This window comes from Alteromonas sp. 4NH20-0104, from assembly GCF_057547795.1.
In genome coordinates, this window is sequence record NZ_BAAJLP010000003.1 from 115,343 (window position 1) to 173,013 (window position 57,671).

General features: G+C 49.4%; 54 protein-coding genes (2 of these 54 running past the window's edge). 32 read left to right on the forward strand and 22 right to left on the reverse strand.

All coding sequences use genetic code 11. From position 1 onward, the window contains the following. The 15 genes from accC to cutA all read right to left on the reverse strand — a co-directional run. Nucleotides 1–20, reverse strand: partial view of an acetyl-CoA carboxylase biotin carboxylase subunit gene (gene accC / locus AC27IB_RS03235; protein WP_296053498.1) — the start only. 1,321 nt of this gene lie to the left of the window's left edge; the window shows 20 of its 1,341 coding nt (coding positions 1–20); the start codon lies at nt 18–20; its stop codon lies off the left edge, out of view. An 11-nt stretch (nt 21–31) separates the two neighbouring features. Further along, nucleotides 32–484 (reverse strand): acetyl-CoA carboxylase biotin carboxyl carrier protein, encoded by a 453-nt coding sequence (gene accB, locus AC27IB_RS03240; protein ID WP_487118875.1) that lies wholly within the window; start codon nt 482–484, stop codon nt 32–34. 25 nt (nt 485–509) lie between these two features. Continuing rightward, nucleotides 510–944 carry a type II 3-dehydroquinate dehydratase gene (gene aroQ / locus AC27IB_RS03245; RefSeq protein WP_487118877.1) on the reverse strand — a complete coding sequence of 145 codons (435 nt, stop codon included), beginning with the start codon at nt 942–944 and terminating at the stop codon, nt 510–512. 237 nt (nt 945–1,181) lie between these two features. Beyond that, on the reverse strand, nt 1,182–2,228 hold the full coding sequence (locus AC27IB_RS03250; protein WP_296045974.1) for a protein-glutamate methylesterase/protein-glutamine glutaminase: 1,047 nt from the start codon (nt 2,226–2,228) through the stop codon (nt 1,182–1,184). Nucleotides 2,229–2,237: 9 nt separating this feature from the next. Continuing rightward, complete coding sequence (gene cheD / locus AC27IB_RS03255) at nt 2,238–2,846, reverse strand: chemoreceptor glutamine deamidase CheD (RefSeq protein ID WP_487118879.1); 609 nt, start codon at nt 2,844–2,846, stop codon at nt 2,238–2,240. Further along, on the reverse strand, nt 2,843–3,658 hold the full coding sequence (locus AC27IB_RS03260) for a CheR family methyltransferase (RefSeq protein WP_296045981.1): 816 nt from the start codon (nt 3,656–3,658) through the stop codon (nt 2,843–2,845). Before AC27IB_RS03260 ends, cheD begins: the two co-directional genes overlap by 4 nt. A gap of 13 nt (nt 3,659–3,671) precedes the next feature. Further along, on the reverse strand, nt 3,672–5,840 hold the full coding sequence (locus tag AC27IB_RS03265; protein WP_487118881.1) for a methyl-accepting chemotaxis protein: 2,169 nt from the start codon (nt 5,838–5,840) through the stop codon (nt 3,672–3,674). After that, entirely contained in the window at nt 5,837–6,355 is a 519-nt protein-coding gene (locus AC27IB_RS03270; protein ID WP_105933103.1) for a chemotaxis protein CheW, read from the reverse strand. The genes AC27IB_RS03265 and AC27IB_RS03270 overlap by 4 nt, the downstream gene beginning before the upstream one ends. Then, nucleotides 6,355–8,361, reverse strand: a complete 2,007-nt coding sequence (locus AC27IB_RS03275; protein WP_487118883.1) for a chemotaxis protein CheA — start codon at nt 8,359–8,361, stop codon at nt 6,355–6,357. The genes AC27IB_RS03270 and AC27IB_RS03275 overlap by 1 nt, the downstream gene beginning before the upstream one ends. Nucleotides 8,362–8,367: 6 nt before the next feature. Then, nucleotides 8,368–8,733, reverse strand: a complete 366-nt coding sequence (locus AC27IB_RS03280) for a response regulator (protein WP_105933105.1) — start codon at nt 8,731–8,733, stop codon at nt 8,368–8,370. Between the two features lie 7 nt (nt 8,734–8,740). Further along, complete coding sequence (locus tag AC27IB_RS03285) at nt 8,741–10,420, reverse strand: ATP-binding SpoIIE family protein phosphatase (RefSeq protein WP_487118885.1); 1,680 nt, start codon at nt 10,418–10,420, stop codon at nt 8,741–8,743. A gap of 14 nt (nt 10,421–10,434) precedes the next feature. Continuing rightward, nucleotides 10,435–10,713: an STAS domain-containing protein gene (locus tag AC27IB_RS03290; protein WP_296045995.1), complete on the reverse strand. Its 279-nt coding sequence runs from the start codon at nt 10,711–10,713 to the stop codon at nt 10,435–10,437. 10 nt (nt 10,714–10,723) lie between these two features. Continuing rightward, nucleotides 10,724–11,881, reverse strand: coding sequence for a methyl-accepting chemotaxis protein (locus AC27IB_RS03295; RefSeq protein ID WP_487118888.1), 1,158 nt, complete (start codon nt 11,879–11,881; stop codon nt 10,724–10,726). Between the two features lie 193 nt (nt 11,882–12,074). Then, nucleotides 12,075–13,922, reverse strand: coding sequence for a protein-disulfide reductase DsbD (locus tag AC27IB_RS03300; RefSeq protein WP_487118890.1), 1,848 nt, complete (start codon nt 13,920–13,922; stop codon nt 12,075–12,077). 4 nt (nt 13,923–13,926) lie between these two features. After that, nucleotides 13,927–14,259, reverse strand: a complete 333-nt coding sequence (gene cutA / locus AC27IB_RS03305; protein ID WP_487118892.1) for a divalent-cation tolerance protein CutA — start codon at nt 14,257–14,259, stop codon at nt 13,927–13,929. Nucleotides 14,260–14,454: 195 nt separating this feature from the next. Between cutA and AC27IB_RS03310 the strand changes: the two genes are divergently transcribed. Next, nucleotides 14,455–14,937, forward strand: coding sequence for an FxsA family protein (locus AC27IB_RS03310; RefSeq protein ID WP_487118894.1), 483 nt, complete (start codon nt 14,455–14,457; stop codon nt 14,935–14,937). A 23-nt stretch (nt 14,938–14,960) separates the two neighbouring features. Here the strand turns inward: AC27IB_RS03310 and AC27IB_RS03315 are convergent, their stop codons facing one another. Then, nucleotides 14,961–15,953: a DUF4861 family protein gene (locus AC27IB_RS03315; RefSeq protein WP_487118896.1), complete on the reverse strand. Its 993-nt coding sequence runs from the start codon at nt 15,951–15,953 to the stop codon at nt 14,961–14,963. A 169-nt stretch (nt 15,954–16,122) separates the two neighbouring features. On the opposite strand from AC27IB_RS03315, the gene kduD reads away from it, so the two are divergent. The 16 genes from kduD to AC27IB_RS03395 all read left to right on the forward strand — a co-directional run bounded on the left by kduD (nt 16,123) and on the right by AC27IB_RS03395 (nt 32,353). Next, complete coding sequence (gene kduD, locus AC27IB_RS03320) at nt 16,123–16,884, forward strand: 2-dehydro-3-deoxy-D-gluconate 5-dehydrogenase KduD (RefSeq protein ID WP_487118898.1); 762 nt, start codon at nt 16,123–16,125, stop codon at nt 16,882–16,884. 18 nt (nt 16,885–16,902) lie between these two features. Next, nucleotides 16,903–17,745: a 5-dehydro-4-deoxy-D-glucuronate isomerase gene (gene kduI / locus AC27IB_RS03325; protein ID WP_487118900.1), complete on the forward strand. Its 843-nt coding sequence runs from the start codon at nt 16,903–16,905 to the stop codon at nt 17,743–17,745. Between the two features lie 10 nt (nt 17,746–17,755). Continuing rightward, on the forward strand, nt 17,756–18,739 hold the full coding sequence (locus AC27IB_RS03330; RefSeq protein WP_296046014.1) for a TRAP transporter substrate-binding protein: 984 nt from the start codon (nt 17,756–17,758) through the stop codon (nt 18,737–18,739). Nucleotides 18,740–18,758: 19 nt separating this feature from the next. Next, the gene (locus AC27IB_RS03335; protein WP_487118902.1) at nt 18,759–19,229 is read left to right on the forward strand and encodes a TRAP transporter small permease; all 471 of its coding nucleotides are present in this window, start codon (nt 18,759–18,761) and stop codon (nt 19,227–19,229) included. Beyond that, nucleotides 19,229–20,524, forward strand: coding sequence for a TRAP transporter large permease (locus AC27IB_RS03340; RefSeq protein ID WP_487118904.1), 1,296 nt, complete (start codon nt 19,229–19,231; stop codon nt 20,522–20,524). The genes AC27IB_RS03335 and AC27IB_RS03340 overlap by 1 nt, the downstream gene beginning before the upstream one ends. Nucleotides 20,525–20,643: 119 nt before the next feature. Then, nucleotides 20,644–21,669 carry a LacI family DNA-binding transcriptional regulator gene (locus tag AC27IB_RS03345; protein ID WP_487118906.1) on the forward strand — a complete coding sequence of 342 codons (1,026 nt, stop codon included), beginning with the start codon at nt 20,644–20,646 and terminating at the stop codon, nt 21,667–21,669. Nucleotides 21,670–21,777: 108 nt separating this feature from the next. Continuing rightward, nucleotides 21,778–23,265 (forward strand): UxaA family hydrolase, encoded by a 1,488-nt coding sequence (locus AC27IB_RS03350; protein ID WP_487118908.1) that lies wholly within the window; start codon nt 21,778–21,780, stop codon nt 23,263–23,265. A 13-nt stretch (nt 23,266–23,278) separates the two neighbouring features. Then, nucleotides 23,279–24,700, forward strand: coding sequence for a glucuronate isomerase (gene uxaC, locus AC27IB_RS03355; RefSeq protein ID WP_296046029.1), 1,422 nt, complete (start codon nt 23,279–23,281; stop codon nt 24,698–24,700). A 2-nt stretch (nt 24,701–24,702) separates the two neighbouring features. Then, nucleotides 24,703–26,166, forward strand: a complete 1,464-nt coding sequence (locus AC27IB_RS03360) for a mannitol dehydrogenase family protein (RefSeq protein ID WP_487118910.1) — start codon at nt 24,703–24,705, stop codon at nt 26,164–26,166. After that, a complete protein-coding gene (eda, locus tag AC27IB_RS03365; protein WP_487118912.1) occupies nt 26,166–26,804 on the forward strand; it encodes a bifunctional 4-hydroxy-2-oxoglutarate aldolase/2-dehydro-3-deoxy-phosphogluconate aldolase in 639 nt (212 codons plus the stop codon). Before AC27IB_RS03360 ends, eda begins: the two co-directional genes overlap by 1 nt. Beyond that, nucleotides 26,801–27,715 (forward strand): sugar kinase, encoded by a 915-nt coding sequence (locus AC27IB_RS03370; protein WP_487118914.1) that lies wholly within the window; start codon nt 26,801–26,803, stop codon nt 27,713–27,715. Before eda ends, AC27IB_RS03370 begins: the two co-directional genes overlap by 4 nt. Before the next feature lie 424 nt (nt 27,716–28,139). Then, a complete protein-coding gene (locus AC27IB_RS03375) occupies nt 28,140–29,507 on the forward strand; it encodes an alpha/beta hydrolase family protein (protein WP_487118916.1) in 1,368 nt (455 codons plus the stop codon). 1 nt (nt 29,508) lies between these two features. Beyond that, nucleotides 29,509–30,540 (forward strand): sensor histidine kinase, encoded by a 1,032-nt coding sequence (locus AC27IB_RS03380; protein WP_487118918.1) that lies wholly within the window; start codon nt 29,509–29,511, stop codon nt 30,538–30,540. Next, the gene (locus AC27IB_RS03385) at nt 30,531–31,247 is read left to right on the forward strand and encodes a LytR/AlgR family response regulator transcription factor (protein WP_296046046.1); all 717 of its coding nucleotides are present in this window, start codon (nt 30,531–30,533) and stop codon (nt 31,245–31,247) included. Before AC27IB_RS03380 ends, AC27IB_RS03385 begins: the two co-directional genes overlap by 10 nt. Nucleotides 31,248–31,301: 54 nt before the next feature. Beyond that, a complete protein-coding gene (locus AC27IB_RS03390) occupies nt 31,302–31,751 on the forward strand; it encodes an FAD synthase family protein (RefSeq protein WP_296046049.1) in 450 nt (149 codons plus the stop codon). Continuing rightward, nucleotides 31,748–32,353 (forward strand): SDR family oxidoreductase, encoded by a 606-nt coding sequence (locus AC27IB_RS03395; RefSeq protein ID WP_487118921.1) that lies wholly within the window; start codon nt 31,748–31,750, stop codon nt 32,351–32,353. The genes AC27IB_RS03390 and AC27IB_RS03395 overlap by 4 nt, the downstream gene beginning before the upstream one ends. Nucleotides 32,354–32,438: 85 nt before the next feature. Here the strand turns inward: AC27IB_RS03395 and AC27IB_RS03400 are convergent, their stop codons facing one another. Beyond that, complete coding sequence (locus tag AC27IB_RS03400) at nt 32,439–33,194, reverse strand: rhamnogalacturonan acetylesterase (RefSeq protein ID WP_487118923.1); 756 nt, start codon at nt 33,192–33,194, stop codon at nt 32,439–32,441. Nucleotides 33,195–33,342: 148 nt separating this feature from the next. Beyond that, entirely contained in the window at nt 33,343–36,039 is a 2,697-nt protein-coding gene (locus tag AC27IB_RS03405; protein WP_487118925.1) for a TonB-dependent receptor, read from the reverse strand. A gap of 450 nt (nt 36,040–36,489) precedes the next feature. On the opposite strand from AC27IB_RS03405, the gene AC27IB_RS03410 reads away from it, so the two are divergent. The 7 genes from AC27IB_RS03410 to groL all read left to right on the forward strand — a co-directional run bounded on the left by AC27IB_RS03410 (nt 36,490) and on the right by groL (nt 45,082). After that, nucleotides 36,490–37,656: a glycoside hydrolase family 88/105 protein gene (locus AC27IB_RS03410; protein ID WP_487118927.1), complete on the forward strand. Its 1,167-nt coding sequence runs from the start codon at nt 36,490–36,492 to the stop codon at nt 37,654–37,656. Between the two features lie 3 nt (nt 37,657–37,659). After that, a complete protein-coding gene (locus AC27IB_RS03415; RefSeq protein ID WP_487118929.1) occupies nt 37,660–39,315 on the forward strand; it encodes a glycoside hydrolase family 43 protein in 1,656 nt (551 codons plus the stop codon). Further along, nucleotides 39,315–40,289, forward strand: a complete 975-nt coding sequence (locus AC27IB_RS03420) for an alpha/beta fold hydrolase (RefSeq protein WP_487118931.1) — start codon at nt 39,315–39,317, stop codon at nt 40,287–40,289. Before AC27IB_RS03415 ends, AC27IB_RS03420 begins: the two co-directional genes overlap by 1 nt. Nucleotides 40,290–40,351: 62 nt before the next feature. Next, the gene (locus AC27IB_RS03425; protein ID WP_487119007.1) at nt 40,352–41,716 is read left to right on the forward strand and encodes a glycoside hydrolase family 28 protein; all 1,365 of its coding nucleotides are present in this window, start codon (nt 40,352–40,354) and stop codon (nt 41,714–41,716) included. Continuing rightward, complete coding sequence (locus AC27IB_RS03430; RefSeq protein WP_487118933.1) at nt 41,706–42,884, forward strand: pectinesterase family protein; 1,179 nt, start codon at nt 41,706–41,708, stop codon at nt 42,882–42,884. Before AC27IB_RS03425 ends, AC27IB_RS03430 begins: the two co-directional genes overlap by 11 nt. 227 nt (nt 42,885–43,111) lie before the next feature. Next, nucleotides 43,112–43,402, forward strand: a complete 291-nt coding sequence (locus AC27IB_RS03435; RefSeq protein WP_070175315.1) for a co-chaperone GroES — start codon at nt 43,112–43,114, stop codon at nt 43,400–43,402. Nucleotides 43,403–43,435: 33 nt separating this feature from the next. Beyond that, nucleotides 43,436–45,082, forward strand: a complete 1,647-nt coding sequence (gene groL, locus AC27IB_RS03440; protein ID WP_487118935.1) for a chaperonin GroEL — start codon at nt 43,436–43,438, stop codon at nt 45,080–45,082. 84 nt (nt 45,083–45,166) lie between these two features. Here groL and AC27IB_RS03445 read toward each other — a convergent pair whose 3' ends face one another. Further along, nucleotides 45,167–45,544 carry a DUF3224 domain-containing protein gene (locus AC27IB_RS03445; protein ID WP_487118937.1) on the reverse strand — a complete coding sequence of 126 codons (378 nt, stop codon included), beginning with the start codon at nt 45,542–45,544 and terminating at the stop codon, nt 45,167–45,169. 90 nt (nt 45,545–45,634) lie between these two features. On the opposite strand from AC27IB_RS03445, the gene AC27IB_RS03450 reads away from it, so the two are divergent. Both AC27IB_RS03450 and AC27IB_RS03455 read left to right on the forward strand, forming a co-directional pair. Further along, nucleotides 45,635–46,477 carry a helix-turn-helix domain-containing protein gene (locus AC27IB_RS03450; RefSeq protein WP_487118939.1) on the forward strand — a complete coding sequence of 281 codons (843 nt, stop codon included), beginning with the start codon at nt 45,635–45,637 and terminating at the stop codon, nt 46,475–46,477. Between the two features lie 557 nt (nt 46,478–47,034). Next, nucleotides 47,035–47,265: a cupin domain-containing protein gene (locus tag AC27IB_RS03455; protein WP_487119009.1), complete on the forward strand. Its 231-nt coding sequence runs from the start codon at nt 47,035–47,037 to the stop codon at nt 47,263–47,265. 216 nt (nt 47,266–47,481) lie between these two features. Here AC27IB_RS03455 and AC27IB_RS03460 read toward each other — a convergent pair whose 3' ends face one another. After that, complete coding sequence (locus AC27IB_RS03460) at nt 47,482–48,009, reverse strand: NADPH-dependent FMN reductase (RefSeq protein ID WP_487118941.1); 528 nt, start codon at nt 48,007–48,009, stop codon at nt 47,482–47,484. A gap of 224 nt (nt 48,010–48,233) precedes the next feature. On the opposite strand from AC27IB_RS03460, the gene AC27IB_RS03465 reads away from it, so the two are divergent. The 6 genes from AC27IB_RS03465 to AC27IB_RS03490 all read left to right on the forward strand — a co-directional run bounded on the left by AC27IB_RS03465 (nt 48,234) and on the right by AC27IB_RS03490 (nt 56,480). After that, nucleotides 48,234–50,573: a glycosyltransferase 61 family protein gene (locus tag AC27IB_RS03465; protein ID WP_487118943.1), complete on the forward strand. Its 2,340-nt coding sequence runs from the start codon at nt 48,234–48,236 to the stop codon at nt 50,571–50,573. Between the two features lie 512 nt (nt 50,574–51,085). Beyond that, nucleotides 51,086–52,243 carry an NAD(P) transhydrogenase subunit alpha gene (locus AC27IB_RS03470; RefSeq protein ID WP_487118945.1) on the forward strand — a complete coding sequence of 386 codons (1,158 nt, stop codon included), beginning with the start codon at nt 51,086–51,088 and terminating at the stop codon, nt 52,241–52,243. Between the two features lie 3 nt (nt 52,244–52,246). After that, the gene (locus tag AC27IB_RS03475) at nt 52,247–52,531 is read left to right on the forward strand and encodes an NAD(P) transhydrogenase subunit alpha part 2 (protein WP_105933132.1); all 285 of its coding nucleotides are present in this window, start codon (nt 52,247–52,249) and stop codon (nt 52,529–52,531) included. Between the two features lie 12 nt (nt 52,532–52,543). After that, nucleotides 52,544–53,932 carry an NAD(P)(+) transhydrogenase (Re/Si-specific) subunit beta gene (locus AC27IB_RS03480; RefSeq protein ID WP_487118947.1) on the forward strand — a complete coding sequence of 463 codons (1,389 nt, stop codon included), beginning with the start codon at nt 52,544–52,546 and terminating at the stop codon, nt 53,930–53,932. Between the two features lie 114 nt (nt 53,933–54,046). Continuing rightward, on the forward strand, nt 54,047–54,535 hold the full coding sequence (locus AC27IB_RS03485) for a helix-turn-helix transcriptional regulator (protein ID WP_241155634.1): 489 nt from the start codon (nt 54,047–54,049) through the stop codon (nt 54,533–54,535). 136 nt (nt 54,536–54,671) lie between these two features. Next, entirely contained in the window at nt 54,672–56,480 is a 1,809-nt protein-coding gene (locus AC27IB_RS03490; RefSeq protein WP_105933135.1) for a DUF5666 domain-containing protein, read from the forward strand. Between the two features lie 71 nt (nt 56,481–56,551). Here AC27IB_RS03490 and AC27IB_RS03495 read toward each other — a convergent pair whose 3' ends face one another. After that, the gene (locus AC27IB_RS03495; RefSeq protein WP_476726840.1) at nt 56,552–57,280 is read right to left on the reverse strand and encodes a fumarate reductase iron-sulfur subunit; all 729 of its coding nucleotides are present in this window, start codon (nt 57,278–57,280) and stop codon (nt 56,552–56,554) included. A 32-nt stretch (nt 57,281–57,312) separates the two neighbouring features. Next, nucleotides 57,313–57,671: the end of a fumarate reductase flavoprotein subunit gene (locus tag AC27IB_RS03500; RefSeq protein WP_487118950.1), read on the reverse strand. The gene runs 1,615 nt beyond the window's last position; the window shows 359 of its 1,974 coding nt (coding positions 1,616–1,974); its start codon lies beyond the right edge, outside the window; it ends in the stop codon at nt 57,313–57,315.

Sequence of the window (57,671 nt, forward strand, 5' to 3'; positions counted from 1 at the left end):
GCTATGAGTACTTTATCCATGAGATTCCCGTTTATTCGATGATGAACAAGGGCTGATCGAATTCTACAGCTTCTTTATCGTCTACCAGAATCGCTTTAACAACACCGGCCTTATCAGACTCGATTTGGTTCATCATCTTCATGGCTTCCACAATGCACAGGGTATCGCCAACATTGACGCTTTGACCCACTTCAACGAACGCTTTGGCCGTTGGTGAAGAGGCGCGGTAGAAGGTCCCTACCATTGGTGATTTAACGGTGTGACCTGCCGGGGCTTCCGGTTCAGCTGGCGCGGCTGGTGCAGCAACTGGAGCGGGGGCAGCCGGCGCAGCAACAGGTGCTGGCGCAGCATAATGAACAGGTGCGGCAGCTTGTGAGCTACCACGGTGAATACGTACAGATTCTTCACCTTCGGTGATTTCTAACTCGGCAATGCCTGATTCTTCGACCAGCTCAATCAGTTTTTTTATCTTTCTAATATCCATAATCTGTCTCTGTTTGTCTTTTCAATTAGTGGGTAAAAATATCGACTGCTGCGTCCAGGGCGAGAGAGTAGCCTTTAGCGCCAAAGCCTACGATCACGCCAGCAGCGATATCGGAAAAATAGGAATGATGTCGAAATGCCTCACGGGCATGCACATTCGACAAATGCACCTCGATGAACGGGATTGAGACGCTTAACAACGCGTCACGCAGGGCGACGCTGGTATGCGTAAATGCAGCGGGATTAATAATAATGCCGTCGACATTCCCCATGGCCTCATGGATACGGTCGATCAGCGCTGCCTCAGAATTAGACTGCAAGTGTTCCAGTGCTATTTGCATGGACTCGGCCTGTTTTGTCAGACCACTTACAATATCATCCAATGTTGCGTGGCCATATTTATCTGGCTCACGTTTACCTAACATATTCAGGTTAGGGCCGTTCAGTAGAAGTATTTTCATTAATCTTGTAGCTATCTTGCGGCTAAGTTCGGCATAAACACCAGTTATACAGAATGTGATGATTATTTAACACAAAAACCGCGTTGAATTAGTACTAAAATAAGCTTAATCAACGATTATAGTTAATAATTAAGATATCGCAGCAAAATACTGGTCTTATCAGGGGATTTAGCCGCAACTTCTCGATATTGAGATAGGCTGAAATAAATAGTGCAGCAGCATCAAGCGGGCTCTGTGCTACAGACGGTTGCCCTTGGCTTTCCTACGAATGGCCTCGGTGAGATGCTTGGCAATCTCCGGAATTGGCAGTGATTTGTCTACCCCGCCATGTCTTACCGCTTCCTTTGGCATGCCGTAAACCACGCAGGTAGCTTCATCCTGAGCAAACGTCACTGCGCCTTTGTCATGCATGGCGCGCATCCCGCTGGCACCGTCCCGGCCCATGCCGGTAAGAATGACCCCGAAAGCATTGTGTCCAACCTGCTCCGCCAGACTGTTAAATAAGACATCCACAGACGGTTTATGACCACTTACCCGGCCATGATCACTGAGTTGAGTACGGTAATCTGCGCCGTATTTAATAACGCTTAAATGTTGCTCGCCGGGGGCCAGATACACATGACCGGGTAATAAGCGTTCATTGTGCCCGGCCTCTTTAACGTTAAGCGCACACAAGCCGTTGAGACGTTTGGCGAATGAGGTAGTAAATCCCGGAGGCATATGCTGGGTCATGACGACGGCAGGGAATGACGCAGGCAGCCTTACCAGCAGGTCCTTAATGGCTTCGGTACCACCGGTACTGGCACCAATGCCGACAATCAATTCGGTACCGGAATACGATAGCTGGGTTTTGGTGACGGTTTCATTGGCAACCCGCTTTTTAACCCGGGCCCCGGCGGCCGCAATGATCTTGTCAGTAACCAATTGTTGAAAAGCCAGAAATTTGGCCTGAACATCGATTTTTGGTTTCGGAATAAAATCGACTGCGCCCAACTCCAGTGCCAGCATAGTGGCATCTGCGCCTTTTTCGGTAAGGGTGGAAATCATCACTACCGGGGTCGGTTTAGCTTTCATCAGACGATCTAAAAACGTCAGGCCGTCGACCTTGGGCATTTCGATATCCAGGGTAATAACATCAGGGCTGAACCGTTTCACCATGTCTTTGGCAACGTAGGCATCCGGTGCCGTGCCCACCAGATTGAGGTCGGGATGATTGGCAATAATTTGTGTCATCAATGAGCGGATCAAAGCCGAATCATCAACAACCAATACAGAAATGGACATTAAAAAACTCTAATCAAATAAATCGATATCACCAGATGCGGGTGCTTCTTTAATCCGCATGCGGTACTCGCTTTCGCGATCAAGGATAGTGGTATTATGCATGGTTTTAATCTTGCGTACTTTTACTTCACCACTTTCGACAAAGAAGTAAACCTTGCGAGGGTAAGGGCCAAGTAAATCCCGAGCGAGCACCGGGATACGTTCAAGTTGAAGATAATCCAGCACAAACTCCGAGTTTCGTTCACCGACATTATGTACTGTGAGGCCTTGCAGAACATTGCCGCCGCCAAACACTTTGGCTTCCAGTCGGTTTCTGGCGGCGCCCATTTTTAATAGCTCATTTATGAGGAGCTCCATAGCGTAAGTGCCGTAACGTGCTGAGCTGTTCATTTCTCCGGACGTAATAAATTCATCATTGGGGAGTAAGAAGTGGTTCATGCCACCGATTTTCGTTATCGGATCACGCAGACAAACCGACACACAGGAGCCTAATACGGTCACGATCATCGTATTATCGCGGGTTGCGTAGTACTCACCGGGTAAAATTTTAACCGCATCGCGATCAAAATGGCGGTCAAAATACCGATTGGGTGCACTGTTGTCTAATACGGCAGTCATATCTGATTTCCGTTTACCTGGTAGATGGTTTTGCCCCGGGCCCGCATAATGGCAGTTAAGTGATTAAAGTTTTCAGAATGCCCGGCGATATACCAGCCGTTTGGCTTCATGAGTTTAATGATTCGCTTAACGATGATTTCCTGAGTGGGTTTATCAAAATAAATCATTACATTACGACAGAAAACAATATCCAGGCCAGGGTCTATGGCAAACTCCGTTGCCAACAGGTTTTGCTGAAAAAAGTGAATTGAATTACGTAGCTCAGCCACCACTCTGGCTTTACCCGCATTACTGCCTTTGCCTCGGTGGAAAAAGCGTTTGCGCCTGGCCAGACTGAGTTTTTCAACCTGATCAATTGGATAAATACCCGCCCTGGCACGCTCCAGCATTCGACTATCGATATCGGAAGCGTAGATCTTAACGTTAGTGGAAAGTGACCCTCTGGCCTCAGCGCAAGTCATTGCTATGGAATAGGGTTCCTCGCCGCTGCTACTTGCTGTACACCATATTCGCAACGGACCCGTATGTTGGTGTAAATATTCGCTAAGTTGTTCAAAATGGTGTGCTTCGCGAAAAAACGACGTCAAATTGGTGGTAAGCGAATTAATAAAGTGTTCAGTTTCATCTTGATGAGTATCCAGATAATCCAGGTAAGCCTGAAAAGTAGTCAAATTTAACGCTCTCAGCCGCCTGGAAAGGCGGCTGTAAACCATGTTGTCCTTACTGTCCGCCAGGTTTATACCGGTAAGCGAACGAATTTTCTGACGAACTGCATTAAACTCTTTGGTGGTAAAAGCGAATGGCTTTTCCATTCATTTCGCCTTACTAAAAGCTTTCCCATTCATCATCATCATCTGGCTTTGCGGCACTGAGTTGCTGAGAACGGGCTGCCATGGCTTTCGCCGAGACTTTGGGTTTGCTCTGAGTCGGTGGCGCAGAACGGATGACCGGCGCACTTTCGATACTGGCTTCCTGGCCTAGCTCGAAGAAGTTCACTCGTGAAATCAGCTGGGATGCCTGCGAGCTCATACTTTCGGCAGCAGCGGCAGCTTCCTCTACCAGCGCGGCATTCTGCTGGGTCATCTCGTCCATCTGAACCACGGCTTTATTGATTTCATCAATACCGCTGGCTTGCTCGGCTGAGGCTGATGCGATTTCTGACATGATGTCATTAACACGCTGAATCGCCGTAACAATTTCACGCATAGTATCGCCAGACTGATTCACCAGGCTATTACCGCTTTCCACTTTAGCAACGGAATCTGAAATCAGGCCTTTAATATCTTTAGCGGCATTGGCTGAGCGCTGGGCGAGGGTGCGTACCTCTGAAGCGACCACAGCAAAACCGCGCCCCTGTTCACCGGCACGAGCCGCTTCTACCGCGGCGTTGAGGGCCAGAATGTTGGTTTGGAAAGCAATCCCATCAATAACGCCAATAATGTCTTCAATTTTCTTGGCTGACTGATTGATATCGGCCATGGTACCAACGACTTGTTCTATCAGCTTGCCACCATCGATGGCTACGCGGGATGCCTCAGAAGCAAGCCCGTTAGCCTGCTTAGCGTTGTCGGCATTGAGCTGCACCGTACTGGTGATCTCTTCCATACTGGAAGCTGTCTCTTCCAGGCTGGATGCCTGTTGTTCAGTCCGGGAAGACAAATCGGCATTACCTTTGGCGATTTCTGCCGACGAGTTGTTAATAGTCTCTGAACCGGAACGGATCTCGTGCACTATGCTCGCCAGATTAGTGACGAAATCATTAACAGAATCTGCCAGCGTTTTGAATTCGCCTTCATACTCACGTTCCAGCTTACTGGTCAGGCTGCCTTTAGACAGTGCCAGCATGACTTCACAGATATCATTGACCGCCATCTTGCGATTGGTGATATCGCTGGCGTATTTAACTATTCTGAATACTCGCCCTGATTGATCCGTGATGGGACTGTAAGTGGCCTGAATCCAAACTTCCTTGCCGCCATTACCAATGCGGTGAAATTCTCCGGAATGGAACTGACCATCACTGAGCTGGTCCCAGAACAACCGGTATTCACTGCTGCTGCGATAATTGGCATCCACAAACATACTGTGGTGTTTGCCCTTTACATCACCAAGGGTATAGCCCATCGCATTGAGAAAGTTATCGTTAGCGTCGAGGATTTTACCTGTGGGATCAAATTCAATGACCGCCTGAGAGGTTTTAATAGCGTTAATCTGACCTTCATAATAGGCATTTTTGAGCTTATCAGCGGTAATATCCGTGGCATATTTTACCACCCGGGTGACCTTGCCGTCACTGGTGGTTACCGGGTTATAAGAGGCCTGAATCCAGACTTCTTCGCCGCGGCTGTTATACCGTAAGAACTCGCCAGCGGCGAGCTCTCCGCGGCTGAGCTGGGCCCAAAAGTCTTTGTATTCCACTGAGTGCGCGTAATCACTTGCCACAAACATACGGTGGTGTTTACCGAGGATTTCTGACTCTTCATAGCCCATCAGGTTTAAAAAGTTTTCATTGGCACGCAGAATTTCGCCATTGGGTCTGAACTCAATAATGCCCTGGCTCCGGTCGAGCGCAGACAGCATATTGGCAGATAAGTTGTAAGCGGTTTTATCGACCCATTCCACCATGGCGCCATCGGGTTTGCCCATAGCGTCGAGCAGTGGTGTGACTTTTAAATCAAAATTGACATCACCCACCACAATAGACGATGAGATTGGCCGGGTTAACTCCGCCAGCATGCGCGCCTGATGGGCAGGATTTTTATGAAATTGATCGATATTCTGGCCAACGAGGTGTTCCGCCGAGAAGTGGGGTAATACAGTACGAATCTCATCTTCATAGCTTTTTAGCAGGTTATACACCGCATCATTGGCATAAATGATGTTTCGGTTTTTATCGGCCACCATGACGCCAGTGGATATGGCGTTTAATGCAATTTCATAATATGCCGGCTGCTGTTTTTCTGGCTGGCCCCCAAAAAGGTTACGCAAGTTCATACTGAGCCCTCGTTCTGCTGATTCATGCTGTCAAAAATACCGATTTCCCTGCTGGTAATCAGGCGTTCTATATTGACCAGAATGACAAGTCCATCATCCACGCTGGCCAGGCCGTCCAGATAGCGGCTGTCGAAAGCGACGCCGAATTCCGGTGGCGGGTGAATTTCGTCTTCGGTGACATTGATAACGTCTGACACGCTGTCTACCACTATGCCTACGATGCGATCCTGCACGTTGAGCATAATGACAATGGTAAATTCGTTGTAAGTGGCCTCGCTGACGTTAAATTTAACGCGCAGGTCGATGATCGGCACAATATCGCCGCGGAGGTTAATAACACCCTTAATGAAGTCAGGTGCATTAGCAATTTTAGTGACGGGTTCGTAGCCACGAATTTCCTTCACCTGAATAATGGCCAGGCCATATTGCTCCTCACCCAACATAAATGTCAGATATTCCTTGCTCGCACCACCAGTTGCTGCGATGGCAGCGTCCTGAGATGACACCGTATTCATCAGGCTAACCCCACTTGATTGATTTGTTCATTTTTAATCAGGTTGTCAACATCGATAATCATGGCGACTTTACCGTCACCCATGATGGTTGCACCGGATATGCCGTCGACTTTCTTGTAATGGCGTTCCAGACTCTTGATCACTACCTGCTGTTTACCGAGTAACTGATCGACAATAATGCCGTATCGTTTTTTGCCTATTTCAACGAGCACAATGATCGAGTTTTCAACCGGCCTGGTCGGCTCGTCTATCTGCATTTGTTCCCTTAATGACACCAATGGCCAGTACTGATCACGGCTCCACAACATGGTGTCATTCGCCAGGGTCTTGATTTGTTCCGGCTTGGGTTGCAATGACTCAATAATATTCAGCAGCGGGATGATGTAAGTCTCATTACCTACCGACACACACATACCATCAATGATGGCTAATGTGAGTGGCAGTTTAATGGTAAAGGTAGAGCCTTGCCCGGCGACTGATACAATGTCGATACCGCCCTGTATCGCTTCAATGTTTTTACGCACAACATCCATTCCAACGCCACGGCCTGATACGTCGGTAACTGCCTCTGCTGTTGAAAAGCCGGGGGCAAAAATTAACTGCCAGACATCTTCATCTGGCATCTTAGGATCCACATCGAGACCATTGGCAATGGCCTTCTCTAATATTTTGTCTCTGTTCAGACCGCCACCATCATCCTGGATACTGATCAGGATATTGCCCCCACGTTGTTCTGCCTTGAGAACCACAGTACCGGTTTCTGGTTTGCCGGCTGCCAGGCGTTTCTCCAGCGGTTCTATTCCGTGATCGAGGCTGTTACGCACCAGGTGGGTCAGCGGGTCGGCCAGTTTTTCAATCATACTCTTATCGACTTCGGTTTCTCCGCCTTCAATAATCAGATCGATTTTTTTGTCTAACGTCCTGGCTAAATCGCGAACCAGTCGCGGAAACCGGTTGAATACAAATGACACAGGGATCATTCGCATCGACATCACTGCTTCCTGTATTTCACGGATATTACGCGACAACTCGTCAATGGCACCATTGAGTTTTTCGCCGGTATTACCCTCTACTTCTTCGCCAATCATCGACAAAATTGACTGGGTAATGACCATTTCACCCACCAGGTTTACCACCGTATCTATTTTTGTGGTTTCCACCCGAATTGAGCCAGCATCGGCTTTACCGGCTGTTTTGGCGGGCGCTTTAGCTGCCGGCTTAGAAGCTTTGGCGGCAGAGCTGGAAGCGGGTGTGGTAGCGGGTTTTTCCTGTTCGAAAAAGCCATAGGCATCTTCGTCTTTAATCGGTTGAGCGGGCCTGGGCTCAGTGAAGAAACCAAACTCTCCCTCACTATCATCGTGACTGGTTTGTGCTTCTGAGTTGTCAGCTTCAGGCTGACCCGGCGCATCGTCGAAAAAGCCAAACCCGTCATCTTCCTCACTGACGGTATCTGGTTGTGAATGGCCCGGCGCATCATCAAAGAAGCCAAAGCCATCCTCTTCCTGGTCGGCGCTCAGATCAGGTTGCCCGGGCGCATCATCAAAGAACCCGAAGCTGTCATCGTCTTCGGCTGTTTCGGCTGCCGGTGTTTGTTCCGGGACCCCGGTGGTTTCGCCTTCGGTCGACAAAATACCTTCCAGTGCTGCCTTACCTTCTTCTATCTGCTCCCAATTGATCTCGCTTTCATCCTGGTATGCCTGAAGAATAGCGCCCAGGGTGTCGGTGGTAGCCAGCAGCACGTCAACAATGTCGGTGGTTAAATCGAGTTCATGGTTGCGGGCTTTATCCAGGATGGTTTCCATCACATGGGTTAAGCCGGTTAACGCATCGAAACCAAAAATTCCGCTGCCACCCTTAATAGAGTGTGCTGCGCGGAAGATACTGTTGAGCTCTTCCGCATCGGGGTCGTCTGTTGATATGTTTAACAGCAATTCCTCCATGGTTTGAAGATGCTCCTGGCTCTCTTCAAAAAACACCGTGTGGAATTGATTCATATCGACAGACATGTATGGCTACCCAAGCAGTTTTTTGGCAATAGCCAGTAACTTAGACGGATCAAATGGCTTTACCATCCAACCAGTGGCACCCGCTGCCTTACCCTGACTTTTTAAGGTATCGCCGGCTTCGGTGGTGAGCACTACAATAGGAACGGTGCGATAGCTCATCATGCCACGCAGTGATTTAATCAGGGTGATGCCATCCATGCGAGGCATATTCTGATCGGTCAGTACAAAGTCATACCGCGTGGTTTGGCACTTATCCAGTGCCGCCTGACCGTCTTCGGCTGAATCCACATTGTAGCCGGCCCCTCGCAAAGTGACCTCTACCATTTGACGGATCGACATAGAGTCGTCAACGATTAGTATTTTCTTGCTCATATCTTTATTAATTCCTTGCTATGGAAATGGTAGTTCGATTGCCTTGAGCATTTCGCTCAACTGTCTGACACATTGCATCAACAAGCCCGAGGCCTCGCCCGCTAAGGCCTTGCTGATCGGCAGAGCTATCAGACAGCGCAAATCCTGAACCGGAGTCTTCCACTGATATCTTTATAAACGTAGTCGAATTTGTGTAAATTTGTATGGTTAATTGATCACTGTTTGTCAGACTATTCAGACGCTCTTCGCGTAACGCGAGATAAGTAGCGAAGCCTTCAAAGTCATTTTTGAGCTTTGAGTCCAAATGGAGAATGCCGTGATCAAGCGCGTTGTTAATCAGTTCTGCCATCACCGTAAAAGCTTTCTGGCACAAGTCTCTGGGTAATCCTGAGTTTTGCATAATCTGCATGGCCTGATTCAGCACGTCCAGGCTGGCGATGACTTTGCCACGAATACAAAACTGGTAGTCTATTTCACCGAAGCTAACCGGTGCTTCATCGGTGCGGGTTTGTAACTGGTTACGCAAGGCCTCTCCGTTGATGACACAAAGGGTAATGTCATCCTCGATAGCATTGCCATCAGCAAATTGCAGGCAATCATCCATAATGTGGATCAGGCTTTGTTGGTTTTTTACCAGTGCCTGGGCCTGTGCCATTAATCTGACTGATGTATAGGCGTCGCCGGCGGGATTGGTTTGTTCAATAATACCGTCGGTGTACAACGCTAACTGGTCAATTTCTTCCAGCACAAGTTGCTCAGGCTTAATACTGAACTCACCTGGCTCCATAATGCCCAGTGGCATGGCTTTGGATTTAAACCGCTTCACCTCGCCGTGTTTACAGCAACACAAAACATCGGGCAACCCGGCATTCACAATAGTAACTGTTGAAGAATACGGGCAAATTTCGATGCCCAATAACGCCACAAAGCGATCGTCAGGTATTTCGGTATACAGCTTACGATTTATCTCATGAAAAATTTCATCAATAGTCTTGCCTTTATTCGCCATCGCTTTGGCAGTGGTGACAATGGGAATAATACAAATGGCCGCTGCCAGACCATGTCCCATGGCATCTGCCAGGATCAGCTGTATTTTGCCCGTCGGATTAGGCGGTGAGAAAATGGTATCGCCGCTGAAGTTGGTCATTGGCCGGGAGCGTACAGCGGCAAAAGCCGGCAGGTCACACTGACTGTTGGCCATATTCTGATAAACGTGCTGCGCCAGGCTTTCTTCCTGCGCTTTCTCACTAAGTAACTGTTGTAATAATTGATACTTATTTGCCAGGTCCAGACTGGTACGTTTAAAAGTGAGCAGGTTGCGGATCTTCTCCCACAATAAGCCGATGCTGACCGGCTTAACGATGTAATCGTGTACGCCCTGGCTAAAGCTTTCACTAATGCTGTTAAGCTGATCGTCGATGGAAACCATAATCACATAGGGCGGCGGTTCTGCCTGTTGCAGAGCCGGCAATAATTCGATGCCCTGGCCATCGGGTAGGTGGTTGTCCAGAATCACCACGTCGAAATGGTGCTTTTTAAGTACTTCTGCGGCATCCTGAAGTGAAAAAGCAGAGACTACCTTTACACCCCTTAGCATCAAATCAGAGACTAACAGCTCACAAAATATGGGATCGTCATCGACAACCAGTACCGATTCTGTGAATTTAGTGATTTCTGGCGAGTTCATGCAGACGTGTACCCTTAGCGGATCGTAATCATCTTATCAAAGTTGGCGATTTCGAGGACTTCCAGCGCGGTGCCTTTGGCATTGGCTATCTCAACATCGCAACCATTGGCTTTAGCGCGCTTTTTCAGCAGCACCACCATGCCCAGTGCCGCACTGTCCAAATAAAGCACTTTGGCAAAGTCCAGGGTAATCTGACCGCCTTTTTTACTTTCCAGAATCTGGTTGTATTGCTCGGTAAATGACTTATGAAAACTAAAGTCAAAGCGCTCAGGGACTGAGATTGTTGAATTCATTATAGCTCCGTTAAAACAATTCAATCTCACCTGCTTCTACAGAAGAAGATGATACAGGGTTATGCAGGGCCGCCCACTCAGACTTCACTTTTTGCTGGAACTGTTCCGGGTCGTTTAAAAACACCTGGCGGTGGGCATCATCCATCAGATCGGCAATGTTCATATTCAGCAGGGTAACGGTACCAATGGTATATTCGATATACTGGCGGTTTATGTCACCGAATTGCAGACTGCGGGTGGCATTGTCCAGGGCTGAGTTTAACTCGATAGACAGGTTATGCAGGCCCGACGTGATGTTTTGATCATGTTCGGCCTTAACAATAATCCGCTCCAGCGCCTGATTAATATCTTTTTTCGCCTCAATAACATAGCTCACATCATAGGCTGCCAGTACGCCAATACGATCGCTCAGTGAGGAGATTTTGTCATTGATGCTGTTGATTTGAGTCTGAATCGACTCACTAAACTGGGCTGAGCGATTCGATAAGCTGCGTACTTCATCTGCCACTACAGCAAAACCACGACCATGTTCACCGGCCCGCGCAGCCTCAATAGCTGCGTTGAGCGCCAGTAAATTGGTTTGTGCGGCAATACTGTCGATGTCTTTCAGGGCCTGAATAACCGAGGGGACCGTATCGTTAATGGCGGTAATCTGTTCCAGGATTTCCATAATCCCGGCCGACATGTCGACTGTACTTTGAATAAAGCGATCCAGTGTAACACCGGTGCGCTCTGCGAAGCTGCGCATCCTGTCGCTGTACAGTTCATCACTGTCATCATCGGCTTTGATCAATTGCAAAATAGTATTGCTTTGCTGATCCACCAGGCCTCGCAGTCCAATAAAACTGGTGCTAAGGGTATCCACCGCATCGTTATGGGTAGAAATAATGTTGGCCAGGCTTGACTCGCAATCGGCGAGAACTTCGGTTGACGTTTGCGCGATAGTGTTGAGCGCAGGCTCTGCCGCAATAGCGTTCACCGTGTTGTGTTCCTGCGGCATTGCTGTCACTGACTGTGTCTCTGAGCGGTTTGATTGTGCGGCCGGCGCAAGGTATTCATACCCCAGTACGGCGGCGGCGAGAATAATGACTCCAACTACGCCGGAAACAAAATGAGCGAGTATCAGAGCAACGACTGTTGCTATCCCTACAACAAAATATTTATTCATGACTTTCTCTAATCCACAGGCCAACGCTATGAATTGTAGTACATATATGATGCTACTGTAGGGAAGTATTGAAAGCGTTGCAACTACCTTTGTGGGTAGTTGCAACTAATTGATGATTAATAGGTTTTTCTAATATAGATTAAAATAAAATTATTTTTACTTTAATTACGTAAACATAAATTTGACTGTTAAGTTATTGATTTTTGTTTAAAGCATTCGTTACATGCTTGGCAAACGGTTCTGCTTTCATAAAACCGGTGACCCGGGCCTTTGTTAGCTCGTTGCCGTCCTCGTCGAACAGTAAAATGGTAGGTAACCCCAGAACGTCGAAAGCGTCCTGGAAAGCCAGGTTGGTAGGGGTGTTATCGGTTAAATCGATCTGCATCCATACTGTATTGCTCAGTGCACTAATGACAGCCGGATCAACAAAGGTGTATTTTTCAAACTCTTTACAGGCCACACACCAGTCGGCGTACAGGTCAACCATCACCGACTTGCCCTCAGCATTGGCTGCTGCGAGTTTTTGTTCGAAATCCTCAAGGTTTTTCACCACCATAAAGGTTGGATGCGACGTGGCCTGCAAGGTTGCACCGGCGGATGTCCCGGCGGTTTCGTAATGCCCACTGCTCTGGCCAAACAAAGCGTTATAGCCCAGCATTGCGGATACAAACAGACCCAGGAAAATCACCAGGGTACGTACGCCCTTAGCAAAGGTGGCAGCGCTGGGCTGATTAACAACCTGATAGTAGCTGAAGGCCCCCAGACCGAGCGCCGACCAGAGCAGCATGCTGTAGTCTGAATTCCACAGGCGTTCAACAAATATCACCGCAACCGCCAGCAGCATAAAGCCAAAGGTTGTTTTAATGATGTTCATCCAGTTACCGGCTTTGGGCAGCAATTTACCACCGGTCATGGCAAAGATAATAAGGGGGATACCCATACCCAGGCTAAGGGCGTAAAGCGCCAGGAAGCCCAGGGTCATATCGCCGCTTTGGGCAATGAAAATTAATACACCAGTGAGCGGCGCAGTGGTGCACGGGGAAGCAATTAAACCGGAGAGTATACCCATAACAAAAACACCCACCAGGCTGCCTCGTTGCTGAGCGTTACTCATACCGCTGACTTTTTCCTGCCACTTACTGGGCAACTGGATTTCATATAATCCGAACATGGCTGCGGCCAGTGCCACAAAAACCACAATAAAGGTGCCCAAAATATAGGGGCTCTGCAGCGATGCCTGGAACTGTACCCCGGCAGACGCTACCACCAGACCCAGCAATGAGTACATAATGGCCATGCCCTGTACATACACAAAGGCGAGGGTAAACGCGCGCGACATTTTAATGTCTTTGCCTTGCCCAATGACAATGCCAGACACAATCGGGTACATAGGAAAAACGCATGGGGTAAATGCCAGCCCAATGCCTAAAGCAAGAAACAGCAACAAGGTGACGGTCAGGTTTTCATCGGATTGCAGCAGATTGGCTAAATCATATTGCTCGCTAACCGTCTGAGCAGGCTCTGCGGTGGTTACTGCAGTTTGCCCGGCCCCACCACTGAGCTGACCGCTGACGCTGGTGCCCTGAATTTCGTTAAGATAAATGACCTTGGTAGTGGGGGGGTAACACAGCCCGGCACTGGCACAACCCTGATAGCGAAGTTTAACCACCCCATCCTGAACCGTTTCACTAATGGGGTAGCTGAAGGCGACGGTGTTGTAGTAAACATCTGAAATACCAAAAAATTCGTCTTCAATCTGTTCTGCTGGCGGAAACACCGGCTCGCCCAGCGTGGCATTTTTGGTGGAGGCCTTAAATTGCTTCTTATATAAGTAGTAACCGTCCGCAATGTCAAAGCGGATCACCAGGGTGTCTCCCTGCTGGGCAAAGTCGAAGACAAAGGCTTCCTCTACTGGCAGAAATGACGGTTCGTCACTGAACAGATCATCCATGTTATTGTCGCTTAACTGGGCCGAAGCCACAGTGCTGAATAACAGGGTAATAAATGTCAGGGTGATAACTAAAAGCCGGGACTGATTCACCGAATTACTTCCTCTTTTCAATGTTTAATGCCTGTTCTACCCAGGTACCATAAGCCTCACTTGCCGCACAGGCCGGTACGGCAATCCACTGCGGCACATCATAAGTGTGCAGCGATGTAACCAGTTGCTCTGCTTCGGCAAGTTTGTGCTGGTGGGTTTTGATTAGCAGCAGGTGTTCCTGATCCTGTATCACTTTGTTTTCCCAACGATACACCGAGGTCATTCCTGGTACTATCTGAACACACGCGGCCAGATGCTGCGCCAATAGCTCGGTAGCAATGGTTTGTGCGTTATCATGCGAATCTGTGGTGCAATATACGATACAAAGGTTTGTCATATTTCCCATAAGACCGGATTTATCCCAAATACTATTCAACTTGTCCGACTTGCCGGCACTTTACCGAGCAAATCGGGTCTGTGACAAGTCAATCATCGTTAGTACGGGATAAACTTGCGATACGATGACTTGGGTTTGCACAATTGTGCCCCATCTTCATTAACTGAACCTTAAGACTGCAACAGGAAACCTACTTTGCGCTTTTTATTATTACTTTTTATTGTCATGCCAATCGCCGAAATTTCGCTGTTGCTGCAGGTGGGTGACTTAATAGGTGGCTGGAATACGGTAGGATTGATTATTGTCACGGCATTCGTAGGCGCTTATCTGGTGCGTCAGGAAGGCATCTCTACCTTGCAAACTGCGCAGGCCAAGCTGGCGCAGAATCAGGTGCCGGGCAATGAAATGCTCGAAGGCATGTTACTGGTGATTGCCGGGGTGTTGTTGGTTACACCGGGCTTTATAACCGATATTCTCGGCTTTACCTTTGCGTTACCGTTTTCGCGAAAATTCATTGCTGCCAGAGCAGCCAGTCACCTGACCGTTAAAACGTTTAATGCAACGCAACAGTCAACCTATCAGTATACCCATCGTCCGTCGGCTCAGGATGACGGCGATACCATTGAAGGCGAATATACCGATAAGTCAGAAAACGACCCGAACAAGCGCCTGAAATAAGCTTCAGGCACTGTCTGTCAAACTTACAGAGCGGCTTCCAACGCGGCTAACTTCGCTTCCATAAAGGCTTCAAACTGATGCTGGTTTTGTGCCTGATCTGGGTGTCCCGGCCAGCTCGCAAAGAAACCATACTGATACTCAGTGGTGGGTTTAAACTTAAACAGGTAATCATGGGGCCCGACAAATTGTTCGGCTATATCGCCTTTCTGCACGAATAAAGCCATCCCCAGTTCCAGGTCATCACCGAGAAGGTTTTGTTTGCCGTAGGTGGCTATCATTTTCCAGTTTGGACTTTCTTTTTCGATATAAGCCACACCTTCATGCTTAACCAGACCGGTGATCAGGTTGTCCATGGCAACCGATGATTCCACCGACACAAGGGTACTGGGATCGCCGGCTTTGATGCTGTAAACGGTTGTTACATCGGCGCTGATACCGTCGACTGTCCAACCGTCATATTTTACCTCAAACTGACTTTGCTCAGCGCCATTTTCAAGTAAACGCCAGTGGGTGGCATCGACATTTTTAAAGTGTTGTACGCCGCCATCGACCCAACGCCCTAAGGCCCCCAGACCAACTGACTTACCCACTTTTAGGGCATCGCCACCCCACTCACTGAGTTCATGATAACTGTCGTAACCGTCCTGTCCGACCTGAGGCAAAACGATATCCGTGGTGGTTTTTACAAAGACATCGATACCATTACGCCAGTCCAGGTACAGACGGTAGCCAACCAGATCATTTTCCCAGCCCGGGCCTTCATAGCGCAGGTAATATGAGTGATCGGTGAGCTGTTCCGGCGAAGTAAAGGATTCCACCGTGGAAAACTGAAAATCGTCGGCCACATATTCGGTGCCTTGCCATGCGCCGCCCTGACGAACGGATAATTCTGCGTGGGTTTTTACTACCGGTTGTGCTGGTGCAACCGTTGATTGGGTCTTCGACGGGGCATTATCAGAACAGCCTGAGAGCAGTATGGATGCGGCGAGTAGCGATTGTACGAGGTGCCGTTTCATGGTTTTCTCCGTGTTTAGCTTTAGATAATCAATAGTAAAAATTTAGTTAATCATATTGACAATTGCCACCGGTGGCAATTATTTTAAATATTGTTAACAAAGTTTGTTCCACAGGTGAACCTGTTAACATCTTTTGAATTGGTAATCGCAAAGTGAAGCAAGAGGTGACATGCCAGATTTTAGTTTAAGCCATCGTCGGGCCCTGGTGACCGGTGCCAGCAGAGGCATAGGACAAGCGTTAGCCGTAGCTCTTGCTGAAGCCGGTGCCGATGTTATTTGCGCCAGCTCAACGGCGGGTGGATGCGATGAAACGGTGGCCAGGATTGCCAGCATGGGTACGGTGAAAGTCGCTCAGTTGCATGCCGATCTTAGCGATATGCACGCCGTTCAGGCTCTCGCTGACGATGCGCTCGCGTTATGGGGCGGCATCGATATTCTGGTGAACAATGGCGGCACCATTTTCCGCAGTCCGGCAACAGAGTACCCGTTAGCAGAATGGCAAAATGTCCTCAAAGTGAATCTCGACGCCAGCTTTTTGCTCTGCCAGCAGTTGGGTAAAAAAATGCTGGAACAGGGCAGTGGCAAGATCATTAATATCGCTTCCATGCTCAGTTACAGTGGCGGGATTACCGTACCCGCCTATACCGCCAGCAAGCATGCGATTGCCGGGTTAACCAAAGCCCTGGCTAATGAATGGGGCGCATCGGGGGTTCAGGTCAATGCCATTGCGCCCGGTTATATTCGCACAGATAACACGCAGGCATTGCAGGATGATGCTCAGCGCAGCAGCGAAATCTGTGCCCGTATTCCTGCCGGTCGCTGGGGGAATACTGACGATTTAAAAGGGGCCGTGGTGTTTTTAGCCAGTTCGGCCAGCCAGTATATCAACGGCCACGTACTGGCGGTTGATGGTGGCTTTCTGGCCCGTTAATTTACAGGACACAAGATCATGACGACTGAATATGAGACCCGCTATGCCATTGGCCAGCAAGAAGCCAAAGGTTACGACACCCAGGCACTACGGGATGCCTTTCTTGCCGATAAGTTGATGCAACCGGGCAAGATTTACTGGGTATACAGCCATTACGAGCGCTTTATGGTAGGGGGTGCTGTGCCGGTTAAAAGCGGTCTTACACTGGATACGCTGGACGCATTGAAATCGGCTTGCTTTACCGCTCGCCGGGAAGTGGGGGTGATCAACGTTGGCGGACCCGGCAGAATAGCAGTCGACGACACGTCGTACGCTCTTGAAAAAGGCGAAGCCCTTTACATTGGTGCGGGTGAGCACAGTGTGACGTTCTATTCTGAAAACAGTGACGAACCGGCCCGTTTCTACCTGAACTCAGCGCCTGCACATGCCAGCTACCCGTGTAAAAAAGTGGGTAAAGAAGAGGCCAACGTGCTGCATCTGGGATCACCTGAAACCGCCAATCAGCGCGATATTCACCAGTTAATTATCAATGGTGTGGTTGATACCTGCCAGTTACAAATGGGCCTCACCCGGCTTTATCCGGGCAGTGTATGGAATACCATGCCGGCTCATCAGCATGATCGCCGTAACGAAGTGTATTTTTATCTGGATGTGCCAGAGGGCCAGGCGGTGAGTCATTTTATGGGAGAGCCCCACGAAACCCGCCATATCTTTGTGCAGAATCACCAGGCCATATTATCACCACCGTGGTCCATTCACTGCGGCTGCGGTACTGCCAACTATGCCTTTATCTGGGGCATGGCCGGCGAGAACCTTGATTATGATGATATGGATAAATTCCCTGCCAGCGAGCTGCGCTAGGAGCGTTTCGATGTTTAAAACGATAATTAGGTTAACCAGTGTTGTGGCTGTGAGCCTGGCATTGGCCAGTTGTGGGTCCAACAATGACAGTGAGGTCACGACTTTGCGTCTTGGACATACACTGGATACCCAGCATTCCGTGCACCAGGCCATGGTGTATTTTGGTGAGCGCCTGAGTGAGCTGTCGGATGGTGCCATGGATGTAAAGATTTATCCGAGCAGTCAGTTGGGCACCGAACGCGAGATGATTGAGTTACTGCAAATTGGTTCGTTATCCATGACCAAAGTTTCGGCCAGTCCGCTTGAGGGCTTTGTGCCGGCCATGAAGATCTTCAGTATCCCCTACATCTTTCGCGATAATGATCACTTCTGGAAAGTGCTCAACAGCGAGGTGGGTAAAGGGTTATTAAAAGGGGTCGAACCGTTTCGCCTGAAAGGCCTTGCCTACTACGATGCTGGCAGCCGCAGTTTTTATACGAATAGCAAACCCATACGAACCCCGGCAGATTTGGCTGGCATGAAAATTCGGGTGCTCAACAGCCCTACTGCAGTGCGCACGGTCAGAGAACTGGGCGGCGCTGCTACGCCGGTGGCCTGGGGGGAGCTCTACACGGCTCTGCAGCAAGGTGTTGTGGACGGCGCAGAGAATAATCCGCCGAGCTATTATTTGTCGCGCCATTATGAAATTGCCCGTTATTACTCGCTGGATGAGCATACGTCGGTACCAGACGTAATGCTGATGTCATTACGGGTGTGGGAAAACCTTACCGACCAGCAACAGGCGTGGGTCGATGAAGCGATGCAGGATTCAGTGCTCTTCCAGCGTAAGGCCTGGCAGGCGTCAACGCTAGATTCTCTGGCAAAAGTCAAAGCTGATGGGGTGGAAGTGATTTATCCCGATAAAAAGCCGTTTGTTGAAGCTGTGAAGCCCTTTCATGAAAGCCTGCGCGGCACTGCCGTTGGCGATCTCATTTCTCAAATAAAGGCCATGTAGTATGCGCAAGGTTATCCGATTGATTGATCAACTCGTTGCCGGCACCTTAATGCTGGCGATGACACTCATATTACTGACCGTGGTGTGGCAGGTGATCTCCCGCTATATCCTGCAGGATCCGGCCTCTGTAACCGAAGAGCTATCGCGCTTTTTACTGATTTGGATTGGTCTGCTCGGGGCAGCTTTTGCTTATCGACAAAAAGTGCATCTGGGCTTCAATCTGATTGTTGAAAAACAGTCTGAGCTAGTCGGTAAGTACATACTTACGCTGGTTGAGTTGCTGGTGATAACATTCTGCGCAACCACACTGTTATTTGGCGGCAGCCAGCTGGTGTCACTGACTCTGGAGCTGGAGCAAATCTCTGCGGCGCTGGGAATTCGCATGGGCTATGTTTATGTGGTATTACCGGTTTCGGGGCTTCTGCTCATCTGGTACGGGCTAATCAATATTCACAACCTGTGGCTGGCCGACGAAGAAGGAGCACTATAATGGATTACACTGCACTGGTGCTGGTAGTCACCTTCTTTTTACTACTCATTCTGAACGTACCAATTTCGTTTAGCATTGGTATTGCCACCCTGGTGGCGATGCTGATGAGCATTGATTTTACGCCAGCGGTAACCACTATCGCACAACGCATGGCCGGCGGCCTGGACAGCTTTGCCTTGCTCGCCATACCGTTTTTTGTACTGTCAGGCATGATCATGGGGCGCGGCGGCATTGCCAAACGCCTGATCAACTGTGCGCTGGCGCTCATTGGCTCATTGCCTGGCGGACTGGCGTTGGTGAACGTGGTGTCGTGTATGCTGTTTGGTGCAATCTCTGGGTCGGCTGTAGCGACTACCTCGGCCATCGGCAGTTTTATGCTGCCGGAAATGAAAAAGCAAGGTTACGACGAAAACTTCAGTGCAGCGGTTACGGCTGCTGCTTCAACCACCGGTATGCTGATACCGCCAAGCAATATTCTGATTGTGTATGCTATTGCCAGTGGCGGGGTATCTATTGCGGCGCTCTTTATGGCCGGTTATTTACCCGGTGTCATGGTGGGACTGGCGCTGATGATGGTGTGTTTTATTCATGCCAAGCGTAAAGGTTATGCCACCGCCGATCGGCTGCCACTAAAAGTTGTGGTGCAGCAGGTGGGGGCAGCGATACCCAGCTTGTTTTTAATCTTTCTGGTTATTGGCGGGATTGTGGGGGGTATCTTTACCGCCACTGAAGCCGGCGCCATTGCAGTGGTTTATTCACTTATCCTGGCGGTGGGCGTTTACCGCGAAGTGAAGCCCAAACAACTACCGGATATTTTACTGAAATCGGCCGAAACCACCGCTATTGTTATGCTGCTTATTGGTGCTTCTACAGCCATGTCGTGGATGCTGTCCTACGCCAACATTCCGCAAAATATCAGTGCCTTTATGCTGGAGGTGAGTGATAACCCGATTGTTATTCTGCTGCTCATCAACCTGTTGTTAATTGTTGTGGGGGCGTTTCTGGATATGACCCCGGCAGTGCTGATATTTACGCCGATTTTTCTGCCGGTGGCGGCGGAACTGGGCATGTCACCGCTACAGTTTGGCATTATGATAGTGCTGAATCTGTCGATTGGCTTATGCTCACCACCGGTTGGGGCCGTACTGTTTATTACCTGTGCCATTGCTAAAACACGCCTGGATAAAATTATCCGGCCGTTGCTGCCGCTTTATGTTGCCATGTTCGTGGTGCTGATGCTGGTGACCTATGTGGCCTTGTTTAGTGAAGCCTTACCTGCACTGTTTGGGGTGTAACGGCCCTGACTGTGCGGGATAGGAATAAATAAGATGATGGTGCCGAGAGTAGCGTAACCGGGCGGTTAACGTTAAACTCAGCCCGGTTAAATAAAAAACAAAAATAAAGAGTACTCTGCATGGACAAGAAGCCAACCATTAATGATGTGGCACGAATAGCCGGGGTTTCCAAGCGCACCGTTTCCCGGGTTATTAACGGTGCCTCAAATGTTGGCGCCGCGACCCGCGAAAAAATACAGCGGGTGGTTGATGAGTTGGGTTTTTCGCCGGATAAACAGGCCCGGGGTCTGGCGGCCAGTCGGTCTTATTTGATTGGACTGATTTATGATAACCCCGATGCGCTCTATATCGACCAGGTGCAGCGCGGTGTCCTCGACGTGTGCTCTAAAAAAGGTTACGAACTGGTGGTACACCCCTGCAGTTACCGCAGCGATGAGTTTATCAGCAATTGTGTGGGCTTTGTGCGTCGTTCAAATATCGACGGCGTGATTGTTCTGCCGCCGGTGTCTGAGTCGAATGAGCTGGCAGCGGCCCTCGAGAATCATGGCATTAACTATGTAAGGCTGACGTCGGTAGATATTGATGATAAAGAAAATATCGTGGTGTCAGACGATCGCGCCGCATTAAGTGATATGGCGCGCTATCTGGTGTCTTTAGGACACAAGGATATCGCCATAATTAGCGGACCAAACCATTATTACTCCACGGTAGAGCGGTTGGAAGGGATAACCCAGACACTAAAAGAACTGGGGTTATCGATTCCGGCTGAACGAATAGTGGAAGGCAAAAACAGCTACGAGAGTGGCATTGAATGTGCCCGGGCGTTACTGATTCAAACGCCGCGCCCGCAGGTAATTGTGGCCAATAACGATGAAATGGCTGCCGGTGTCCTTAAAGTGGCTCATGAACTGGGTATCGATGTGCCCGGTGAATTATCGGTAGCCGGTTTTGATGACAACTTACTGGCGTCGCGGGTCATTCCGTCACTTACAACGGTACAACGGCCGGTGGTTGCTATGGCAGGCATTGCCGCCAAAAAGATTGTTGCCCTGATTGAAAATAAGCCAGCTGAAGGTGTGGAAGAATACACCATTAAGCCACATCTTATTATTCGCGAATCAACACGCAAAGCCGCCAAACAATAGCAGAGAAAAAATAAAGAAAATCTGCTTTAACGTAATTTGCCACCGGTGGCATTAATGTTAAATGTGTGGTAATTTAATAAACAATTGGAACTAACGTTTAGAGATTTTATGGCCGATCAAACCAAGCTTATACAGGTGCACCCAAACGATAATGTGGCGGTGTCGACCATGGCGCTGTCTGCCGGAACCATCGTAGATACCTTGTCGGTCACCGTTGCCAGTGACATTCCCGCTGGCCATAAAGTCGCCCTGAGCGACATCGCCGCTGGTCAGAAAGTAGTGAAATACGGCTTTGCCATCGGCATTGCGCAGGCTGATATTAAGCGTGGTGATCACGTTCACAGTCACAATTTAAAAACCGCCTTAAGCGGCCAGGAAAACTATCAGTACGAGCCGGTAAGCACGCGTAAACCGGTTACCAGGCCAGCCCAGGCCAGTTTTATGGGCTATCGCCGGCCCAACGGTAAAGTGGGGATCCGAAATGAAGTCTGGATCATCAATACGGTGGGCTGTGTTAATCGCACCGCTGAGCGAATTGCGGCCGAATGTGAACGGCGCTTCTTTGGCGAATGCGATGGTTTTCGGGCATTTACTCATCCGTTTGGCTGTTCGCAGTTGGGCGACGATCTGCACGATACGCAAACTATCCTGGCGTCCCTGGCGTCTCACCCTAACGCCGGCGCGGTGCTGGTGGTAGGTTTGGGGTGCGAGAACAACCAGTTGTCGAATTTACTGGAAAAAGTTGAGCGCCCGGCCTCGCAGATCCGGTTCTTTAATTCCCAGCAGGTGGGCGATGAAATCGAAGAAGGCATCGCGCTTATTCATGAAATGCTCGCCGATGTGGGCAAATGTACCCGTGAGCCCATTGATGGCAGCGAACTGGTGCTGGGTGTGAAGTGTGGCGGGAGTGATGCGTTTAGTGGCATTACCGCCAACCCCTTAGTAGGTCGCATGACCGATTTAATGGTTAAACAGAACGGCAGTGTGCTGCAAACTGAAACCCCGGAAATGTTCGGTGCCGAACAGTTACTGATGAACCGGGCGACCAGCCAGGCAGTATTCTCCGAGATTGTTGAGCTGGTGAACGACTTTAAACAGTATTTTATCGATAATAATCAACCGATTTATGAGAACCCGTCGCCGGGTAACAAAGCCGGCGGACTCACCACGCTGGAAGAAAAGTCGTTGGGTGCCGTGCAAAAAGGCGGTCAGGCACCGGTTAACGGTGTGTTGCAGTACGGCGAACCTTTGTCGAATAAAGGCCTCAATTTGCTTCAGGCACCGGGTAACGATGCGGTAAGTTCCACTGCGCTTGCCGCCAGCGGCGCGCACATCATTTTATTCACCACCGGACGGGGTACCCCGCTCGGCTTTCCTGTACCCACAGTGAAAATCTCATCTAACAGTGAAATTGCTCATAAGAAGCCACACTGGATAGATTTTAATGCAGGTCAGATATTGCAGGGCACCAGTATTGATGACTGTGCTGCTCAGCTGTACCAGCAATGCCTGAATATTGCGTCGGGCGAAAAGACCTGCAACGAGAAAAATGGCAGTCACGATATAGCGATCTGGAAACGTGGCGTAACCCTGTAACAAAGAGACTGATATGAAACCAATACTATTACACGAAGACAGACTGTTTCCGGCTGACGAAGCAACACGCGCTGTCGCTCGCTCACTGTATAACACAGTCAAAGACCTGCCTATTATCAGCCCCCACGGCCACACCGATCCGCGTTGGTTTGCCTATGACGAAAATTTTGGAAACGCCACAGAACTGTTCATTTTGCCCGATCATTATGTGTTCAGAATGCTCTATAGTCAGGGCGTTACACTGGAGAGTCTGGGCATTCGCCGCTGGGATGGTGGCCCAACCGAAAGCGACCCGCAAAAAATCTGGCAAACCTTTGCTGATCACTATTACCTGTTTGCTGGCACACCATCGAGAATGTGGCTGGATACGGTGTTTAAGAATGTGTTTGGCTTAACCGACATGCTGTGCAGCGAAAATGCCATGGAGTATTACCATTTCATCACCGCTGAGCTGGCCAAAGATGCCTACAAACCACGGGCACTGATGGATCGTTTTAATATTGAACTGATTGCTACCACCGAAGGCGCTCTGGATAATCTGGAGCATCACCGGGTGTTAAAAGGCACTGGCTGGGATAAGCGTGTTATTACCTCATTCCGTCCGGATGATGTAGTCGACGCCTCCCGCGAAGACTTTGCTCAGAATATTGAACTGCTGGGTGAAATTACCGGCGAAAATACTACCGACTGGGATGGTTATCTGGCCGCTATTCGCCAGCGTCGGGAGGTTTTCCGCGAGCATGGTGCAACAGCCACCGATCACGGCCATCCTACCGCCCGCACGGCTGACTTGTCTAAAGCCGAATGTCAGGCATTATTCAGCAAGTGCCTGAGTGGTCAGGCCGGCGACGCCGATCAGGAGTTGTTCCGCGCTCAGATGCTTACCGAATTAGCCGGTATGAGTATTGAAGATGGAATGGTTATGCAAATCCATCCGGGCGCATTTCGTAATCACAATAACGATGTGTTTACCAAATTTGGCCGTGATAAAGGCGCAGATATTCCGCTGCAAACCGAATATGTTAACGCACTGAAACCGCTGCTGGATAAATACGGCAACGATCCACGTCTGAATATTATTTTGTTCACGCTTGATGAAACCGTGTATTCCCGTGAGCTGGCCCCGCTGGCCGGACACTATCCATGCCTCAAACTGGGCCCGGCCTGGTGGTTCCACGATAGTCCGGAAGGCATGCTGCGCTATCGCCATCAGGTAACCGAAACCGCCGGTTTATTTAATACCGTTGGTTTTAACGATGACACCCGCGCCTTCCTGTCGATTCCGGCTCGCCACGACGTAGCCCGCCGCATTGATAGCCGGTTCCTGGCCAATATGGTGGTGGAACATCGAATCAGCGAAGAAGAAGCTGGCAGCCTGATAAAACAACTGTCTTATGACTTAGCGAAGAAAGCTTACAAACTGGGGCAGGCTTAATCATGGTGGCGTCTTTAAACAATGCTACGCTGGCTAACCTGCCAGCCGAGGTAAAAACGCCGGATTACGATCGTGCTGAACGCGGTCGCGGTATTGTGCACATCGGGCCAGGCGCATTTCACCGCGCTCATCAGGCTGTGTATACCGATATGGCCATGGCCTATGGCGGTAACTGGTGTATTACCGGTGTGTCGATGCGCAGCGCTACACTGAAACAAAAGCTGGCCGGGCAGAACAATCTGTATTCACTGGTAGTACTGGACAACGAGCCCTATGTGCAGGTAATCGGCGCCTTCGACAGCGTACTGGTATTAAATGATGACCGTGAAGCCATTATGGCTGCGCTGACCGACGCCAATACTCATATTATTTCGTTAACGATTACTGAGAAAGGCTACTGCCTGACCAGTAATGGTGAACTTGATACGTCACACGCCGACATCATGCACGATTTATCCAATCCTGATGAGCCGGTATCGGCGGTTGGGCTTATTGTGAGCGCGCTCAAGCACCGCTTTGAGCAGCAACAGGCCGATATTACCGTGATCAGCTGCGACAACCTGGCGGATAACGGCAAAAAACTGGCCAAAGCCGTGTTGCAGTTTGCCGAGAAAATCCAGCCGGAACTGGCGCAGTGGATTGAACAAAATATTGCCTTTCCCTGTACCATGGTTGATAGCATTACGCCGGCCACCGATGAAGCACTGATTAGCCTGGCGGCCGATAAGCTGGGTGTTGAAGATGCCTGGCCTATTCAGCGCGAAGGCTTTACCCAGTGGGTGGTTGAGGATAAATTCAGCGGGCCGCGTCCGGCCTGGGAAAAAGTAGGGGTAACCTTCACCGATGATGTGGCTGCCTTTGAAAATGCCAAACTGCGTATTTTAAATGGCACCCACTCAACGCTTGCGTACACCGGGATCCTGCTTGGTAAAGAAACCGTTTATGAAGCGATTAGCGACACCGCGCTGGAAGCGTTTATTCGCCGCTTGCTGAGTGATGAAATTATTCCGTCTATTAACGCTGAAGGCGTGATGGATTTACCCGCCTACGCGGAAGATATTTTAAATCGCTACAAGAATCGCCACATCCGCCACTTGTTGGCACAAATTGCCTGGGATGGTTCGCAGAAGCTGCCTTTCCGGGTGCTCAATACCGTGCGCGACAACTTAAAACTTGGTCAACAGGCGAAATTACTGTGTGTGCCCATTGCCGCGTGGATTTTATTTATTGCCAAACGTGCCAACGATCAGGATGAGCTGGTGGATCCGCTGGCCGAAACCTTAATTGGTTTAGCCAATCAGCACCAGGGTGACCTGTCAGCACTCGGTGCAGCTGTGCTGAATTTGCCTCAGGTGTTCGCCGAACTGACGGCTAACAAATGGTTTAAAGACACCGTGCTGGAATATGTTGAGGTGCTTTCATCCATCAACGGCGACAATGCTGCCGAAGTGTTAGGAGCGTTGTAATGTCCGACTTTAAAAGCCTGATAAAGGGCACGCCATTACTACCGATTCTGCAGCCACAAAGTGTAGAGCAGGCCGTTAATATTGCCGGCGCCGTGCATGCCAGTGGTTTACGCAGTATTGAAGTTGTGCGTCGTACACCAGTAGCAGCGGCCGCCGTGACCGCCATTCGCGAAGCATTTCCGGAGCTGTTGGTGGGTATGGGCACAGTGTTAAATCAGGAGCATGTGCAGGAAGCGGTAGATGCCGGGAGTCAATTTATAATTACCCCGACTATCAGTGAAAAACTGCTGTCGGCGCTGAGCGATATTAATATTCCCTATCTGCCTGGTACTGCGTCTCCCTCAGACATTTTACTGGCCGTTGAGGCCGGCTTGTCGGAAGTGAAATTCTTTCCGGCCAGTTTAAGCGGTGGTGCCGCTATGCTGAAAAATTTCAGCGCTATTTTTCCGGAAGTATCACTGTGCCCAACCGGTGGTATTTCCAATTCTAATTTGCATGAATACAGCAGTCTGCCCAACGTGTTCGCCGTGGGCGGCTCCTGGATGATTCCAAAGAGCTGTGTAGCAAGCGGCGACTGGCAGGGCGTAACCGCTGCCTGTGCGCTGGCGCAACAACAATTTACTAAGGATGCCGCGTGAAAAGAGTCGTCATTTTTGGGGAATGTATGGTGGAACTGGTGTCAACCAGCGCCACCGAACTAAAAAAGAGTTTTGCGGGTGACACCTACAACACCGCAGTGTACTTAAAACGCAATGCGCCGGGCCTGTCGGTAAGTTATCTGACTGCTATTGGCGAAGACTTTTTAAGTAATGAGCTGCTGTTTGCCATGGGTGATGAGCAAATAAATACCGACCATGTTTATCGCTGTAGCAAGCGTAACCTGGGGTTGTATATGGTACGAACCGACAAGTACGGTGAGCGTACCTTTGCCTACTGGCGGGATGGCTCGGCAGCCACACAAACCCTCAATGTGATGTCTCAGGCCCCGGATAATATTGAGATGTTTTATTTCTCGGGTATTTCGGTGGCTATTTTAGATATTGAGCAGCGCGAGAAGCTGTTTGACCTGATCAATACCTTACGCAGCAGCGGATGCCGAATTGTTTTTGATCCTAACTACCGTCCACGCCTGTGGCGTGATCAGCAGGAAGCTCAGGAATGGATGGATAAAAGTTATCAGGTTGCTGACATCGCGTTCCCTGGTGGTGATGATCACCTGGCGTTATACGGCCATACCAATGCTGATGATGTGCTCGCCCACCTGGCCCCGTTTGGCATTGGCGAGGTGGTAATGAAAAACGGCGCGGTAGGCGTGCATATTGTCAATCACGAAGGCCAGTTTATCGTTCCGGTGCAAACGGTAACTAACGTGGTGGATACCACCGCCGCTGGCGATGCATTTAACGGCGGCTACCTGGCAGCGCGTTTGTCTGGTAAAAACGTGACTGAGTCAGCCAGCTTTGGTGCCATGGTGGCCGGTACGGTTATTCAGCATCCCGGCGCCATTATTCCGGCTGACACCTTAAGAAAGGCCGTAACCCCCCTTTAATGAATAAATCAGCAGGGTAACTTTGCAGCCCTGCTGGCTTACCGCCCATCCCCGCTATTTACCATTTATCCGTCGTTATTACCGTTAGTCATTTAATCCACCAGACTTGATTTAATCAGGCATTCTGTGTCCGATACCAATTCATATGGAGGATTACCCACTCAGCATGACTGGCAGGCTTTCTGGTTAGGCTTGATTGCGCAGGGTTTACTGCAAAACCAAACAAGTGTAACAACGCCATAGAGCCTGCCAGTCCTGCCCAAAGGGAGTGGCCAAAACGACTTATATCTGTGTTGCGCCCTCTGGACATAGAATGGCTATGCCACAGAGAACGCGTCGTGATTTAAGCCGTTTTGTCTCACTCTGAGAGGGGAATCCTCCATACGGATTGGTATGTTAAACTCAACCGTTAAGGAGACATTTTATGCTTAGATGGATTACAGGTTTGGTTGCCGGATTACTCCTGGCAAATAGCAGTGCGGCCATGGATACCGCTGGTGATTGGTATGGCGAACTCAATATTCAGCCTGGCGTATCATTGCCTGTGGTACTGCATATTGCGGGCACTGAGCCCGACTGGCAGATTAGTCTGGATAGTCCGAGCCAGGGGGCTTTTGGCATTCCGGGCAGAGCCGAAAGTATTTCCGAGACTCAGATAAAGGTGAAGTTTGCTGCCATCGGCGCTTCTTATGAGGCGGCGCTGGAAGACGGCAAGCTGGCAGGGACATTCACTCAAAGCGGCAAATCTTTTGCGCTGACCCTGGCCCGCCAGAGCGAGGAAGGAAAAGAGCAAGCCAAACAAGCCGCGGCACGACCTCAGCACCCTGAAGCGCCTTTTCCCTATACCGTTGAAGAAGTCAGTTACCCCCATACTTCCGGGGCTTTTGAGTTTGCCGCAACGCTTACTCTGCCTGACGGCAAAGGCCCTTTTCCGGCAGCCATACTGGTGTCTGGCTCGGGCTCTCAGGATCGTGATGAAACCCTGATGGGTCATAAGCCTTTTCTGGTGATTGCCGATCACCTGACTAAAGCCGGCGTTGCCGTGTTACGGTTTGACGATCGCGGTACAGCAAAAAGCGGTGGTACCTTTGCCGGGTCAACCATAGAGGATTTCAGCACCGACGTGGCATCTGCTTTCGAGTACTTAAACACCCGGGATGAAATCGACCAGCAAAAAATTGGCCTGATTGGACACAGTGAGGGCGGTGTCACGGCACCATTGTTTGCTGCTCGTCAGCCAGAGGTTGCATTTGTTGTGCTGCTCGCAGGATTAGGTGTGGATGGCACAACCTTATGGGCCGAACAGCAACGGGATATGGTGATTGCCTACGGATTGCCCAATGGCGAGGCTATTTATCAGGCGATGCGCGTTTTTGCTGAGCAGGTGATTGCCGGAGAAAGCCCTCAGGCTATAGAGCAGGATTTACTGAGCAAAGGTTATGACAAAGCCACCGCCCAACAGTATCTTAAAGTGGTGGCCAACGAGTGGGGGCGAAGCTTTTTAACCTATCAGCCTGAAGAGGTACTGCCAAAGCTGACTATGCCGGTACTCGCATTAAATGGCGAAAAGGATTTGCAGGTGGCTGCAGCCACGAATATCGGAGGTATGGAGGTCATTTTTGCAAGCTCTGAAAACGAGGATGTGACACTGAAGATACTGCCAGGTCTCAATCACCTTTTTCAGCAGGCTGAATCCGGCCTACCGGACGAATATGGCAGAATTAATCAGACGTTTGCGCCGCAGGCGCTATTGATTATCAGTGACTGGATCAGCAGCCGGGTGGAGGAATAGTGTGAAACAATACTGGCTGCTCCAGGTTACCGGTTGGGGATTATTCTTCGCCATCGACTCAATGTTAAAAGTGACCGCAGGCATAGTCAGCTATCCGTTATTTATCGCTGTCTTTATCCTCTATGGCTTTGCTATGGCGGCTTCACATTGTTTGCGTATCTGGTATCGCCGCTGGCAGCGTTTACCCTTGTTAAAAGTCGTTGCCGGTGTCGTGTCAGCATCCCTGCTTTGTGCCGCCGGGGCAACGAGTCTGATGCTCGGCACCCTGGTGGTCATTAAAAACCCAATTATCCAGCAGACCAGTGGCTCGTTGCATTTGCTGTTTATTCACAATCTGCTGGTGGTCTGGCCCGTTCTGCTTATTTGGAGTGGCCTGTACTTTTTTATTACCCGGCAACGCAAAGTAGATGAACTTGAAACGTCTCAGGAAGACCTCCAGCAAAACCTGCAACAGGCGCAGTTAAACGCCTTGCTGAGTCAGTTAAATCCGCACTTTATGTTCAACTGCATTAATAATATTCGTGCACTGATTTTAGAAGACGCGGCAAAGGCCAGAGACATGCTGGCCAATCTGGCTGATATGTTAAGGTATAATCTGCAAAGTGATGCCGGAGAAACCTCATCGCTGTCTGCCGAACTGGCTATTGTTGAGACTTACGTGAGCCTGATGAAGATGCAGTATGAATCGCGTCTGGCCTACCAGGTGACGGTGGACGATACAGTTAGCCAGCATTGCCCGGTGCCGCGATTAATGCTGCAATTGCTGGTGGAGAATGCCATTAAGCATGGTATCGCCAAGCAGATAGAGGGCGGCCTGGTAACCGTGACTATCCGCCGTAATGAACAAAACCTGCTGATTGAGGTGACCAATCCTGGCATGCTGGATACCCGGCAGGGCGGGATCGGCGTTGATAATATCCGGCAACGACTGGCATTGCTGTATGCTGAGCATCATGACCTTAACCTGAGTCAACAGGAAGACAAAGTGGTGGCAAGGGTACTAATACCCTATAAGGACGAAGCATGCGGGTAGTCATTGTAGAAGATAGCCGACTGGCGAGACTGGAATTATGTGAACAGCTTTCTCAATTGCCCGATGTTACGTTAGTGGGGCAGGCGGATACCGTGGAAAGTGCCAGAGGCATGATTAATGAGTTGCAGCCCGACCTTATTCTGCTGGATATCGACCTGCCTGGCGGCAACGGTTTCGATTTGCTGGAGCAACTTGAGGTGCTGCCACTGGTAGTGTTTACCACCGCCTATGATGAGTTTGCCGTGCGTTCCTTTGAAGTGGATGCACTGGATTATTTGCTAAAACCCATTACCCTGCCGCGCTTAACCAAAGCGCTGACTAAAGCACAGGGGCAGCTTCGTGCTGAACCCACTGGGCAGACCGATGCAACGCTTCATGCCAACAGTCAGTTGTTTGTCAAAGAGGGGGAACAATGCTGGCTGATAAAACTGCATCAGGTGCAGTTGTTTGAGTCGGTGGGTAACTATACCAGGGTCTATTTTGATCAGCATAAGCCGATGTTGAATAAAGCCATTTCTCATATCGAGGCGCGCTTGCCTGAGGCCGAGTTTTTCCGCATTAACCGGTCTGAAATTATCAATCTGGCGTTTATTGACGAGATTGAGGTACCGCTCAACGGACAATGGCAGGTACGCATGCAAAACGGCCGTATTCTGGTGCCTTCCCGCCGCCAGGCACAGGCATTTAAGCAGCGGTTATCACTGTAAGCTGATTTAAACGATGTTATCCTCAGGCTATCAATACGCAGGAATAATAAAAATATGAAGCCGATAGTGTATGTTTCAGGTACCTTTGACCTGTTTCACAGTAACCACGTGAAAATGATTGAATATGGCGCAGGTTTTGGTGGCACCCTGATTGTAGGGGTGAGTACGGATGAGTTGGTTTGTACCTATAAAAACCCCCCGGCCGTGCCTTATGAAGAGCGGGCAACCATTATTTCTGCCCTGAAATATCCGAACATGGTGATCCCACAACGCTCACTGGATCACACCGACCGTGTGAAAGACCTCAATATCGATGTGTTTGTGGTCGGCGATGACTGGCGCGGTAAGTATGATTATCTGCGCGATTTGGGCGTGGAAGTGTATTACTTCCCTTATGGTGAAGGGGTCAGTACGTCCAAGCTGAAAGAGCAAATTACTGAGCAGTACACCAAACTGAAAAGTACCGCAGACAAACACGAAAATCCGGAGATTAAAAAGCCATGAAGCGTATTTTAATCACTGGCGGTAGCGGCGATTGGGCGCAAAGCTTTAAGCAGCAATACGGCGAACAGTTCCACATTGATACCCCGGGGCGCAGCGCGTTGGATGTTACCAGTGAAATATCGGTAAAAGCGTATTTTGCCAGTCAGTCTGCGCCTTACGATATAGTGATCAATAACGCCGGTTCAATCCACCCTAAGCGTATTCTGGAGTCGGACAGTGCTCTGTGGGTAAACGATATCCAGGTGAATCTGGTAGGTACTTATTATGTATGTAAGTATGCACTTACTGCTTCTGAATCCACTCAATTAATTCAAATTTCATCAACGGCCGGGTTTAATGCTTACAAGGACTGGTCGTCTTATTGTGCGTCAAAAGCCGGCGTGATCACCTTATCGAAAAGCCTGGCGGCGGATGGTTATAACTCGGTGTGCTTATGCCCGGGCGCCATCGATACCAAGTTCCGCGATTACTTTGACCTACCTAACAATAATATGATGACCTGTGAGCAACTTACGGATTACGTTATGCAGGTTATAAACGGTGAATTTGCGCCGGGAGATGTGTTGTTTATCCGGGCTAATGAGTTTGAGTTGAATCCGTGAATAATACCCATTCCCTGTGCGGGTTGGTATAACAGGCCAGCGCTGAATAACCGCCGGCCTTTACAAGTGGCCATAACCAATGCGCTTACAGTGAGTCGCGGTAAACGTACTTCGCTAGCGGATGATTACGGGCACGCAGGTCACGAATGAAAAACTGCGCTATTTTAGAGGCACCCACTACATTTAAGTGGGTGTTGTCGGTTTTACCATCCGGATAGCGGGTGTATAAATCCGGTGGTACCTGAATAAAATACTGGCGGCTTTCGGGTTCACCGATGGATGTTAAGAATCCACAGGTTTGTTCGTTCAGGTCAAAGAACTCAACCCCTTCAGCTTCGGCAACTTGTCTGGCAGCATTAGCGTAATCGATGAGTTTACGTTGCAGCTTACCTTGTTCATCAAAATGGCGACGGCAAATAGAGCTGGCAATCATGGGAATGGCTTTTTGCTCACGCACTTCTTTGATGTACTGACGCAAAAACGCCGGATAGTCTTCATCTACCGAGGCGTAGCGCGCCGGATCGTCTTTTTTCTGGTCGTTATGACCGAACTGAATTAAAACATAATCGCCTTCTTTGAGCTCGGATAACACCAGTGCCCAGCGTCCTTCATTGATGAAGCGGCGAGTACTGCGGCCATTGGCAGCATGGTTTACGATTTCCAGTTCTTCGTTCATGTACTGAGGCAGTAACTGGCCCCAGCCACGTTCAGGGTAAGCCAGGTTGGGTTTGTCAGACATAGTTGAGTCGCCCACCAGATGCAGCGCCACCCGGGTAGGATCCCAGGCCAGAGAATGAGAGCAAAAAGCCGACAGTATCAGCGCAAAGACAACGCGTTTCATCTTTTCTCCTTAAAAATAAAAAAAGGCCATTTGTAACAAATGGCCTGGGGACCGGGCGCGGGAGCAGGTGTTATATTGGTTCGTAACCCCTGTTTCCCGGCCCGGTCCAACAGCGGATCAAATGATCCTTGGGCACACTATCAAAACATTACATTCTGTAGCTGGCACCGATGAAGAACTGACGCCCGGTTTGGGTGACATTCCACAAGCGGCCGCCAATATTTGGCGAGACCAGCGCAACAATCGGCTCATCGGTCAGGTTAATCCCTTCAATAGAAATTTTCAGGCTTTCTGACACATTGTAGCTCGCCGAGAAATCAACATGGGTGGTGGCATCCACATAGCGCTCTTTGTTCGGATCACTCTGGAATGACGTGGTAAACTCGCTGCGTTTCGCCATCGAAATACGCGCACTGAACAAGTCATTTTCCCAGTAAACCGTAAAGTTAGACGATTTGTCTGACTGACCGGTGAGATTCACGTCGGCATCAACAAAAGTCATGTTTGCCAGCACACCAAAGTTTTTCACCCATTCAGGTCCAGGCAGGAAGTCCAGTTTTTGTTGGTACTGCACTTCGTAACCGTCGAGCTTGCCACCGCCGCCATTAACCGGCCGACGCACTTCAAAGTCGGCATTATTCACGATATCCGCCTGACCACCCAGTACGCTGTCTGGTAAGCCAATTTGCTGCCAGTTAAGCGTACTGGTTTCATTGGTCGGGAACGACTCAATGTCCTTAATGAAGTAGGCGAAAGACAGTAACGCGCCTTCATCAAAGTAGTACTCGGCAGACAGGTCGTAGTTGGTAGCGCGGAACGGTTCGATGAACGGGTTACCATAGCTAACACCCAGGTTGAACGGGTCTACACTGCCGCCCGGCGACAATGTGCTCAGGCCAGGGCGAGACATCACATCGGCATAAGAGGCACGTAATACCACGTCTTCGGTGAGATCGAGTGCCAGGTTAACCGAGGGCAGCGTATCGCTGTAATCGTTTTTAACCGTGGTTGGGTCACCGTTTACCAGGCCAGTCGATTCAACATCGGTTGTCGCATAGCGCACACCGGCGTTACCACGCAGGTCCATATCGCCAACCGGGAAGAAGAAGTCAGCCTGAATAAAGTAACTCATGTTTTCTTCGCCAACCGCGTAGGTATCACCACCTCGAGGGGCATAGCTCCAGCCACCACTGGCAAGGAATTGCGGCAGCTGCGCGTTATCGGCCATAAAGAATGACTGACCGCCGGCACTTACCACATTACCATCGGCAGCGGTTACCACGTTGCTGATGCCAAAGGCGACGTTATCCACGGTACCATCGGCGGCATCTGCATTGGCAAAAGTGCCGTCTGCCCGAGAACCGGCAATTTCGTACATGTAATCTTTGTAGGTAACACCACCTTTCAGCGTTACTGAATCATTCAGGATATAAGCAAAATCAAGGCGTGCGTTGTCGTAGCTGGATTCTGCATCATATAAACGGTCGCGGTACTCTGACAATTCCCAGTTAGCGGGGTTAGCGGTATCAAAACTGTAGCCAATGGTCGGACTCATGGGGCTGCTGTAATCAAAGGTTACCGCAGAGCTGCTTTCGGCATAATCGAGCATGCGGCGCGAGTCATTTTCACTGAAGTGCTCATATATAATGGTGGTTTCACGATTATCCAGTACCGACTCAGAAGTCCCTGCTAACAGATGCAGTTTTAGATCGTCGTTAATATGATGCTCAACATCCACACTGAACTGGGTAAATTCAGACTCCCAGTTGGATTCAAAGTTTTCCGAGCGGATATCCACATCGTGAGCGGTAGCCGCCACAATGCTGTCGTTACCGTCAATGGTGTAGTCGGTCAGGTAAGTCTGACCAACACCTAAAGAGTTTGTCCGCGCCAAAGAGATGGCCTGCATAAATGGTTCAAGACGCTGAGCTTCAACTTTTGCGTATAAGGCATCTACTGTAACAGTAGTATCCTCGGTAGGCGCAAACTGCAGTGAGGCGGTCAGACCGGTGCGGTCCAGGTCGTGACTTTTATCGGCAAAACGCGGAAACCGCGGGTGCCAGTAACTGCTCAGGTCTTCACTTTGAGTGCCCAGGCAGGACTCGTCCGTACAGAAATTGTCATCTTCCCAGCGGCCGGTGTCAGCGCCAATATTGCTGACTAACTGCGAAGAAAACGACGCAGAGACCAAAAAGCCAAACGTGCGATCTTCATTCGTGTAGCTGGTCAGAGCCGACAGTCGGGGATCGGTTTCTTCAGACTGGTCGTTATAAGTGCCCTGTACGTTAATGGCAGTCACATTGTTTTTAAAATCAAATGGACGGCCGGTGGTCAAATCGACAGTGGCGCCCAGAGTACCCTCTTCTATTTCAGCAGAAGAGGTTTTATGTACGGTTAACTGACTGAATAACTCAGAAGCAAAAACGTTAAAATCGAATGCCCGGCTTTTACGCACGCCGCCAGGACCGGCTGACAGTGACTGCGCCTGCATGCCATTAAGCTGCACACGGGTAAAGCTTGAGTTCAGACCACGAACGGTTATTTCACGCCCCTGACCGGCATCACGGCTGATAGCGATGCCCGGGATACGTTGTAACGATTCGGCCAGGTTCTGATCAGGGAAGTCGGCAATATCTTCAGCGAGAATAGTGTCGACCGCGCCGGCTGATGCGCGTTTGGTGATCAGGGCTTTTTGCAGGCTGTCTGCAAAGCTCGAGGCGCGAACCTCAATAATTTCAACATCATTGTCTTGCGCTTCCTGGGCCTGCACCAGGGCAGGCGTTAGTAAAGCACAGGCTACCGCCAGACTTAATGGGGCTTTGTTAAAACTCTTGGCAAATTTCATTCGTGGCTTCCTCACGTTTTTTATTAACCTGTTCCGCAGTGCATTCTTTCCGTCAGTGTCTGCTGAACATGTTGTGTGCATGGGTACGTATTCTGTTAAACCTGTTGTTATTATGTGTATTGGTTAACAAGCGCTTAACAATATAGATATAAATGCTACCGGTGGCAACTGCCGTTCACAAAATTTTCGATAATTCGTTGCTTTTGTCATTTATGTTCCATATTAGAAACATTGAGTGGTTAGTTTACCTGGCCTGTAGGCTAGTGTTTTTATACTAAAGATTAACTACTTAGGTGATTTTTTGCGGCTTTTTATAGCACTATTTTCTGCATTTGTTATTGTGTTTACATGTTGACAACATTAGTGAAATTACTAAAATGCTACCGGTAGCATAATTTATTTACATTTTTTCAACAGGGGTCGAAAATGATAGGAAAGGTGATTAGGACAATGCTGGTAACACTGCTGTTGGTAACAGCCACCGTATCAGCGCAAACTGACACGCTGGATAACACCAAGCCTTGGTATCAACGCATGGTGGAATCAGAAATGGTTCGTTTCCCACAAGCCTGGATGATGGACTGGGATAAAGAGCCCACCTGGGACTATGTGCACGGGTTAAACCTGTTGGGGTTTGCCCGGGTCTATGAAAAAACCGGCGACAAGCGGTATTTCGATTACCTTAAAGGTTACTACGACCAGCTCATCGATGAGCAGGGAAATATCGCTACCTATAAAGCAGAAAAGTTTAATATCGATATGCTCAATGCCGGTAAGGTTCTGTTTTTCTTATATGACCAAACCGGTGATGAGAAATATATGCTCGCGGCAGACAAACTGCGCGCTCAGCTGAATGAACATCCGCGTACCAGCGAAGGCGGGTTTTGGCATAAAAAACGTTATCCCAGTCAGATGTGGCTCGATGGCCTGTACATGGGCGCCCCATTTTATGCTGAGTACATTATGCGCGCCAGAAATCCAGAGCAGCTCGACGACGTATTTTTACAGTTCGAGTTAATTGAAAAACACCTGTATGACCCGGAAACTGGTTTGCCCCGCCATGGTTGGGATGAGTCACGGGATCAAAAATGGTCCGACAAAAACACGGGTTTATCACCTCATCACTGGTCACGAGCGCTTGGCTGGTATGCCATGGCAATGGTAGATGTAATGGACGTCGTGCCGGCTCAAAATTCAAAAAGAGCCTGGATGGCGGCCCGCTTTGAGAAATTTATGTCGCAGGTAGTGAAATATCAGGATGCCACCGGCACCTGGTATCAGGTTACCGATTTGGGAGATCGCGAAGGCAACTACCTGGAAGCTTCCGGTACGGCGATGCTGACGTATGCCATGGCACGTGGCGTTAACCTGGGAGTATTACCTGAGACTTACCGCGCTCACGCTGAACGAGGCTTTGCCGGGCTGGTGGATCAAATGATTTCTGTAGATCCGGCAACCAATGTGATTAGCCTTAATCAGGTATGTGCGGTAGCCGGACTAGGTGGTAACCCCTATCGCGACGGCAGTTTCGAGTATTACATGAGCGAGCCTATTCGCCCGAATGATGCCAAAGGCGTGGGTCCTTTCATTCTGGCAGCGCTGGAACTGGGTAGATAACCAATGCGCACTATTGCCCGGCTCTGTGCACTTACGCTGCCCCTGTGTATTCTTGCAGGGTGCAGCGGGCAGCAAAATGCTACGTCGCTGCAAAGCGACGATAACCGGTTGCACATCAGCGACCTGGGCAATGGTTTTTATAAAAACCCTATACTGCATATTGATTATTCCGATCCGGATGTGGTGGCAGTAGACGGTAACTATTATATGACGGCGTCGAGTTTTAATGCTTCGCCGGGGTTACCGGTGCTGCATTCAACGGATTTAGTTAACTGGACACTGATCAACTATGCCCTGCCTCAACAAGTACCCGAAGCCCATTACGATAAGCCTCAGCACGGCAATGGCGTATGGGCCCCCAACTTTCGCCATCATAACGGCAAGTACTGGATTTTTTATCCCGATCCGGATTTTGGTATTTATGTTGTGACGGCCGAGGATCCGGCCGGCACCTGGAGTGAACCACGGCTTATTCTGCCGGGCAAAGGCATAATCGACCCAACGCCGCTGTGGGACGCAAACGGTAAGGCTTATTTGTTACACGCCTGGGCGAAAAGCCGGGCCGGATTCAACAACCTACTGAGCCTGCATGAAATGGCGCCTGACACGTCCTGGGTAAACCCGGAGTACACAACCATTGTGGATGGCCATCAGCTACCGGGATACCGAACCCTTGAGGGGCCAAAGTTTTATCAGCGCAATGGCTATTACTACATTTTCGCACCGGCAGGCGGCGTGGAAACAGGCTGGCAAACAGTATTTCGGGCGCGGAATATTTTCGGCCCTTATGAACATAAAACGGTGATGGCCCAGGGCAATACGTTAATAAACGGCCCGCATCAGGGAAGTTGGGTGAACACCCGTAGCGGCGAAGACTGGTTTATTCACTTTCAATCCCGCAAGGCTTATGGTCGTATCGTTCATTTACAGCCGGTAACCTGGGTGAATAACTGGCCGGTGATTGGTAAGGACAGCGATGGCGATGGTATCGGTGAGCCGGTTTATACCTATCGTAAACCGGTTAGCACAGCGCCTGGCCGCATCATGCAGCAGCCAACCAACGATGAATTTACCGATAAAAAGGTGGGTCTTCAGTGGCAGTGGAATGGCAACTTCAAACCACACTGGCTGAAAGTTAATGAAGGCCAGCTTATTCTGAAGGCCATGCCGAAAGTACCGGACACCGGAAATAACTTATGGATGACACCTAATCTGATGCTGCAAAAACTGCCGGCACAGACATTTCAGGTTCGCAGCAAACTGATGGTACCCACAGCAAAAGCGGATATTGAAACCGGCTTACTGCTGTTTGGCGAAGATTACGCCTGGATTGGCATCAAAACCATTAATAACGCACCGCATCTGGTCTACGTGCAATGCCGTGGTGCCCGTAAAGGGTGTAACGAGAGCGTTCACGACTACGGTGAAGTAGAGCATGAGAGTATAGAGCTCAGGTACATTCTGGCCTCTGATGCTACGGCGGTATTTGCTTATCGTTACCACGACGGCGATGTCTATACCGTTGTTGGCGAACAATTTAAGGCCCGTCGGGGACGATGGGTGGGGGCGAAAACCGGGGTCTTTGCCGTGGGTGAGCCCGGCACCGAAGCGCGTTATAACTATGTCCGCTTTCTCCCTATGCTCAGAGAGGTTTGGTAGTGAAGTATCAGCGGCTTATTGCAATGGTATTGAGTCTGCTTTTGTCAGGCTCACTGGTAGGTAAGGATATCATCGTCGATGACAGTTATTCTCCGGGGGAGCGCTACGCCCGTTACAAGCCTGAACATCCTGAACTTGAATGGCCCCTGCAGACCTTCAGGGCAGGTCAGAGCATTGCCTTTGAAAGACCTTATAAGCGCCTGGCCAGACGCGACCTTCATGCGGATGTCTTTTATCCGTCGGTAGAAAATCAAAACGGTCAGGCAATCGTGTTGGTGCACGGCGGCGGCTGGCGCTCCGGGAATAAATCACACTTTTATCCTCTGGCGCATTTGCTGGCCCAGCGTGGCTATGTGGTGATGACGCCGGAATACCGACTGTCCGTTGAAGCGCCCTATCCGGCGGGTATGATAGATATTAATGATGCTATCAGCTGGTTACGGGAACGGGCTGAAGACTTCTCGATTAACCCGGACAAAATTGCCATTGGTGGTGGCTCTTCCGGTGGTCAGATGGCTGCTCTGGCCGGGCATGCAGCGCAAAGCGGAAAATATCATTCACAGCCGGCACAAAATACTACGGTTAACGCCGTGATAGACCTGGACGGCGTGCTCGACTTCACCACGGAGCTGGCCCTGCAGTTTGAAAATAAAAAGCAGCATAACTCGGCTGCGGCGTTATGGTTGGGCGGCACCTATGAGGAGCTGCCACAGATTTGGGCAGAGGCTTCGGCAACGCACTCTCTGCATCGGCAGTCACCCCCAACGCTTATCATCAGCAGCGGCCAGCCAAGGTTTACTGCTGGCCATGCCGAAATAACCGCCTACCTGAAAAAGCATCATATTATTCATCAGTACATTGAGCTGGATAAAACCATTCATACCTTTTGGTTATTTGAACCTTATTTAAGTAAAACCGCGCAATGGATTGATACCTTTTTACAGCGAGTTCAAAAACAAGGAGAACAGCAGTGACATTGTCTTTAACCCGCAGAAATCTGTTAAAACTGGTTGGTCAGGGCTCAGCTGCCGCTGGCATGGTAAGTTTAAGTGGTTGTACAGGCGCTGTGCAGTCTGACGGAGCCTTTGCCTGGAGCGATCAGGCTAAGGCCATCCGCTCCCGGATAGTGCCCCCCAGCTTTCCCGACACCACGCTGAGCATTGCCGAATTTGGTGCCAAGCTAGGTAAAGGGCACAATGTCGGCCCGCAAATTAAACAGGCCATTGAGCAGGTTGCTGCTGCCGGCGGCGGTAAGGTAGTGGTGCCACCGGGTGAGTTTTACACCGGGCCTGTCCACCTGTTGTCGAATATCAATTTGCATATTGAAGAAGGTGCCACACTGCACTTTATTCCCGATCCTGAACTGTATAAGCCTTATGTGTTTACCCGCTGGGAAGGCACAGAGCTGATGGGCTATTCGCCGCTGATTTATGCGTTTGAACAAACTAATGTGGCCGTTACCGGCAAAGGTACCCTGGAAGGTGGCGGCAGTCCGCAGCACTGGTGGCCCTGGAAAGGTAAGTGGAAAGCAGCGAAGTGGGGCGACGATCCGGTGGAAAACCAGAAATTCACTCGCGATGTGCTGCGCCAGATGGGCGAAGACAATGTGCCGGTAAGCGAACGGGTATTCGAGGAAAATTACCTGCGCCCACCGTTTATCCAGCCGTATCGTTGTAAAAATGTGCTGATTGAAGGCGTTACCATTAAAAACTCGCCCTTCTGGCTGGTTAATCCGGTGCTATGTGAAAATGTGACGGTGCGGGCAGTGCATTGCGACAGTCACGGTCCTAACTCCGATGGTTGCGACCCGGAAAGTTGTAAAGATGTGCTGATTGAAGATTGCCTGTTTAACACCGGCGATGACTGCATTGCGATCAAATCCGGTCGTAACGGCGATGGCCGGCGGGTGGCAACGCCTTGTGAAAACATCCTGATCAATGAGTGCAAAATGGCGGCCGGTCATGGTGGTGTGGTGATTGGCAGTGAAATTTCTGGTGGGGTGCGCAACTTGTATGCCCAGCATTGCGAAATGAGCAGTCCGGACCTTGACCGTGGCATCCGCATAAAAACTAACTCTATTCGCGGTGGTCACCTGCAAAACCTGAATTACCGCTATCTGCGCATAGGTAAGGTGAAGGATGCCATTGTGATTAACTTCTATTACGAGGAAGGGGATGTGGGTCAGTTTATGCCTAAACTGGAAGCCATAACCATTGATAACCTACACGTAGTGGAAGCCAAACGGGCGTTTATGATGCGTGGTTATCCACATACGCCGATTACCGGAGTGACGTTAAAAAACATTACCTTCGAATCAGTCGATAAGCCGTCGGTGATTGAAAACGTTGCAGACGTTACTCAGCAAAATATAACGGTGAATGGCAAGCCCTATGCGATTTGATTTATGCAAAGGCGTGATCATAGCGCTGGCTATCCTGCTGAGCTGCGGGTGCGCTGGTACTGACACTCAGCAGCAGACTGACTTCGCGGTGAACGCACGGGTTAGCAACACGAGTCCGGGGAATATGGTTGCCGATGGACCTGAAATAGTAACCTACTCCACTATTCAGGCGGCGGTAGATGCCGCGCCGAAGGGCGTAGCTGGCTGGACAATTTTTATTGCGCCCGGTACCTATCATGAACGGGTAGTGATTGGGCAGGCGGGTATTCGCCTGATTGGCAGTGGTCAGGCTAATACCCGGATCACTTTCAACCGCTATGCAGGGCAGTCGGTTGAGCCGGGCAGTGAAGAAACCTGGGGAACATTTCGCACCGCTGTGGTGGAGGTGGTGGCAACGGATGTGAGTCTGTTCGATTTGACCATTGAAAATACTTACGATTACCCGGCGGATGACAGATTGCCCAAGGGCCATCCGGATAAAGTACGAGGTACCCAGGCCGTCGCGCTTAAGATTGCCGAGAATGCCGATCGAACGGTATTGCAACGTGTTGCGCTGCTCGGGTATCAGGATACTCTGTATGTGCAGGGAGGGAGAACTTACGTTACCGACAGTGAAATTCGCGGCCATGTGGACTTCATTTTTGGCAACGGTAACGCTTTATTTGAATCAGTAGACATTGTCTCTCGCCCCAGGGCGCATCCGATGACCTATACCGGCTACCTGACGGCACCCAGTACACTGCTCGACCAGGATTACGGGTTTACCTTTATTAACTGCCGTTTGTTGCGTGAGCTGGATGTGCCGGATAACTCGGTTCCGTTAGGGCGCCCCTGGCATCCCACTACCACCTTTGCCGATGGCCGCTATGCGAATCCTTTCGCGGTAGGCAAGTCGACGTTTATCGAGACTTTTATGGACGCTCATATTGCGGATGTTGGCTGGGGTTCGATGGGCGGTACGGCAAAAGACGGCAGTCGCAAACGGTTTGATCCCATTGCTGATGCCCGGTTTAGCGAGTCCGGAAGCTATGGACCCGGTGCGGTTATCAGTGATGCCCGCCCGCAGATCAGCCTCAGCAAGCTGGCGGACTATGAAAAGCACCTCATTCTGGGCAACTGGCAACCATCATTGTTGCCGTTGAGTCGTTACCAGGCGCTTATTGACTAGCGATTGCCAGCCAGGCAATCGCCCTTCCCCTTCTTAATCTGTAATATCTGAAAAAAATTTCACTTTTTTTTTAACATAGCCCTTGAGTTTATCCGGGTACTCCCCCATTTATCCACGCAGACAAGATTTTACGGCCCTTACAGGCCAATTAGGTAAAGGCTGCATGAACAATCATGCATCCCAACAACACTTAAATTGAATAGTTGAATTATTCAGGAGATTTGAAAATGGCAATTCGTCCTTTACACGATCGCGTTATCGTCAAGCGCGCAGAGCAAGAAAGCAAATCTGCTGGCGGTATCGTATTGACCGGTTCTGCGGCAGAAAAATCGACTCGCGGTGAAGTTATCGCTGTGGGCAACGGTCGCATTCTGGAGAATGGCGAAGTGAAAGCATTAGACGTAAAAGTCGGTGACACCGTTATTTTCAACGACGGTTACGGCGTAAAAACCGAGAAGCTGGACGATCAGGAAGTACTGATCATGAGCGAAAGCGACATTCTGGCAATCGTAGAATAAGAACCGTTTTAACCGAATTAAGAGGAATTAATCATGGCAGCTAAAGAAGTACGTTTTGGTGATGACGCCCGCACAAAAATGCTGAAAGGCGTTAACGTTCTGGCCAACGCAGTAAAAGTAACCTTAGGTCCTAAAGGTCGTAACGTTGTTTTAGACAAGTCGTTCGGCGCGCCTACCATCACTAAAGATGGTGTATCTGTAGCCAAAGAAATCGAGCTGGAAGACAAGTTCGAGAACATGGGCGCACAGATGGTTAAAGAAGTGGCGTCTAAAGCAAACGACGAAGCGGGTGACGGTACTACTACTGCTACCGTACTGGCTCAGTCTATTGTTACTGAAGGCTTAAAATCAGTTGCAGCGGGTATGAACCCGATGGACCTGAAGCGCGGTATCGACAAAGCGGTACTGGCAGCAGTTGAAGAACTGAAAGCGCTGTCTACTGACTGTGCAGACAGCAAAGCCATTGCTCAGGTAGGTACTATCTCTGCAAACTCTGATTCAGAAGTTGGCGACATCATTGCACAAGCAATGGAAAAAGTGGGTAAAGAAGGTGTTATCACCGTTGAAGAAGGTCAGGCTCTGCAAAACGAGCTGGACGTGGTTGAAGGTATGCAATTCGACCGTGGTTACCTGTCTCCATACTTCATCAACAATCAGGAAAGCGGTGCCGTTGAACTGGACAGCCCTTACATCCTGTTAGTAGATAAGAAAATCTCTAACATCCGTGAATTACTGCCTACGCTGGAAGCGGTAGCAAAAGGCGGCAAGCCTCTGCTTATCATCGCTGAAGATGTAGAAGGCGAAGCGCTGGCCACTCTGGTTGTTAACAACATGCGCGGTATCGTTAAAGTAGCGGCTGTTAAAGCACCTGGTTTCGGTGACCGTCGTAAAGCGATGCTGCAAGACATCGCTATTCTGACTGGCGGTACGGTTATCTCTGAAGAGATTGGTCTGGAGCTGGAAAAAGTTCAGCTGGAAGACTTAGGTACTGCTAAGCGTGTTGTTATCAACAAAGACAACACTACCGTGGTAGACGGTGCTGGCGAAGAAGCTGCTATTTCTGCACGTTGTGACCAAATCCGTGGTCAGGTAGCAGACTCTACTTCTGACTACGACAAAGAAAAACTGCAAGAGCGTCTGGCTAAACTGTCTGGCGGTGTAGCAGTAATCAAAGTTGGCGCAGCCACTGAAGTAGAAATGAAAGAGAAGAAAGACCGTGTAGAAGATGCGTTGCATGCAACTCGCGCTGCGGTTGAAGAAGGCGTAGTACCTGGTGGTGGTGTTGCTCTGGTTCGTGCGGCCGCTAAACTGGCTGACCTGACTGGCGACAACGAAGACCAGACTCACGGTATCAAGCTGGCTCTGCGCGCGATGGAAGCGCCACTGCGTCAAATCTCTATCAACTCTGGTGCAGAAGCGTCAGTGGTTGTTAACGAGATTAAGAACGGTTCTGGTAACTACGGTTACAATGCGGGCAACGACACTTACGGCGACATGCTGGAAATGGGTATCCTTGACCCAACTAAAGTAACTCGTTCTGCGCTGCAGTTTGCTTCATCAATCGCTTCACTGATGATTACTACTGAAGCTATGATTGCTGAAATGCCTAAAGACGACGCGCCTGCAATGCCTGATATGGGCGGCATGGGCGGAATGGGCGGCATGGGCGGCATGATGTAAGCCATCCATAAGCTAATCGCTTATTAAGAAAGGCACTCTTCGGAGTGCCTTTCTGGTTTTTAGGCCACATACTCAGGCTGTTAACTATTCGCCAATAACATAATCAGCTTTGCCGCCTTCGCCAGAAGTAAAATACCCGGTTTGTCCCTCTAGCGCTTTAGTCGTATCGCACTCAATAATGGTAAAGTGGCTGGATGCAATACCTTGTTGAAATGAGCCAGTGTGACTTATCACCAATCGACATGCCTGATTATCAATTACGCCGTCAATGTATTCAAAACCACTGAAACTAGCATTACCGGCAGCATCATAATGCATGTGATAAAAAACCTCGCTGGTTCCGGTTAGTTCACCGGTATAGTGCTGTCTTACTTTTGCTATATTGAGTTTACTGCCCTGCTCAAAGGTTTTTTCAGAAGTCTCTTGCCAGTCGGTTATCGAAAACATGCCTCGTAATGTCATGTAAACCTCTTTGTTATATATCCTGTTTGATTTTGCAGGTTACCATTACCGGTGCCTCTGGTATTGTAAAAACACGTCAGCCAAGCTTTTGTGAGAGCCATTGATTTGCAGTACAGTCATCATCGCGCATCAGGCGTTATGCACCATAGCGACAGTCAAAAACACTACCGCTTGCGCCGTTATGTGCCTGATACTCGACTGGTGAACCTTGTTGAACAGTACTGGTTAGTAAACTGGCAACTGAAAAACGGTCGGGAGCATATTCAAAGGAATTTGCCTGATCCTAACTTTCACTTAACGTTCGATCGCCAGGGGGTAAGACTTATTGGGCCGGTGAGCAAAGTGTATCAATATCCGATGGTTGCCAGTGGTTTTGTGATTGGCGTTAAATTTAACCCTGGTTCACTCAACGTGTTGTTAGAAAGTCCATCAAGCGATTATGTCGATAAGGAACTCTCTGCCAGCAAATATTTCGGGTCAGACGTGACTGACATTTTTGCAGTGGGTGCTGAGGCCCTGACTGACGAAAGGATTGTATCGACATTAAACAAGTTCTTAGGCCGCTTTGTAGAGCCGGTTACGGCACAACAAACGCAGGTAGCAAGGCTGCTGGAATGCATAAAAAATAGCAGTGAGATTTATACCGTTGCGCAACTGGCGCAGCGCGCTGACATTTCGGTAAGGACGTTACAGCGATTATTTAATCAATATATTGGACTGTCGCCAAAATGGCTGTTGCGTAAACACCGCTTGCGAGAAGCACTTGCAGAGCTTGAAATAAACAAACTGACCATGATTGAGCTGGCCACTCAGCTTGAATATGCTGATCAGTCGCACCTGATCAGAGATTTCAAAGATATGATTGGGATGTCACCAGCGCAGTACCTGACAAGAGAGATAGTCTCTATAAGCAGCGAAAGTCAACAGCGATGAACGTCAATACAGTTGGCATTGACTGAGATACTTGAGGAACCGAGGTCTCCAAACGTCAGATCCTTGATATGGTTTTGAAAAGTGGAAAGCTAACAATCCCGGTAATTACAAGATGAAAAAAATCGGGCCGCTGCGTATCGTTTACCGTAAGTTTGCTACCTAAATTGACTCTGCAGAAAAACCTCTAAACGTTTTTTACAGCGTAGTGTTACCGATAGTCAGTGTCTAATAAAAGGTAATTCAGTAGGTGGTATTGAATTTCCTTTCTAGTCGTCATCATACTTTGATGTTTCGTCGTTTTTAACTGCAACGAAACGGGTTTATTGTTAAAGATGAAGATTAATAATGTTGATTTTTTGTTGACTGACTGGGTAGAGGAATGAAGAAAGTATCGTCGAAATGTTGGCTGGCTGGCTGGCGTTGTTTCATTGTTGAGTGGCTGTGCAATGGCAGAGACCCATACAATTCCAACTGAACGAGTGGGAACAAGCCCTAAGGGATTGGAAACTGTTGATTTAGGTTCTGGTTTTGATAGCAGTCAATGGCGAAACCTTCGTATGCGGGAAGCAACTTTGCAGCCCGGGGGGAGTTTACCCATGCACAGTCATGCCAATCGGCCTGCGGTCGCTTACATGTTGCAAGGTGAATTAACGGTTTACATCGAAGGTAAGCCAGAACCGATAGTTTATCGTGCAGGTGAATACTATCAAATCTATAAAGCTAGTCATGCAATGCGTAATGTGGGCGATGTACCGGTAGTGTTTATTGAAGTTGACCTGACGAATTAGTAAATGTTTCCCGCAAACGTTACTCATTGAGCGTCAGGCTCAACTGGCATAAAACAGCGAAAATCAGTCTCACGGTGTCATGCCGATTTGATAGTTAAAATTAAGCCTCTTGTGAGCTGTACTTGATATAAAAAGGTGCGTATCGACTAATACCAGTCACCTTAAGTGACTGGTATTAGCTTGTTATTGAGCACCTTTACACTTGTACTCCAGTTACTACTCAGACAGCTTAGCTACAGCTGCTTTTAGTTCCGTGATCAATGCATCGTCGGTAACTTTACCTGCATCCATATCAAATTTGTCATAAAAGCCAGGGACGGAAACGGTTGCTTTTACGCTAGCGGCGTAGAAAGGCGCAGAAGCTTCAGCTGCGGCTAACACTGATTTCGCGCCACTTGGGCCCGGAGAGGTAGCCAGATAAACCGCCGGCTTTTGCTTGAACAATTCGCGGTCGATACGCGTTGCCCAGTCAAACAGGTTTTTATATGCCGCCGGATAATGGCCATTATGCTCGGCATACGAGATAACAAATGCATCAGCGTCGGCCAGATCGTTTAAGAAGCCCTGCGCACCTTCAGCCTGGCCAATTTCTTTTTCCAGATCTTCGCTGAACATAGGCACATCATAATCATTGATGTCCAACACTTTAACTTCTGCGCCGTCAACCAGACCGGCAGTATAAGTAGCCAGTGCCTTGTTGATTGAGGTTGAACTGGTACTTGCTCCATAAGCTACAATTTTCATAATTTGCCCCTTGCTAATTTAGTCATTGTAGTAATGATAATGGAGCCCGAAAGGCACATCCATCAGATTAAAACCCCACAGATATTCGATTTTTCAGAATGATGTTTACAAAATAGACAAATGCTTGTCAGTTAAAAGCGAAGGTACAAAATCTGATTTCCGTTATGCGAGGCGGCCGCTTTGTGTGCTAATATGGCGCCGTTTTCCAGGGACAGAGCAGTAGTTTGAATAAGCGTGTTATCTTTCATGTGGGCCCGCCAAAAACCGGTAGTTCGGCGATCCAACAGTTTCTTCATCAGCATCGCCAGCAACTGATGGCGTCGGGAGTGTTATATCCCGCGCACTCTGTGGACGAAAACGGCATTAGCTCGGGTAATGCCAGAGAAATTTGCGCTCCGGATCCAGAGGGCCGTCTGGCGTTGGATCATCAAAAACTATCCAATGTTCTCAACGCCTTTGAGAACAACCCTGAAGCTCACATACTGCTGTTAAGCTCCGAATCGTTTTTCAGAATTATGGATGACATTATTCAGGCTGTGCCCGATGCTGAAATTATCTGCTTTCTGCGAAACCCGGTAGAGTTTCAGCTGTCAATCTACAACCAGTCGGTAAAACGTCATGGCAATCAAAAGCCTTTTGCGCCGGGTAAGCGCCTCAACCTTGGCCAATGGGAGAGCATTTTAAAAACAGCCAACCAACTTGAGGCTCGTCAGCTCCATTGCTTCGCTTATAAAAATCATGGTGAAAAAGGCAATGTCATTACCGACGTCCTTGGCGTGTTAGGTCTGCGGGATGAACTTTCAGTGAGTGATAAGTCGGTGAACGTATCTTACAGTTTCGCCGCGCTCGAACTCAAACGCTGGCTTAACCAGTTTCCGATTAGCGCTTTACAAGCAGAGCTGGATGCTTATTTACAGGCGGCCAGTGCCGGCGCAGGCCGTTATCGTTTGCTGGACGATGAAACTCTGGCAGCTTATAAACAGCAGCTTGCCAATGTCACTGCTAAATTTCAGCAGTTACTGCCACAACAGGACTGGCAACTGGTTAATGAAGCCCTCAATAACGTTGCTGCATTGCCCTGGTATCAGCAGGGTGTGCATGAGTCGGATATTGCCGGATTAGTCTGTCAGTTACGACAGGATAAGCCCATGCTTTTCAGGGCACTAAGTGTAATAGTCGATTCAGCGGAACAGGCGGATGACGATGCGTCGTTGAAGAACCTGTTTGAGTTGAGCCGTGGTGCACGTTGGTTAGCGGCATTACCGTTATTCTGTACGCGTATGCTGGGCGAAGTCAGACAAAAATTGAATGCCTCGACGCGCAAATCGACGCTGCAACCCCCGGCATCGCTTAATAACGCAGTAAAGGTCAGCAATGCTGACATTATTCCGCAACTATCCGGCTCGACGCCGGCTAGGATCCGTGGTGGTGTGCGGGCACAAGCGCTGCCGGAGTTTGCTCATCAGTTTCGGTATCAACAAATCAACTTACAGCAAACGGCACCAGTGCGCGCGACCAATACTGAAGTAATCGCCGGCCAGCCAGAAATTAGCCGCTGCAAAAAGGGCCATTATTACTATGGCGGGCCAGTTTTCAGTAACTTTGGCCATTTTATCGCTGAGTCGGTTCACCGCCTGGCGGGGCTGCCAGGAGCTGAGCAGCAGGCGAATATCAGTAAGGTTGTTTTTTTACCTCAACTGCGCCGCCGTTTTCGCCTATTAGCCACACCGTTATTACCGCCTCATTTTTATGAAATTCTCGATTATCTGGGAGTAGACAAATCGCGGGTCGAATTAATTAATAAGCCCCAGCGGGTTGAAAGTTTGTGGGTTGCGCCGCAACAAAGCCTGTTCCGTAGCCACCGAAAAGTTTCTGCGGATTATCGTCAGTTTTTACTGCATTGTGAGCGCCGGGCCGGCGTGCTGCCTGATAAGCACCTGCCCGCAAAACTCTATGTGAGTCGAACGCCATTTTTAATGCGGGGCAGCTTTGCCGGAGAGCGGTATGTAGAACAGTTTTTTGCCCGGCAAGGTTACACCATCTTCCGGCCAGAGAAACACTCACTGTATGAACAGTTTCGCTATTACAAAAGTGCCGCAGAAATCGTGCTTGCCGAGGGAGCCGCTTTACACGTAATGGAATTACTTGGCGAAATGAACGCCCGGATAACGGTGCTGCAGCGCAGGAGCAATTCCGACCAACTGTTTAGCCCGATACTTGAAGCCCGCTGTAAGAATGTTAATTTCTTCGGAGCGTTAAAGGTATTGCCGTCCTTGTTTGTTGTAAAAGGTTATAAAAGTGCTGCCCACGGTAGTGCATTATCTGTTCTGCACGCTTCGGCGTTTAAAGAGCACCTGACACAGCAGCTTGCCCTTAACGGCTTTGATACTGATGAATTCCTGGCAACGGTTCGACAGGATATTGATAGTTACTTCAACGCATATGTTGAAACGCTTCGGTCAAACGATGATTTAAAGCAGATACCGGATGAATTTATTGAAAAGGTGAAAGAGTTAGAGCCTCCATACACAGGGGGCATAGCAGAAAACTGGCCCGCTGATTGATTACCGATAAACATAGTTTGGATATTTGTGAGGGGCCGCCGTTGATGATCCGTTCGCTTGACATATTGCTGAAAAAAGCATCGCAATTATGCCGGTAAAATAAACATCCAATACCAAGCGGTGAAAATCATAGTGCAGCCCGTTGCATATCTGCGCTAAATACTCAATTCCCCGCCCGCACTATTTACCTACTTCTTTGAATTGTATTATAAGTAAGAGTTATAAGGCTTAAACGTTTCATAAGTGGTATTTACGTGTTTAAGGGTAAATTTTCTCTTTCAATTTCGATTTTATTTATGCATTATTGGCTTCTCGCTGTAATCCTTTCCTAAAACTCCAATAAAAATGGAAGATTACAAAATTGTAGATATAAACCAGTTTTATAAAGCAAGAGCTTTACAATTTTGTAGTAAATGGATCAAAAGCACCTTGTGGCAACAAACAGATACCGCTTAATCGCTCCTTAAAAACGGCGGTTAGGTTAATTTTGCCCGGAGGAAAGGAGGATACTCTTGAAACTCTTAGTTCTAAACGAAGCAAGGCACGCTATTGATGATAGTTTTGTCGAACAGCGCTGCGCTGTAACGCCTGCCACAGTGATGCGGTTTACCCGAATGGGCTTTACCGTCATGCTTGAACAAGACGCTGGCGCGTTATCAGGCTATCCCGATGCCGCCTACACCGAACAAGGTGCCAGTATTGTAGAAGCCACTGCCGACGTGCTTGGTGATGCCGATATTGTGCTCTACGTTAACCGCCCGTTAAGCAGTCAGCTGGCTCAGCTAAAAGCCAATGCGCTGGTAATTGGCCATATCGATCCGTTCTTCCAGCAGGAATTGGTAGAGAGCATGGCTGATAAAGGTTTGTCGACGTTGTCGGTTGAAATGATCCCGCGTTCCTCCCGTGCCCAGAAAATGGATGCCCTGAGTTCTCAGGCGAGTCTGGCGGGTTATGTGATGATGATGCAGGCCGCGAATGCCCTGCCAAGCATCCTGCCCATGATGATGACACCCTCCGGTACCATTAAACCGGCCAAGGTGTTTATTATTGGTGCTGGTGTAGCTGGCCTGCAAGCCATTGCGACTGCTAAGCGTTTAGGCGCTAACGTGCTGGCTTACGATACCCGCCCGGTAGTGGCCGAGCAGGTAGAATCTTTAGGCGGCAAGTTTCTCAAAATTGATATTGGTGAAACCGGTCAGACCAAAGACGGTTATGCCAAAGAGCTTACCGACGAGCAAAAAGCCAAGCAGCAGGAAGCGCAGCGCGATGCGATTGCCGACTCGGATATCGTTATCACCACTGCCCAGCTGTTCGGACGTAAACCCCCGGTGCTGATTTCCAAACAAACTCTGGCGTTAATGAAGCCCGGAAGTGTTGTGGTGGACATGGCTGCGCTATCGGGCGGTAACGTTGAAGGCTCTGTGCCTGGCGAAACAGCGGTGGTTGAGGGCGTTACCGTGATTGGTGACGGCAACTGGAGCCAGCGCGTGGCTCGCGATGCTACCGATATGTATGCCAATAACCTGATCAATCTCATTGATGAGTTTTTCGATAAGGAATCCAAGCAGTTCACGCTGGATCTGGAAGACGAAATCCTCGCAAGTAGCGTAATTACCCACGCTGGCGAGATCACCAATGACATGCTCAAAAACGCATACAAAGGGGGCTAACGCATGGAAACTATTTACCTGATCTTTATTGTTCTGCTGGCTGCCTTTTTAGGGTTCGAACTTATCCGTAAGGTACCGGCTACACTGCACACGCCGTTAATGTCCGGCTCTAACGCAATCTCCGGGATCACCCTGGTGGGGGCGTTGGTAGCCTCAGGCTCTGACAACGATACGCTAACCACTATTTTAGGTACGGCAGCCGTAGCGCTGGCGAGTATCAACGTGGTGGGCGGGTATATGGTTACCGACCGTATGCTCAGCATGTTCAAGAAAAAACAAGGCAAGTAAGGAGATTATGCTGTGAGTGATAATGCATTGATCATTAATCTTGCCTACGTACTGGCAACCACGTTATTCATTGTTGGCCTTAAATTACTGAGTCATCCGTCATCGGCCAAAAAAGGCAACCTGGTATCGGCTATAGGTATGTTTATCGCCGTGGTCGTTACCTTAATCGACCAGCAGATTATCAGCTATCACTGGATCCTGGCGGGTTTTGTGATTGGCGGAGCGTACGGTGCATGGAAAGCCAAAAGCGTAGAGATGACTTCGATGCCAGAAATGGTGTCGCTGTTTAACGGTTATGGCGGCGCAGCATCACTGCTGCTGGGCTGGGCAACCGTTTCCGGTATGAGTGCTATTACGCTGGCCACTACCGACTCACTGGTTTTTGTCACCGTGTTTCTGACTATTTTAATTGGTGGTGTCACCTTCTCGGGCTCTGTGATTGCCTGGGGTAAGCTCTCTGGCAAGATGTCGTCGAAAGCGTTTATCTTTACTGGTTTGCGTGAACTGAGCATTCTGCATCTGGTAGCGTTTTTTGTGGTCGGCTATTTGTTTGCTACCGACCCGGGCAACCCGCTGTGGTTGTATGTGTCGATTGCACTGGCGTTAAGCTTTGGTATCTGGGCCACTATCTCCATTGGCGGTGCCGACATGCCGGTGGTTATCGCACTGCTTAACTCGTACTCAGGTGTTGCAGCCTGTGCGGCGGGTCTGGCGGTTGCTAACACCATTCTAATTGTTACCGGTCTGCTGGTAGGCGCGTCGGGTCTTATTCTGACTAACATCATGTGTAAAGCCATGAACCGCTCGCTCATGAATGTACTGCTTTCCGGGTTTGCCAAGCCGGTAGAAATGGGCGAGGCCATCGAAGGCGAAGTGAAAATCATGTCTGCCCAGGATGCGTTTTACGTACTGGAAGCCGCGCAGTCTGTACTGGTAGTGCCGGGTTACGGTATGGCGGTAGCACAGGCTCAACACGCGGTTCGCGAGATGCAGTCGTTACTGGAAGAAAACAACTGTACAGTGGAATATGCTATTCACCCGGTAGCTGGACGTATGCCTGGCCACATGAACGTACTGCTGGCAGAAGCCGATGTACCTTATGATCTGCTGTGCGAAATGGACGATGTGAATCCGCGCATGGAAAACTACGACGTGGTCATTGTTATCGGTGCTAACGACGTGGTTAACCCGGCGGCCAAAGAGATGAAAGGCAGCCCGATTTACGGCATGCCGGTAATTGAGGTATACCGCGCCAAAACCGTATTTGTGCTTAAGCGTTCTGCCAATGCTGGTTTTGCCGGGGTTGACAACCCGCTGTTCTTTAAAGACAACACCCGCATGGTACTGGGTGATGCCAAAGACACCATTAATAATATCGTTCGCGAGTTTGGTGACGATTAATCGTTACGCTTAGTCAATTATCGTAAAAATGGCCTGCATAAGTGAATTGTGCAGGCCATTTTTGTTGGCTGCTGATATGATCCCCTTCCACCGGATAAATTGTTGGAGTAAGTGGTGAAAGATAAAGTCCTGTCTGTCGCGCTGGTGTGCATTATTGCACTCAAGTGCATGGATCTTTATATCGACTTTTCGGAAGATCTGGAGCTCATCCACATTATTCAGGAGTCTGTACTGATCCTGATATCATCTGGTCTATTTTTGTTTCTGATTATCGATATTCGCCAACGCTCAACAGCGCTTAAGGCACTCAGAGCCGATTTAGAATTATCTAACTCCAAAGTCAGTCAGATGTCTGAAGAACTCAAACGCTCCAAGCGGGATTTTTTTGCCGCAGTTCAGGAACAGTTTGAGCGCTGGCAACTCACCCCCAGCGAAAAAGAGGTGGGCTTGTTTTTATTAAAGGGCCTCAGCCTTAATGAAATTGCCGAGCTGCGCCAGACCTCAGAGAAAACCATTCGCCACCAGGCCTCGGCAGTCTACAAAAAGTCAGACTGTACCGGCCGCCACGAACTCGCCGCGTTTTTCTTTGAGGAAATGAGTTGATTTTTATTCTATTAAATCAGCTATATGCCCCGCTTATAGGCTAAATGCCCTATGTATTTCAAACTAATGTTCTAAGGTAACAATAGCGATTAACGACTATACTCTTCACAGAATTTGCAATCACTGAGGAGTCGTAATGCGACGTTCACTGTTAAGTTTATCTATTTTGGCCGGTTTGCTAACCGGTTGTGGTGGTGGATCTTCTGATTCTGCTGTAGAAACCCTGCCATCAGGCACTGAGCCGCCAACTTCCAATCCAACTACTGTAGTAAAAAGCGGTGTGATCACCGGGTTTGGTAGTGTCTACATCGATGGTAAACGCTATACCACCAATACCACCACAATTACTGTTAACGGCAACGCCGGCGCGGCTATCGACGCATTAAAAGTGGGCATGAAAATTCAGCTCACCAGTGATGATGACGACGATGAAAATAGCAATGACGCCAGCGCAACGAGTATTACTTACGACTCAGATGTGGGTGGGATTATTCAGTCGATTGATCGCTCTGCCGGGCAAATTCAAATTGCCGGTGTAACGATGGTGTACGACGATTTAACCCATTTTATCGGTACCTCTGTTACCACATTAAACGTGGGAGATCGCATCGAGGCAAGCGGCTACGCAATGGCTGATGGCTCATTTTATGCCACATACGTAGAACTGGAAAATGATCTGCCAGAAAGTGAGCCACAGCACATCACCGGAGTGATTAGCGAGCTGGAAACGACTGCGCAAACTTTTTTCATTGGCAGCATGCAGGTGGATTACAGCCAGGCGGTGCCAGAGGGTGAGCTGGCCAACGCGCTGCAGGTTAAACTTGAGGGAGTAATAACTAACAATGTCTTTGTGGCTTCTGAGCTTGAAGTACGCAACAGCCGCTTTGAAGAGCAGGATGACATTGCAGAAGCTGAAGTGGAAGGGGTGATTACGGCGGTAGATGCTGCTGCTCAGACGCTGGAAATTTATGGTCAAACTTACGCTTATAATAATGCCACTCAGTTTGAATATGGCGCAGCTGAAAATTTAGCGCCGGGTGTAGTGGTTGAACTGAACCTGGCCTTTAATAACGGCGAGCAAACCGTTACCAAAATTGAGTTTAAACAACTATCCGTTACCGACGGCAAGCTAAAGGGAATGATTACTGCTCTGGACAACGAAGCAGGCTCATTTACCGTTAACAACACGGTATTTTACGTTAATACACAAACCCGCTTTGAAGACGATAATGACCAATACATTGCACTGAATTCACTACAACTGAATGATTTAGTGGAAGTGGTTTATCAGGTGGAGGCAGGGCAAAACATCGTACTGCGACTCGAGCGTGAGGATGACAACGAGTATTACGAGGAGTCTGAGGTTGAAGGGTATCTTACAGCTTTTACAGAGAACTCTGTAACGCTCTCGGGCCTGACTATCGCTATGAGTGTCGACGCAGTTTACTTGCTTGACGATCGCCGTGTCACGTTGGCAGAGTTCATTGCTGCCCTGGTTAACGGTGTAATACTTGAGGTACGTGGAAACTATGATGCCAATGGTAGCTTTACCGCGAATAAGTTTGAGTTGGAGCTCGAAGATGACAATTCGGATGATGATTCAGACGGTGGTTCGGATGATGGCTCTGATGATAATTCGGACGATAACGACGACGGCCAGGATAACGATGGCGCTACCACGGGTACTTATCTGGAGATTGAAGGACGGGTTAGTGCAGTGGGTGCAGACAACCGCTTTACGGTGAATGGCTACGAGGTAGATATAAGTGGTGCGTCCGAGCTTGAACTTAACGGCCGCCGGGTGAGCGCCGCTGAGTTTATGGCAGCCATCAGTGCAGGCACTATCGTCGAGGTAGAAGGTTCGCTCAACGAAGCAGGGGTACTACTGGCCAGGGAAGCTGAAATCGAAACGTCCGACGATAACGGCGAAAGTGACGACGACTAATCAGCGTTAACCGTTAGCGGCTTTATACAGCCGCTAACGGTTTGTTATCGCTCGGCTCTGCAATAAGCTGGTTAGTTTATTCCGGCAGCCGCCATAGCACGGCGCATATAAGCAATTTGCTGCGCCAGGGGCAGTTCTTTGGGGCAGAAGTCTTCACAGCCGAGCATGGTCATACAACCAAATACGCCGTGTTCGTTGCCAATGACTTCGTAAAACTGCGCATCGGTGCGATTGTCCCGGGGATCAATTTTAAAACGAGCTAATTGATTTAAGCCTACTGCGCCAACAAATTCCGGGCGCATTTGGGCAGTACCACAGCCGGCGATACAGCAACCGCACTCAATACAACGCTCCAGCTCGTAAATCTGTTCGGCCTGCTCTGGTGCCATTTTTTCTTCCATCGCATCAAAGTTACTTACTTCTGCGCTGTGAATCCAGGTTTGTAAATGCTCACTCATGCCGCGCATCCACTTACCCGTGTTCACCGATAAGTCGCCGATCAGCTCAAAGCCGGGTAATGGCATTAAAGTAACTTTGGTTGGAAGCTGGCTTATCAAGGTGCGGCAGGCGAGACCCGGGCGACCGTTAATGAGCATGGCGCAACTGCCGCAAATGCCGGCCCGGCACACAAAATCAAACTGCAAAGAGGGGGCCTGTTTAGCGCGAATTTCATTTAACGCGATAAACAGCGTCATGCTGTCTGCTTCTTCTAACTGGTAGGTTTCAAAATGCGGCTCGCTGGCCTCATCGAAAGGGTTATGCCGAAAAATCGCAAACTCAATGGTTCTCGCGGTGCTCACCTTTACCGGAATGGTTTTTTCTGTGCAGGCGTTCATGCATCAAGCTCCTCGGATAAACGGGCGTTGCGGCCACGGAAGGGTTCGGGCAAGCAGCCTGTAAAGGGCATCAGTTGCTGTTGTTTGGCAAAACGGTCTGCATCGCCTGCTTGTACGCCATCTACTTCGGCCTGACGAGTAGGCGTATCAGGGTGATCAATGCGCTCTTTGCCACCATAACCGCGCCAGCCGGGCGGCAGTTCCATGCTCATTACATCGAGCGGCTCATAGTCTATGGCAGGCGAGGCTGCCTCAGGTGACCAGCTGGTCAGCGTACGCTTGAGCCAGTCTTTGTCGTTTCTAAGCGGGAAGTCTTCACGGCAATGCGCGCCGCGGCTTTCTTCCCTGGCTAATG

Bases quoted from the DNA above. Each gene is read 5' to 3' on its own strand.
- groL (WP_487118935.1), top strand. From the start codon at position 43,436: ATGGCAGCTAAAGAAGTACGTTTTGGTGATGACGCCCGCACAAAAATG.
- AC27IB_RS03260 (WP_296045981.1), bottom strand. From the start codon at position 3,658: ATGGAAAAGCCATTCGCTTTTACCACCAAAGAGTTTAATGCAGTTCGT.
- AC27IB_RS03460 (WP_487118941.1), bottom strand. From the start codon at position 48,009: ATGAAAATTGTAGCTTATGGAGCAAGTACCAGTTCAACCTCAATCAAC.
- AC27IB_RS03275 (WP_487118883.1), bottom strand. From the start codon at position 8,361: ATGTCTGTCGATATGAATCAATTCCACACGGTGTTTTTTGAAGAGAGC.
- AC27IB_RS03375 (WP_487118916.1), top strand. From the start codon at position 28,140: ATGCTTAGATGGATTACAGGTTTGGTTGCCGGATTACTCCTGGCAAAT.
- accB (WP_487118875.1), bottom strand. From the start codon at position 484: ATGGATATTAGAAAGATAAAAAAACTGATTGAGCTGGTCGAAGAATCA.
- AC27IB_RS03405 (WP_487118925.1), bottom strand. From the start codon at position 36,039: ATGAAATTTGCCAAGAGTTTTAACAAAGCCCCATTAAGTCTGGCGGTA.
- AC27IB_RS03400 (WP_487118923.1), bottom strand. From the start codon at position 33,194: ATGAAACGCGTTGTCTTTGCGCTGATACTGTCGGCTTTTTGCTCTCAT.
- AC27IB_RS03285 (WP_487118885.1), bottom strand. From the start codon at position 10,420: ATGAACTCGCCAGAAATCACTAAATTCACAGAATCGGTACTGGTTGTC.
- kduD (WP_487118898.1), top strand. From the start codon at position 16,123: ATGCCAGATTTTAGTTTAAGCCATCGTCGGGCCCTGGTGACCGGTGCC.
- AC27IB_RS03415 (WP_487118929.1), top strand. From the start codon at position 37,660: ATGCGCACTATTGCCCGGCTCTGTGCACTTACGCTGCCCCTGTGTATT.
- AC27IB_RS03270 (WP_105933103.1), bottom strand. From the start codon at position 6,355: ATGAATACGGTGTCATCTCAGGACGCTGCCATCGCAGCAACTGGTGGT.
- AC27IB_RS03280 (WP_105933105.1), bottom strand. From the start codon at position 8,733: ATGAGCAAGAAAATACTAATCGTTGACGACTCTATGTCGATCCGTCAA.
- kduI (WP_487118900.1), top strand. From the start codon at position 16,903: ATGACGACTGAATATGAGACCCGCTATGCCATTGGCCAGCAAGAAGCC.
- AC27IB_RS03390 (WP_296046049.1), top strand. From the start codon at position 31,302: ATGAAGCCGATAGTGTATGTTTCAGGTACCTTTGACCTGTTTCACAGT.
- aroQ (WP_487118877.1), bottom strand. From the start codon at position 944: ATGAAAATACTTCTACTGAACGGCCCTAACCTGAATATGTTAGGTAAA.
- AC27IB_RS03345 (WP_487118906.1), top strand. From the start codon at position 20,644: ATGGACAAGAAGCCAACCATTAATGATGTGGCACGAATAGCCGGGGTT.
- AC27IB_RS03315 (WP_487118896.1), bottom strand. From the start codon at position 15,953: ATGAAACGGCACCTCGTACAATCGCTACTCGCCGCATCCATACTGCTC.
- uxaC (WP_296046029.1), top strand. From the start codon at position 23,279: ATGAAACCAATACTATTACACGAAGACAGACTGTTTCCGGCTGACGAA.
- eda (WP_487118912.1), top strand. From the start codon at position 26,166: ATGTCCGACTTTAAAAGCCTGATAAAGGGCACGCCATTACTACCGATT.
- AC27IB_RS03330 (WP_296046014.1), top strand. From the start codon at position 17,756: ATGTTTAAAACGATAATTAGGTTAACCAGTGTTGTGGCTGTGAGCCTG.
- AC27IB_RS03295 (WP_487118888.1), bottom strand. From the start codon at position 11,881: ATGAATAAATATTTTGTTGTAGGGATAGCAACAGTCGTTGCTCTGATA.
- AC27IB_RS03340 (WP_487118904.1), top strand. From the start codon at position 19,229: ATGGATTACACTGCACTGGTGCTGGTAGTCACCTTCTTTTTACTACTC.
- AC27IB_RS03490 (WP_105933135.1), top strand. From the start codon at position 54,672: ATGCGACGTTCACTGTTAAGTTTATCTATTTTGGCCGGTTTGCTAACC.
- AC27IB_RS03445 (WP_487118937.1), bottom strand. From the start codon at position 45,544: ATGACATTACGAGGCATGTTTTCGATAACCGACTGGCAAGAGACTTCT.
- AC27IB_RS03395 (WP_487118921.1), top strand. From the start codon at position 31,748: ATGAAGCGTATTTTAATCACTGGCGGTAGCGGCGATTGGGCGCAAAGC.
- AC27IB_RS03385 (WP_296046046.1), top strand. From the start codon at position 30,531: ATGCGGGTAGTCATTGTAGAAGATAGCCGACTGGCGAGACTGGAATTA.
- AC27IB_RS03350 (WP_487118908.1), top strand. From the start codon at position 21,778: ATGGCCGATCAAACCAAGCTTATACAGGTGCACCCAAACGATAATGTG.
- AC27IB_RS03360 (WP_487118910.1), top strand. From the start codon at position 24,703: ATGGTGGCGTCTTTAAACAATGCTACGCTGGCTAACCTGCCAGCCGAG.
- AC27IB_RS03265 (WP_487118881.1), bottom strand. From the start codon at position 5,840: ATGAACTTGCGTAACCTTTTTGGGGGCCAGCCAGAAAAACAGCAGCCG.
- cheD (WP_487118879.1), bottom strand. From the start codon at position 2,846: ATGACTGCCGTATTAGACAACAGTGCACCCAATCGGTATTTTGACCGC.
- AC27IB_RS03435 (WP_070175315.1), top strand. From the start codon at position 43,112: ATGGCAATTCGTCCTTTACACGATCGCGTTATCGTCAAGCGCGCAGAG.
- AC27IB_RS03250 (WP_296045974.1), bottom strand. From the start codon at position 2,228: ATGTCCATTTCTGTATTGGTTGTTGATGATTCGGCTTTGATCCGCTCA.
- AC27IB_RS03290 (WP_296045995.1), bottom strand. From the start codon at position 10,713: ATGAATTCAACAATCTCAGTCCCTGAGCGCTTTGACTTTAGTTTTCAT.
- AC27IB_RS03455 (WP_487119009.1), top strand. From the start codon at position 47,035: ATGCGGGAAGCAACTTTGCAGCCCGGGGGGAGTTTACCCATGCACAGT.
- AC27IB_RS03430 (WP_487118933.1), top strand. From the start codon at position 41,706: ATGCGATTTGATTTATGCAAAGGCGTGATCATAGCGCTGGCTATCCTG.
- AC27IB_RS03425 (WP_487119007.1), top strand. From the start codon at position 40,352: ATGGTAAGTTTAAGTGGTTGTACAGGCGCTGTGCAGTCTGACGGAGCC.
- cutA (WP_487118892.1), bottom strand. From the start codon at position 14,259: ATGACAAACCTTTGTATCGTATATTGCACCACAGATTCGCATGATAAC.
- AC27IB_RS03410 (WP_487118927.1), top strand. From the start codon at position 36,490: ATGCTGGTAACACTGCTGTTGGTAACAGCCACCGTATCAGCGCAAACT.
- AC27IB_RS03475 (WP_105933132.1), top strand. From the start codon at position 52,247: ATGGAAACTATTTACCTGATCTTTATTGTTCTGCTGGCTGCCTTTTTA.